Genomic DNA, 57,671 nt, shown 5'->3' on the forward strand with positions numbered 1-57,671 from the left:
GTGAGATCGGATGTTAAATAAAGTTCGACTATTTCACGCTTGAAATCGTCCGAATAGCGCTTTACAATTTTCATGGTTTTGTTGATTTAAATCACTCAAAACTGTAAACCTATTTCAGGACAAGACAATACTTAAATGTATAGATAACCTTATCGCCGTATAACCTGATACCTGCAGGACAGCGATCGGTGTAACAGCCTACCCGCATATCTTGAAAACCCGATAACCACGTAGCTGTCAGATCTTATCATCTGCCCAACTCCCTGATGATCTTTCTTAATGCCGTCTCCAATAATTGCTGAATGCCGATATATTCTTCAAAAAGGGCGTTAAACTTACGAACAACAAGTGGATCAAGGGCATTCTGGAGTTTAAGCGTATTGGCATGTTTAGCCAATTGATTGATATTATTTCCGATCCGGCCCATGTCAGCACCTATGGTATCCATGCGTGACATGAGCTCCCGCGCATTAATGACTACTCTTCCGGCGTCAGATAATACCCGTAAACGGATCAGATCGGTTCTTGAAAGATCCAATACCTTTTCCAGTTCAATAATTTGCAGGTATTCTTCATCGGTAAAACGGACATTGATAAAATTATTCCGTTTATTCCCCGTCAATTTGGGCCTGCCCATTGATTTCTTTTGTTTTGTCATCAGAAAAACGAGTTGCGAGTTTTGACAATCCTCTCGGGAGAGCAAGAGATTTTTTGTGAAACAAAAAGACATCTTGCCGTAAGGAAATCAAACAGATTTCCGGATAACAAAATGTGATGGAGGCGAAGAAAATGGCTGTTGATTTTTGACTGTAAGGTATTAACCAAAAATGGTCTTATCTTTTAAATGGAACTCTTGTTCCTGAGAAATAATTCGCAGCTAATTTTGAAAAGGTCATATGGGCTTTCACCATGTCGTTGTAGTCCTTGTATCCGGTATATAAAGAGGAGCGGTCTGTAGCGTATGGTAGTGATAAACAAAAAGCTTTAGTCACCCCAAAACCCGCGCTGTCCCTGTCAAAATAAAGATCGATGGAAGAAAATTTCTTTGCCCGCTCCACGGCTTCGGGTAACATAGTAATACTATTCAGAACGATCACACTATTATCATGTTCCGGGTATTCTTTTTTCCAACTGAGAAAATCCAGGAAGCCTTCAAAAACAGCGACGCTTTTCTCATTGCCCGGTATAAAACTAATTGCCTTATTCCCAAGGCATCCTTTAAAATACTTGTTACGAACTTCCCATCCATTAAAATCGTTCGGCCAGCCGGCAGCAAAGAAAAGTTTACGTTCGCCGGCTTTATTTTCAACATAATAATACACTTCACTGAGGTATGCTTTAGCCTCGTCTAATATGCCCCGGGATTGGAGATAACCGGTTATTGCAGGATGTGTACCAATATCTTTAATTTCCTGAATAATATAATGGGGGGGCCTGACAGATTTTCGCGGACGCAAGATTCTGGGTTCGGAAGCTTGTATAACAAGTACCTCTTGGATATTTTTAACAACTTCCGCGAAACTTAGGTTTTTCCAGTAGGCCAGGCCAAAATCGATAATATTTCCACCCTTACGTGTTCCGTGGTCAAACCAAACGCCAAGATCATCATTGACACTTAATGAAGGCGTTGTATCGTTATCACGAAGCATGCTGATGTACATCCTTTCACGTCCATGTCTAGGAACGGGATGATAGCCCAGTTTGGCTAACAGCTCGACAATCGAGGCCTGTTCTTTTAGTTCTTTGGCAGTTAACATATAATCTGATGTCGTAATTATTAATAAATTAAATAGATTGATAAAATAGAGATTGTCGGAGTAGTACAGTGGTACCGGCAGCGGGTAACGAACCCGTAAAGACATTCCTGCCGGTATATAGCTATTCGGGACTACCCGCGTCGGTTTCTACAAACCGGACTTTCGTCTGCCAATGCGCTTTCGGTTATTGATACCATCTCACCTTCGCAAAATTTCCTGTGGATCAGGATAATGTTTTGTCCCTGTATGTCAATGATCGTGTGTAACAGTCTTGCTGTTTTCATCAGGACATTGCCCTGATGACGGATCAAAATTCAGGAGAATGAAAAAGGATTTTTCAGGAGTGTTTCGGTACTACCGAAAGATTTATTTGGAGCAAGAAAATAAAGATTGGAGGAAATAAGACAGCGTTGGGAAGTCCACACAGCAATATAAAGCGGAGTAGTAAAGGTAAGTGGGGATGCAGGCGTCTTTATTTCGGCTTTCGGTACTGCCGAAAAAACAAAAAGGAGAAGGTGAGATCGAAAAAATAAGCAAATATTATACGAACTTTGTACGTTAACTTATTAAATTGGGGTAACAATTCATCAGTGGTATTGAATTTTAAATAAATATTATGCATGATGGGTGGATATTCATGTGTTCTTTACTCAAGCATATGGAAACAAGAAAAGCCGCCTGGAGAAAAAAGGATTGGAAAGATATATTGAAAAAACGTTTTAAATTATTTATGAAATTCTTCCAAGAACTTATCGATAAAAGACGAGCTCATCATCATCGTCATTGTTATAACTCAGGTGCTGCGGAATCCAATCGGCCATGTTTTCAGGTAATTCATAGATTCCTTCTAATAACAGGTTGGTTCGTACCGGCATCTTGTGGGGGTTGCCGATCATAATCCACTCTTCTTTCGGTGGCAAGGTCAATTGCTTAACCCTGAAATCTGGTGACATCGGTTTGCTTTTCCATTGGTTCCGGTAAGGGTAGAGATCGGCCGCGTTAAGATAAATAAGATAAGCAGGCTTACGCCATTTAAAAGCGATTACCAGGTCTGTAAGTAGCCAGGCATTGTTTTTTTTAGTAAACACGCGTTCATCCTTTAAATCCAGATTCTCAAAAGCAATAACATCTGGCTGCAATTCAAAATACTTATTAACAATAAACTCACTCTGTAGCATCTGACTGGCGCCCCCGTCTAAAGAGATCAATCCAACATCCTTCAAGCGGGTAGTTAGTCTTGTTGGTGGCTGTAAGGCCATCGCATTGTTATAATATACCTTTTCTGTGATTTCCGCCGTGCGTAATGAAGGATGAAAATATTTAATGGGTACTTTTGGAATGATCGTGAAATCTTCTGCATAGAAATTATCCTGGTGAATAAGTTCTATACCCGCGTGGAGAGCCAGATCCCGTATTTTTTTCTTTACAGGATGCGTATGTAAGAGATAACCTTTAGATGCCTTATTCCCCATAAGCCAAGTGGAAAACTGTTGGATATATTGTCGATCAACTTCTTTAGTTTCTCCGACCGACTCAAACAAGTAATGAACCGCCAAACCTTCAATACTTCCCCTTACAGAAAAACGTGCATTTTCCTGCAAAACCTTCACGTGCATGTCTGGAAATAAAGAAATTAAACGATCCTCTATCATTTATACAAATATGTAAAAAGACGGCTAATTTGCAAATAGTTACATCCAGTGTACCATAATCACCCACAAATTTAAACACCGCGATTTTTGATGCCAGACAGAAAGGTGGAATTTTTATGTACGGCATAAATAACCACTTAAGGAGCTGTTTAGAAACACATTTTTTTAGTTGTATAAGCATATGAAGAGCTTAATGATCTTTATTTCAGCGGCTGACCTCTCTGCGATTTCAGCCTCTACTGTAAACGGCCAGAACCAATTCCTCTGATAACAGGGCAAATTAGTTAAAGTTGGGTGGGTATATCCGGATCCTGATAGGTCTCGATAAAGACAGCAAGGTAAGCCTGCTCGACAAGGCTAAGTTCCCTGCCTTCAAAATGCTGAACACTGCCATTTTAAACAAAAGTTTTCCCAAGTAATCCGGGTTCATATCGTCAGGTAGTTCGTTGGAGGGAGTATCGAATTCGACTGGCGCTGTAATGAACGGGGTGTCATCGCCAAAATTATTTTGATAGATTTTATATCCACCGGCAGAGGTTAACCCTTTGGGGTCTTGTTTTTCCAGGACCGGTTCGATGACGACATAACGGTCGCTGCCGTCTGCCTGCGGAATAGTGATATGGACAGGGCTCATCATATTAAGCACCCTTTTTAACTTTCAGACTGCTCATCAGCTGATCATATAGGTCATCTCCTTTAGCAGCTTTTGGTTTTAATTTCTTGATCGTCGGTCGTTTTCCTTTGGCCTTTTGTTCAATGATCTTTAATAATTCATCATGGTATTCGTCTTTGTATTTAGAGAGGTCAATTGGCTCTGTGTACTGGTCAATAAGTGCCAGGCCCATATCGAGTTCTTTTTTACTTACGTCCAGTTTTTCATCCAGCCCTAACTCCTCCTGTTCGCGTATTTGCTGGGAGAAACGGATACGTGTTACTACGAGGGCGTTTTCCACCGGGTGTACGACGCACAAACTTTCGGTGCTTCTCAGGACAAAGCGTGCGAGACCTGCTTTGCCTGATTTCTTGAGTGCGGAAAGTAACAAGGCATATGCTTTGTTCTTTTTGGTAGCAGGAGCGGTATAATACGATGTTTCATAGTACATGGGGTTGACAGAAGCAATATCAACGAAACTTTCGATTTCGATCACCTTGCTTTTTTCAGGAGCCGCAGCTTCAAAGTCTGCATCTTCGATGATCACATAATCATCGTTATACTTGTAGCCTTTAACGATCTTATCATAGGGAACTTCCTTTTTGGTGTTTTCATTGACCCGCTGGAATTTAATGTGGGCGTGATCACGGCTATCCAGCATGTCCAGGTCGAGCCTGCTTTCCTGCACGGCAGAGAATAATTTAACGGGGATGCTCACCAGGCCGAAACCGATCGAGCCTGTCCAGATACTTCTCATAACTTTAGTTTTCTGATATTGTCGTTTACACCATGCGGGTAATGCGCTTCGATCTTGTCGGCCAGTAAATGCAGTATCTCTTCATCTACTCTGCCTGGATTCTGGCAGATATGCAGAAAATCCTGATTATCCGGGGTAAAGCTTACTACATAAGTGCCGTTCTCATAAACGCGGAATTTGCATTTACCGTCTTCGTGGTGCGCGTATTCCCCCACCTCAAAATGATGCGCTTCTTTACCTACGGTGATGATGATCGGGTAATTGTTCATACCCTTATAACTATTTGAAAACCTTATTGTTTCTGTTGATATAGCACTAAAAGCAAAACGAACGGTTTTCTATTACAGGAATGATCATCGGCTTTGAACAGCAATGTCCCGTTCCTGAAAACGACGATCATTTTGACATCAAAAGCAAAGTGAGGTTATTCATAGGGGCGCGCAAGATAATCACTGGCGGTAGTTATCGGGGCCATTTATTACCAAGAAAGACCATGATCCGTGCCTCCAATTTTTGCGAAAATAAAATTCCATGTTCTAGCCAAACGATTGGGAAATCTGCAGATTGAAAAAGCAGACAGCACATCAGATCAATAATATGCGCTAATTGCTTAGCGACCTAAGTTTCTCAGCCACAGCCTGCAATAATCCGACATTTAGGGATACAGTTGTGGCGTTGATTGACAGTGCGCGGTAACCGCCTTCTTCATCGGGTTCAAAAACAAACGTAGCCTCATCAATCAGCACAGCAATCCGGTGGGTATAACCCCACCGTTCAAATCGCGCCTTAAATTCATGTACAGTTCCCTGGTAAGTTACCGGAATGATAAACGGCTCATTCATCACATTAAAATTTGATCTTTAACGGGTCAATGATGACGATCTGCGGTTTTCCTTTATAATTGGTTACCTCGCCTTCTACCGTGATACTCTTGTTCTCCAATTGGGTGCCCAGTTCTTTAGCTTTGCCTTTTAATACAACCGTCAGTAACTGGTTAGGATAAGCCGCGCCTAGATTGACCAATACCATGCTGCCGATATCTTTACTGCTATAGACCTTTCCCTCGGTGCGTATTGTTTTCCCTATAGCATTTTTAATTTCTTCCAGTTTTACCAAGCTTGCTACACCTGCACTGACCGGTGGCGGCGGTACGAGAGTTACGTTGGTGATTTTTAACTGTTCGTCATTGAATAGTTTATTGAGTTCACCTGCCAGACGTATAGCCGCCTGGTCCATGCGTTTACGGACGATGATGATCGATCGCTGGTAATAAGCTTCATCAATCTGCTGGCCAGCTTTTGTTTGCGCGTATAATTCGCTGCTCAACTGGTAACTCTCCCATAGCCATTCCATTGGGCTGTCTGACTGCCATTGTTGGATTTGCGCAGGTGTGGCCAGATCGTAGGCCTTGATCATCGCTGTTTCACTTAAACCCTCATGGTCAATCAGCCGGCTATCCCATAGGGCATGCAGGTTAGTTCCCTTGTTATCAAAGCGGACCTGTATGGTGTTACCACCTTTATCTTCCTTGCGGCTAATATGCATGGGCTGGTGCGCATCTCCGACCAAATGGATCAGGTATTTCAACGCTTCGTTTTTTTGTTCCGGATTTACCGTTTTATCTTTTAGTGTCGCTTCTGTTTTAAGGAGAGCGGTGTATGTATTGTTATCGCTTTGCTGGACGGCCTTTACAAAATCCTCGTGGGTGAGCCCTAAAGGCAGATTGAGAAAATGCCATGGAGTTGTTGCTTTGTTTTTGTTTTCGTCAGCCCAGGTGGCCACGTCAGCCATGCTTTCGCCTTTCAAATAAGCAGAAACCACATAGGCAGTATTACTGGTCAGGTGCTTTTGTGCAATGGTCGCTATGACACGATGCGCTTTAAAACCCCAGGAAATCAGAACCACTGACAGCAATATCAGGCAAATACTAAAGAATTTCTTCATGCTGCGAATATAATTGGAGGTGTTGTATAAATAAAAAACTGTTGATAATTATCAAACGACCTGGGAGAAGGTCTGCTTCAGACAGGTTCCATGACCCTTTGGACTTGAACATCAGAAGTCGACTTTTTTCCGGTAAATTGCTTTTTGAATTCCAGGGATAAACCGTGTTTGAAGTGGTACAGCATGTTTTTGCTGCGATTGTTATCGTCCCGTTCGTAGTCAGCAATATGCTGCCATGTTCGTTTCAATAACGCAGCATGGTCTTCCAATAAATGTTCCGGCAATCTTTACTTTGTCCCACTTTCATGAATCGTGTCAGCCTTTCTGCTATCTACTGCTTGTTCATGGTTGCCATATAACCGGAGCGCTTCCTGGGGGAAAAGTGCGGAATCAGGAGGTACCTCCTTCACGTAGAGTTGCGTTTTAATAAAATCGCTGAAAAAGAAATCGACCGCCTCCTTAAGAGTTTCAAGCGATATGCCGGGCAAAACGCGGAACATAAATATCTTTTCAGGAATAAATCCGCCATTAATCCGGTATTGTGTTGCCATACAATAAGCAGTCTGCTCCGGCATCAATGCTTTCACTTTTTCACGTACTTCCACGTTAATGCCGGTATCCGAATTCCTGATTACGGTGCCTTCTGTCGTTATTGTAAACTCGTATCCCATCGTTTAATCGTTTTGTGTTTACAAATTTATACTAAAAAAATTAGCATTATAAAATGTATTTGATAATTTTGACTATCGTTTAAAATGAATGAAAACATCGGCGGATATTAAATTGACTGAAGAAATACTTTTGGAAGCTATGAGGCTTTTGGACGATGTGAGCCCAAAGATGGGTATGTTCGAACGTCAGCATTTAGCAGGGTTAAAGCGAAAGTTTGAACAGCATGCCCTGATCAACGAAAACCTGCGGTTAAAGTTAAATGAGATAGATACGGCATAGGCGGGTATAAAAAGTGTTGTTGAGGATAAAAAGCAAGTGACAAAAAAGCGGTGATGGACGGTCAGGAACCTATACTGACGTTCAAGTGCCAATAAGGATGTGACGGCGCTTATCATGTTCGATCCCGGCAACATCAAACAACAGGCGTCCGGGAAGCGACGTGGTGACGAAACACCGTATGTTAGAAGCTCAATCCGCGTCTATTCAAACCGTACTTAAATCAAAACCAGCTTTCGTGTGTTAAGGGTAAAAAGGAGGAATTATGCCCTGGCACAACGGAGATTATCCGCCATCTCATAAAAACCAACCTTAAAAAATAAGGGATAAGGCGACGGCGGTCGCTAACGAGGTTTTGAAGACAACCGGCAACGACGGCGAGGCGATTGCGACGGGGCTGAAACAGGCCCGGGCGCATTTTACTTAGGAACAAAAAAAGAAAAAAAATGGATAACTATCCTGACCTGAAACGTTTTTTAGACGCGCAATTCCGTGATTATGCGACCGCATTTACGGAAATAAAAAGCGGACGCAAAAAAAGCCATTGGATGTGGTATATTTTCCCCCAAATAGACGGGCTTGGTTTCAGCAGCATGGCGAAACATTATGCGATTAAAGACCTGCCTGAAGCCAAAGCTTATCTCGCACACCCTATTCTCGGGCCGAGATTGGTGGCCATCAGCAAAGCTTTATTAGCACTCAGAGGCGATAATGCCGGGGACATAATGGGATCGCCTGATGACTTGAAGCTGCGATCTTCGATGACATTATTTGCCCTGGTACCCGGGGCCGATCCTGTCTTTTTAGCCGTCTTAGAGAAATACTATCTTGGTGAAAAAGATCATGCCACCGTGCAATTGATTTGAATCTTCTAAAGGAACTTTAGGAAAAGAGGGAGGGCTGTACGTTACCATTTGCTTTTGATTCGCTTCCAAAAACAGGGAGCTTATCTCCCCAGTTATATCGAACATTTTTGAGATGGCCATCAGGATGCGGTTTTCCGCCCCGTATCGAAAACACGGGATGGTATTCCAGGTCTTCGTCCGGTATACAGTAATGAAATATCTCGTCCATATCACCCTCCTTCAAATCTGCCTGCAACCAGGCCTTTTCCATTTCCTGCGTAAGAAATAAAGGCATGCGATGCTTATTATCACCATCATTGTGGATCCATGCCATCACATTATTCGCGCTTCTGGTGATCATTGTAAAAGAGGGGACTGAGAATATCTCGCCGGTGTAGTGGTCAACTTCCTGGCTAACCTGGTAAAGCGCGGGCACATAAAAACCGGCTCTGCCTTTTTCGCTAACGTGGTACGGTATCTTATTTTTAAATCCCGTTGCCTTCTGGTGTTCGTAAATGCCTGTGGTGGGAATGAGGCAACGGTTATTCCGCATTTTGTACCAATAAGATTTTTTATCACCAAGGATACGTTCAGATTGCGCATTGACCATATTGCGCCTGCGGATCTGGCGCATTTTCGGATCTTGTTCGTAAACAGGAATAACTCCCCACCCCATATTTACCAGGTGAAGATCATTGCGGTTAACGACGATGGGATATTGCGGTAATATTTCACAAGTGACGTGTATCAGCTCATCCGGATGCCGGGCCACATCAGGGGCGACCTTAATCCCTTTAAAGTCATCGGTCACTATTTTGATCTCGGAATGAAAACTGATATCCCTGCACATAAATCTTATTTTATCATGTTATAAAAAAGCGCGGTATGGCTTTGCTCACCGGAGGTGATCTGTGCCTTCAGGCGGCCGTACTCCACAAATATACGCACATCATAATGTTCTTCCTTTTTCATGCGGATGGATTGAATATACGCATAAACGGGTTTCCTATAAGCATCCTGCAATCTTTTCTCATGTCTTGCGTCGATCGTGCCATTAAAGAACATCGATAAGCCGGATTCGGTTTTTAATAGTTTAACGATCGCTTGATACTGTGCCGGATCGAGCAGGTTCTGCGCTTTGCCTTCTTTTTCGCCTAACTCCGCTTCGTGTAAACGGGCCTCGTTACGTTCGGCGTACGCCGACAGTAAAAAAGTTTTCTGCGCGGGTTGCCCCAGCCATTGAAAGCGCTGAATGACCACAAAAGGCTTGCCCATCCCAATCAGTTTCTTTATCGTGTCCTCCTTAATTCTCAGGAAGGGATTGTAAAACAGGGTCTCCATCATTTTTACAGCGTTTTTTAATGATCACCTCCGGCCTTACAACTGAAGGTGCATGGTTATCGGTTAATGATCAGTGCATTAGGGCGCTAAACCTTACCGGGAAAAATATTTTCAAACATAAACAAAATACTAATATTTTTAGTATTAGTTTTGTTGTCCGCTTTGCAAAGGACGTATTTTAATCCAAATAGGTCCTCCAAATAAAGCGTAATACAGGTAAAAAATGAATCGCAAATTAACATAACCGGTAAGCATGATGAGCACAGACCGCCAGATCATACACATGGACCAGGACGCATTTTTTGTGTCTGTAGAGGTCCGTAAAAACCCGCAGTTAACGGGAAAGCCGGTCATTATTGGCAGCCTGTCGGACCGTGGGGTAGTGGCGTCATGCAGTTATGAAGCCCGGAAATTTGGTGTGCACTCGGCGATGCCGGCAAGGATGGCGCGCATGTTATGTCCGCATGGTATCTGGATCAGGGGAAATATGGATGAATACTCGAAGGCCTCCCATGAGATCACCGAAATCCTCAAGGAAAATGTACCCTTGATCGAGAAAGCCAGCATCGATGAGCACTACATCGATATGACGGGCATGGACAGGCATTTCGGCACTTTGTTGTATGCCAAGGAACTGCGTGCCAAGGTGATGAAAGAAACCGCTTTGCCGATCTCTTTCGGGCTTTCCGTCAATAAGACCGTTTCCAAGATGGCTACCAACGAGTGTAAGCCGAACGGTGAGCTGAACATAGACAAAGCGGTGGTACAACCATTCCTGAACCCGCTTTCGATCCGTAAAATTCCCGGGTTAGGGGAGAAGACCTTTATCAAGCTGAGCGATATGGGTGTCAAGCGAATCTATGAACTCGCGCAGGTACACCCGGAATACATGAACAGCATTCTGGGAAAAAACGGCATTTGGCTGTTACAGAAGGCAAAAGGAATTGATGAATCGCCGATCATTCCTTACCAGGAGCAGAAATCTATTGGAACACAAAGTACTTTTAAAAGTGACAGTATTGACCTGGTATCGATCAATTATTTATTGACATCGATGGTCATGGAGCTGGCTTTTGAATTACGGCAAAAGAAAAAGCAGGCAGCCTGCGTAACCGTAACCGTACGCTATTCCACGAGGGAGGATGTGACGAAACAGGCCATGATTCCCTATACCGCTTTAGATGGTCCGCTGATCAGGAAGGTCAAAGAACTATTCAGGCAAGCCTATCAAAAGCGTTTGCTTATCCGCCTGGTCGGCGTACGCTTATCGAACCTGGTTGGTGGCTTCGAACAGATCGACCTGTATTCAGAATCGGAAGAGCAGTACAGCCTTTGCCAGGCGATGGATAAGATCCGCCGGCGCTTTGGCCCGGATGCGATCAAACTGGCGTCAGGTATTAATTTAAACTTATAGTTATGTACCTGAATGTCCACTCGCAATATAGCTTGCGCTACGGCACCATGTCCATCCCGGCATTGGTAGCGGAAGCCATGGCACGGGGCATCACGCAAATGGTGCTGACTGATATCAATAATTCCACCGGCATCATGGAGTTTATGCGGGAGTGTGACGAAAAAGGGGTTAAGCCCATCGCGGGTATGGAATTCAGAAGGGAGAAGCGCCTGCTCTACATCGGTATTGCAAAAAACAGGGAAGGTATGAAGGAGCTGAACGACTTCCTGAGCGAGCATAACCTGGAACAAAAGGCGCTGCCGGACATCGCGCCGGAATTTAGTGATGCCTACATCGTTTATCCTTACGGACATGCGGCTCCATTGAAAAAAAACGAATACCTGGGAATCCGTTTCAACGAGCTTAACCGGTTATACGGCAACGATTTAAAGGAAATCAAAGAGAAGTTGCTGGCCTTGCAGCCGGTGTTCGTGGCGGATAAGATCGAGTACCGCCTGCATGAGTACTTAAGGGGGATCGATCTGAACGTCGTGCTGACGGAGGTTACTGAATCGGATAAATGTTCGCCGACCGATATGTTCTTATCACCCGGGCAGCTGGAAGCTAAGTTCTCCAGGTATGCATTCATACTGGATAATACGCGGAACCTGATGAATACATGCGTCATGGATTACCCGAAAGGCCGGATCAATCTGAACCGAAGAACCTTTACCGGGAACAAGAAAAATGACCGGGAACTGTTAGAAAAACTGGCTTTAAGCGGTATGGAATACCGTTACGGCAAGGCCAATAAAGAAGCCTTGCGTAAAGTCAAGCATGAACTGAAAGTGATCTATGAGCTGGACTTTTGCGCTTACTTCCTGATCACCTGGGATATCATCCGTTATTCCGGTTCACAAGGATATTATCATGTGGGCCGTGGCTCCGGTGCCAATAGTATCGTCGCTTATTGCCTTAAAATCACCGATGTCGACCCGATCGAATTGAACCTTTATTTCGAACGGTTTTTAAACGCGCAGCGTACCTCACCGCCTGATTTTGATATCGACTATTCCTGGGACGAGCGGGAAGACGTGCAGGATTATATCTTTAAGCGTTACGGCAGCCAGCACACCGCGCTGCTTGGCACGATGTCGACCTTCAAAGACCGAAGTATTATCCGCGAGATCGGCAAAGTGATGGGACTTCCGAAGTCAGAGATCGACGGTTTTACCGACCAGACCCAGGCTGCAGTCAACCAGAACAATGATACGTTCAGGAAGATCGTAGCCATTCATGAACGGATGGCCAACATGCCCAACCAGCGCTCCATCCATGCCGGCGGGGTATTGATCACGGAGGAACCCATCACCTACTATACCGCGCTTGACCTGCCGCCTAAAGGTATGGCGACCGTCCAGTGGGATATGTACGAAGCAGAGAAGATCGGCTTTGACAAGTATGATATCCTGAGCCAGCGCGGGATCGGGCACATTAAAATGGCGGTTAAATTAGTGGAGGAAAACCAGCAGCGAAAGATCGACATTCACCAGGTAAAAACCTTCATGCGAGACCCTGCGGTCAATGCCAACCTGAGGATAGGCAACACCAAAGGCTGTTTTTACATCGAATCGCCGGCCATGATCCAGTTGAACCGGAAGTTAGGTTGTGACAACTACCTGGTGCTCGTTGCCGCCAGTTCCATTATCCGGCCCGGCGTTGCCAGTTCCGGGATGATGGGGGAGTATATCAAGAATCACCATCACCCTGATAAGGTTCAGTACCTGCATCCCGTGATGGAGGAGCAGCTGAAGGAAACCTACGGGGTCATGGTTTACCAGGAAGACGTGATCAAGATCTGTATCCACTTCGCGGGTATGGATGGCACAGATGCCGACATTTTGAGGCGGGGGATGAGCGGCAAATACCGTTCTAAAAAGGAATTTGACAGGCTGGTCGAGCGTTTTCACGAAGGCGCGATCAAATTAGGGCGTCCCCCGGCCGTCGTTGCTGAAGTATGGCGGCAGGTTTCCTCTTTTGCCGGTTACAGTTTTTCAAAGGCACATTCCGCAAGTTTTGCGGTGGAGAGTTATCAAAGCCTTTTCCTGAAAACCTATTACCCACGGGAATTCATGGTGGCGGTATTGAACAATTACGGCGGTTTTTATGACAGGGCCTTGTATGTACAGGAACTACAAAGATCAGGGGGACTTGTACACCTGCCCTGCGTCAATAACAGCGAAAGCCTGGTGAACATCAGCGGGGTAGACGTCTACCTGGGCTTTGCCGGTATCCACGGTTTGACAGATATTTTTATCGCGCTGATCCCGGAAGAACGCAGGCGGAACGGTACCTATCAAAACCTGGAAGATTTTATCAAAAGAACAGGTATCGGGCTGGAACAGGCCATCACCCTGATCAGGGTAGGGGCGCTGCGGTTTACCGGAAAAAGCAAAAAGGAACTGCTCTGGGCTATTCATTTACTGCTGGGGGCGAAAGGGAAGCCATCCAATACCGCTGAACTATTTTGCCTGGAAGCCAAAAATTATTCCTTGCCGGTACTCGTCAACACCCGGCTTGAAAACGCGTATCATGAGCTGGAACTGCTGGGCTTTCCTTTGAGCATGACGATGTTTGAACTTTTGCAGACCGATTATCGGGGCGAAATATTAGCTAACGACTTGATTAACCATGTCGGGCAAAGGGTAAAAATGGTCGGTCTCTACGTCTGTGAAAAAACGGTGCATACCAAAACGAATAAAAGAATGTGGTTCGGCAACTTCCTGGACGTGGAGGGCAATACGTTCGATACGGTGCATTTTCCCAACAGCACGCCGACTTACCCTTTCCGTGGCGCGGGATGTTACCTGATCCTGGGTAAAGTAGTGGAGGAATTCGGCTTCGCCAGCCTGGAAGTGCTCAAGTTTGCCAAGCTGCCTATATTACCCAATCCCGTTATATCCTAATGAACATAAAGTACAACTTAAGATCGTAAAAATGGACAGAATCAAACTACAATGCCTGTTGTCAGGGGTGGACACCAGCCTCCAATTTGATAAAAAATCAATGCCCGGAGAGGCCGGACCCTGTTACATGATCACCGCCAACGGATCTTTCAAAGGCTATATCTCGCGCCGGGAAAACGGCAGTTATCAATCATTAGGGACAGCCTATTACGCGAATGAAGATTTAGAATTTATCTGTGCGCACTTAGTCGAAAGTCTCGCCGGAAGTTTGGGGCGTAATCCATCAAAAATTTAAGTAACAACAATGATATAACGATTTATCACTTTCTATTTGAAGATAATTGACAAAGTACCTATATTTAAATTTTTTAATTAGAACTAAAATTTAACAGGCAAAGCCACGGCTAGCTTGTGTATATGGAATGATTTCAACAGTTGATAAAGCTACCCGTGTTTATGTCATAGATGATGAGCCACTGGACAATATTATATTTAAGATGTTGCTTAAAAGAGTCAACAGTAAGATCCAGGTTGATGCTATTAATGACGGTCGAAACGCGATCAATAAGTTGATCCAGATGTGTAAGACCAAGCCGGAAGGTCTGCCAGACTACATTTTTTTGGACCTCAACATGCCCGGCATGAACGGCTGGGACTTTTTAGCTGAATTCAAACGTTTCGGTATCAACCAATATAAAAAGATCCACATCAATATCCTGTCTTCCTCTGTTTACTGGGAAGACATCAATAAGTCGTTGTCAAATCCTTTGGTAGAACACTTTTTCAACAAGCCAATTAATCTCGAGAACATGAAATCCATTTTCAGAGCAGATGGCTTCGCAGGTAATCTTTCTATTGTATAGTCTTCAGGTATGTCTGCTAAAAAAAAGATTTTAATTATTGAAGATGACAGCGATATACTGGATATCGTTTCTGCCGTATTAAATATCGCTAATTTCGATGTTACCGGATCAAATGGGACGAACGATATATTTGAACTGACCAAACTTCACCAACCCGATTTAATACTGACTGACTATATGCTGCCAGGGTTGACAGGCGGGCAGATTTGTAAGCTTATTAAAAGCAATGAGGAAACGGCCAACATACCGGTTGTGTTAATGTCAGCCTACCACAAACAAGCCATAGCCATCGGGCACTTCAATTATGATGCTTTTGTGAAAAAGCCGTTCAATATAGATCACTTGGTGAGCGTCGTAAGTAAACTTTTATAGGACGGCTTATTTACGAAGCCCATTGATTTCGAGTCCCTGATTTGCCTGTCACTTACAGGCTTCATGCTGTATGGATTACGCGTCACTGACTTGCAATTAAGCTTTGCAGTGCCTGAATCCTGCATTTTTGAAAAGGGCTACCACAGGCGAAACCGGGGATTAGACGGAAATGCACCGTTTAATCAGTTTGCTTAATTAAGCTCATTTCGATGTACACTCCTTCAGATGTTAACAGGTAAACAGATCTTTTCGCAATAAATCTAAAACCACGTTGTTACTTTGCCCGTTAAAAAAAGAAAGTATCGTTTACCCATTTTAACAGAAGGCCATGGTTGTCACCCTGCAATCGAAGATGAAAATAATATAACATGTCCTAAGTGTAAGATCACTGGAGTTCGTAGAATCCCCAGATCTCGCTTCGTCAAGATGTTGCTTTCTGATAATATCAAGCATTACAAATGCTATAAGTGTTTTCATTCCTTTTACAAAAAAAATAATTGATGTCATGGTGCTTTAATGTATCCATAGTCTTACTTACTACGGTTTGCTGGTATAGTAAGGCGGATTTAATTGCTCAGATCAAAACTTTTTCAAGTATGGATTATTATTTTGGCATACTTTCGTTAAGGAAAGTAACCGTCAAGTTCTTGATTCTTTATTGCACCATCATTTTTATTTAATATGCAGACAGACCCATTTGCGATCAATGAATATATGGTAAGCAATAGGGTACATATGAAAGGGGGCAAAGCGACATTTGCCGCAAAAGTCTGTTCCGACTGCAGCCCGCCTTTCGTTTGGCGAAAAAAATGGGAAAAGTAAATTATTGTTCAGATAAATGCAGAAGCCGGAAACAGCACCCTTGATTTTAACTTTGCGATTGTGCGCAAGTGATGCCGGATTCTTTAATACGCAGCGCAAACTTTATTTCCCGGCAGAAAGAAACCACCTGGAAGCACACCTGATGCTTTTTCATCAACTGCCGGCTGAACCGGCTACTTATCATTACCTATCAGACCTGCGGCATCCCGGGTTTTTTCTGGAAGTAGTAGGTTTGATGAACCTGGGCGCCGGCGTTGCGTACCGCATGGACAGCCCTGAACTTTTGGCCCTGCACCGTTCCATCAAAGCACACTTTGACCCCAGCCTGATCCCACAGGACCGGCAGGGGTTCCGCCCGCATGTTACCATTATGAATAAATCAACACCGGCAAAAGCCAGGGAATTATTAGCTAAACTTACACCAGGCTTTCGGCCTTTTGCTGTTGAAGTCACCGGGCTGGATCTTTGGACCTATTTGGGCGGACCCTGGCAGCACGCTACTTACTTCAGCTTTACAGAATGATGGTTGGACGGTTGTGCTAGATCAGGAGTGGGAAAAGGAGGACAAGAAACCGTGGGCCGGTAAGGCTAGCATGGTGCCTGCCTTGAAAGTAATCCGCTTGCGGGTATTGCAGGTAACCTAAATTAGAAGCGCATTACCGGAATTGAAAATAGAACGGAACTATTTTCCTTATTAGGTGAACAAAAGTAACAACACGATGTTACTTCCGTAGTTAATAAGTGCCTGGTCTCCAAGCGCAACTACAATAATGAAGATGCTCTCGTGGTAAGGGGCATCTTTTTTTTATGTGACGCTGTAAAACTTTCAGGAATATTCAACGTATAAAAATTAACTATTGTGGACGTGGGGTTCACTTGTGTTATAAGTTAGGCACTAAGATGGTTTGAGATATAACCATCTTTTTTATTTTAGAACTAAACGGTTGCTTATATTTGTACGGATTTACCGCCGGGTAATTCAATTAATTAATTTCAAGGTCACTTTGTGTAGGGGTATACAAGGTGACTTTTTGTTTTCACAGTAATTGAGATCAGGCATTACCCGTTCGCCACTCTTAAAAGCAATCTTAGCACAATTCAGCAGTGAAATTGGGTTTTGCATTTTTCACTATTGGACTTCATGAAAATTCTTTTGTTTTATTTGTCTATATGGATTAAAATTATCCAGCTATTTAAACAGCTGCTGAGCTTCCGTGTAGTAGGTCTGTCGTTTATTGATTTCCGCTTTAAGAATTTCTTCTCCCGCGAGCGTCTTTGATTGTTTTGGGCGATGCACCTGGAGAAAATCACGTTCTTTTTCCGTAATCGTATCCGGAAAGTTTTTTAATATATGGTATTCTGCATTTGTCAGTACTGTTTTGATCGCTTTGGTGAGCACCTCGATCTTGTCCTCCGGGATTTTGTTAGCTTCCGAAAACGGCGAGATTTTAGCTTCATATAAGATTTCATCTACATAAGCATTCCCGATGCCTCTGACGGTCTTGCCATCCGTCAAAACGGTTTTGATGGGACGCGAAATCTTTAACAAAGCGGTATTTAAATAACCGGAGGAAAGGTCCAACGCATCCGGAATGGTGGCAGGTTCAGGATCGAGTGTCAGGATCACTGCTTTTTGCCAGTCCGTGATGGCTAACCCAGTTCCGTCGTTAAACACCAGTTCCGCGATGGTGAAGCGATTTTCATTTTTATCCTCATACCAATGCATGGCACCATACAACATCAGGTGAAGTCCTAAACGATGACCATTTTTAAACAGGAAGTGCAATTCCTTTCCGGTTCTTTCGATACCCATCAAGGTTTGTCCTTCCAGGATATTTTTGAACTCCGCTTCAGGGGTTTTCAGTCGTCGCGTGATGATTACGTGCATGGTAGACAGTGTCTTACCGACAAGGCGCCTGGCAAGGTTCTTCCTGAATATATTCAGATCTGGTATTTCGGGCATATTATTTCTTATTTATATTCACTTTCTATACGAGCGCCTATCTCCTCAATAATATTCTCCGGTAGCGGGACGCCTGATGCCTGTATCCACGTCCATTCGTCGGTATGTGCTATAGCAGCCATCCACCGGCCGTCAAAGTATACGTCATAGAATTCATTTTCCATCACCACTTTGCAATTCACGGAATTCTCCGCATACACCATGGTAAAACTAAAGGAAGGATGTCGAATTTCCATGATCAAATATATACCTTAAACGAACAACCGGCGTTTTCCAAAAAAATAATGCATCACTTGACCAAATTACTCCTTATTTTGTTTTCATGGAATTTGGGCGCGTTAATGATTCGTTAGATAATATTGATTTTAGATTACCTCCGGATACGGATTCAACTATTCAGCTATTGAAAGCCAATAAAACTGAAGGTGAATTGCGCGTATATATAGGCGCGCCAAAATGGGGGGAGAAAACCTGGAAAGGAATTATTTATCCCCAAAAAACGCCGGACAACCAGTTGCTCGGGCATTATAGCCAGCAATTCAACACCGTGGAGTTTGGTCCTACATTTTATAATATTTATACAGCAGATGAAATAAAGCGATGGACTACACAGGTGGCGGATTCCCCGGCCTTTAAATTTTGTCCTAAATTCCCTCAAATAATCACCCACATGCGCAGGCTGGCTAACGCGGAGCAACAAACTGTACAATTCTATCAAAGTCTGAGTGGTTTCGGCGATCACCTGGGACCGCTCATCTTGCAATTAGGGGATAACTTTCCGCCAAAAAGTTTTCCCCAGCTTAAGGCTTATCTTGAATCTTTAGATCCTGCAATAAAAGTGAGCGTAGAGGTTAGGCATAAGCAATGGTTTGCCGAAGCTGAGCATCGCGAACAGTTTTTTCATTTGCTGTCCAAGTTGAATATCGGAACCGTCATTTCCGACACATCGGGTAGGAGGGACGCCGTACACATGGAGTTGACGACCACTGATGCTGTCATTCGTTTTGTAGGTAATAACCTGGCGGAAAGTGACTATAAGCGGATGGATGACTGGGTAGAGCGAATAAAACATTGGGCTGAGCTGGGATTGAAAACCGTGTGGTTTTTCATGCATCAAAATAACGAAAGGTATGTTCCGCAAGCATGCGTTTATTTCATCAATCAGCTTAATGCGAAGCTTTCTACAAGAATAATAGCACCTGAAATAATTGGCGACTAGCTAAAAGAGTTTTTTCGAAACATTCGAACGTTCTCCAGGATAAGGGATATATTTGAAGCGGCTCCTAAGTCAATCGACCATTTTTACACAGCCTTTAATTGATATAAAAGCTTCACGTGCTCCACAATTCTAACAACCAACCTGGAGCGATTGAAAGTTTTGACAGCTTTGAAAGTAGTATTTAAGACAACATTAGTTTATTGGACTGTCTTACAAAGACAGCCTTGAAAGGCAGTAAATTACTTAAAGCTAATTCGAACTTATTTATAATTAATTGATGAATTAGTTCAAGATGGACGGGGCCGTGCCAGGATTAAATTCCGGCATGCTTCTTTTGATTTATAAAATTCTGTAAATAAGTTATGATTTGAAATAAAGCCTCGCCAATTCGCAGGCTGGATGAAGTAGATCAAAGCATAGCATTGTTTTAAATAACCCAGTTTCCATAGATATTCTCTTGCTCGCTTATATTCAAGAAGAACGAATCATATTATTTCGGAGATTTTAAAATTGAAGAACTAATTGAAACTAACAAATCCCGAAAGAAAAAGTTACTTTGAGCAAACCAAAAGAAGATAAAGAAAAAGCGGATCATCTGAAATGGATAGAAAAGTTGACGATTTATTTACACAAATAGTATTACCTATAAACTGAAATAATTCGACAATTAGTTACAGATAAATGTCAGGGTTAAGTATCGTTGTTTTTTAACAGTTTCTTCGGTTATATGGGGCGTTTAATTAGCTTCCCTGCCGTAGTAATTATTTTTTATTATTAGATTAGGTTTCGTAAATTAAACGTTTATAATCAATTACTTAATCTAAATCAACGTCATATGAAACTTTCAAGACTATTACTCGGTGTGTTGTTAATAACTTCATGCGGAAAATGCGGAACGTCAGACAAAACGTCTGAAATTAAATCTGACACAACCACTGTGTCATCAGTGGAGGATACACTGCCAGAGAATCCTGTGGATAAAAATTTCTTTATTAGTGCTCCTGCACATGTTGTGCCGGCGAATACTACTGATACAATTACTGATCCTGTTATCACTTTTTCTGTTTTAAGGATGGGAGATAATTCTAAACTGATTATTGATAATGGTATAGATTCTTCTCAGGTTAATATAAAGACTTGTTTTATTGGTGACAACTGTGAAATATATGTTGTTGGGTCTAAGGGAGGAGCTGGAGATAAAGGTGCAGACCTTGGAGATGATAATGATCATGGTAAGGATGGAACTCCAGGGCCTTCTGGTGGAAATGGGAAAACTGGCGGGGATGGAAAGTATCTTCAAGTGAACATAGGGCTAAATAAACTTGGCAAATTAACAATTAACTCTTATGGGGGTACAGGGGGAGTTGGTGGTAACGGGGGTAAAGGACAAAGAGGCGGGAATGCACAACGATTTATTCATTCTGGAGGCAATGGAGGTAGCGGAGGCAGTGGAGGAATTGGTGGTAGCGGGGGTGCTGGGGGAAAAGTTGTTGTAAATTATTGGTTTAATGATAGTCCTCTAGATGTAGAGGGAAAATTTACCGTCAGATCTGATGGAGGTGCCGGAGGAGTGGGGGGCGAGGGTGGCCCAGGTGGAGGAGGAGGAAGTGCAGTTAGTAGCGGATTTACAGGTAAGAGAAGTGGTGGGAGTCCAGGCCCTAGCGGCTCAAAAGGGGCTGCTGGGCCTTCCGGTGCACATGGGCCATTTCCTAAAGTGACACAGGTGAGAAAGACCTGAACTTAGGAAAAAAGTACTCTAACTATTATGCAATAATTCGGGAGTTCGTTAGCAAACTTCTAAATTACTCCCGAATGCTATGCGAAAACATGAATAATTTGGTATGCCCCGAAAACGAAACCCCCTTAAATGATGCCATTTAAGGGGGGGGTACTGTTTTGGTATTGAAAAGCGGAATGGACGGGACCGTGTCGACTTAGTATTTAAACCTTATTTTCAACGAGTTATATTTCTTGTCATCTTCTGTTAACCGTCATGTTAACCGAATAGTTTGCTCTATATTAATCGAGTTTATATTAATACTAATATAAGAAATATTCGATAAAATAATGAATTTATTCATGCTTTAGTTTCTATTAAAATAACACCACATAATAACTTCTTTGACGAGTTCGATCCCGCTCTGATGATAATCAAAGACTTTTTTTATGCTTTTAAAGCTGGAGGCATCTTGTCGTCCCCCAGAGGAGATATGGCGGATCGCGCGGGCTAAAGGTAACGGCCAAACAATTTTCAATGGGGGACAAAAAACTTTGCACAATGAGAGATCATCAGTTGCAACACTTACATGAAATATTAAATTTGTAATACTGACCCTTGTCACTCTTGGTATAACATGCAGTTAGTTACGTTTGTAATGGTCGTACCATGTAAATAGGGCTACAAGCAATAACCTTAATTATTTGAAATGCCTGAAAATTATGTTTTAGAAGTGGATCAATTTGTCCGCTCGGTAGAAATTAGCAGACAAGATTTTTTCACCGTTCTTTTAGGAGCCGGTGCATCTATAACATCTGGGATAAAATCTGCTAATGAATGTGTTTGGGAATGGAAACGAGACATCTATTCGACTAAGGTATCTACGCACAACAGCGGAAAATTAGATGACCGCTCGGAACAGGTCCGGCAAACCATCCAAAAGTGGTTAGATAACGAAGCTATTTATCCAGGTCTTCATTCCCCTGAAGAATATTCTGTTTACATCGAGAAATGTTATCCGATCGAGGATGATCGAAGGAAATACTTTCAGCGCCTGGCAGAGAAAAAGGAACCATCTGTTGGCTATAAATTACTTTGTCTTTTACATGAATTGGGATTAATGAAATCCGTATGGACGACCAATTTTGATGACCTTTGCCGGGATGCAGCTATTAAAACCAACAACACCGTCATCGATATCACCTTAGACTCCGTAGACAGAATTATCAGGCCTATAAACTCATCGGAACTTTTATTGGTCAAACTACATGGGGATTATAAGTATGGCCCTTTAAAAAACACCGATAAGGAGCTGAAAGACCAGGACGAAACATTCCGTACCCGGCTAATAGAGTATCTTAATGATAAACATTTAATTGTTTCAGGGTATAGCGGACGAGACGCTTCTGTAATGGACGCTTTGAAGGAATCTTATGCAAAACGGGGCTCAGGCAGGTTGTACTGGTGTGGCTATGGTCACGATATTCCTGAACCTGTCAGAGCGCTTATCGATACTGCTAGACAGAACGGCAGATCCGCTTACTATATACCAACCGACGGCTTTGATAAATTAATGATCACTTTATCCAAAAGTTGCTGCAAGGACAACCTTGAATTAATGCGTAAATTCAATGGCTATTTAAAAAGCGAAAAAGAAAACCTGATTAAAACACCTTTCACCTTTGAAAACGGCAAGTTCAATTCGATCATTAAAGGTAACTTGTTTCCTATTAAACTGCCACAGGAAGCTTTCCAATTTGAATCGGACATAGCAATTGAGCCAAATGCTTGGAAAACAATAAGAGAACTAATCAAGCCCTTCAGGATCGTTGCAGTACCTTACAAGGGCTGCATTTGGGCATTAGGTACTTTGACAGACATTAATGAATGCTTCAACGGAAAAATTAAAGGCAGTGTTGTGAGAGTGCCAATTGCCGGAATGAATTTGTGGCGCGATACGGCTATTTATAGCTTATTGCTTTCTTCTTTGGTCCGCGCATTATCTGCGCCACATGGCTTAAAGTCAAATGGCAAAGACCTGATCTGGAAAGAAACAGCTACCACCAATCGCATATTGCAAAATGCACTTTACAGTACGCATGAAGCAATCAGAATATCGCTCAGTACAGATGGGACACGTACATATTTGTCTATTCTACCAGATTTCAGAGTTCAGACTTCCGACCCCGAAGCGAGGATCACTAAGGATATCAAGCAGGAAGTTGGCCGGACATATTTTGATAAATTACGGAACAACTATTTCGATGAATACATCTTATCGTGGAGGAAACTCATTTTAAAGGGAAGCGATAAAAAGTTAAGCATCGAATATCCTACCAACTCAGCGTCCGGCTTTATCTTCGAAATATATCGGCTGCCATTATTTGCAAAGATCGCTAAGCCTGGTGTAGGAACTGAGGTGAGGTTAAATGACAAGTTCCCGAAAGCTGTATTACATTTTAACGGCATACAATATAAGGAACCGGAATTGGAATTTGGTGCCAAGCATCAAGGAATGCAACCGCCTCTTGATTTTCATCCGATGAGGGGTTTAAGTAAAAACAATCCCCATGACAGCAATTTGAACGGCTTACTATTTGAGAATACTATCCGGCTTGGTGTGATTTGTAGTTCGCAGGAAGCAGGAATATTTTCAAGTTTTCTTAAAACTCATTTAGCCAAAGTCAGCTCAAATAACGTAAATCAGGATTACCTGATAGATTATCCTGGATTTTACGATACATATGGAGTTAGCTTGAATGTGCCTGATATTAACTCTGCAAATTGGTTCAGTTGCCCCGAGCCGGAAATTAAGCAGAACCTGAAGGAAATGGCTTTTGATCTGCGTTCCAAAATCATCAACAGAATCGACCAAAGTTTAAGGGATGAAGTAAAAAAAGTGCTGGTGATATTTATTCCAGACCGATGGTTGACCTATACGTCATTTGACGAGGAAAACGAACATTATGACCTCCATGATTATATTAAAGCCTATTGTGCTGAAAAGGGTGTGGCTACGCAATTTGTTCAGGAAGATACCGTAAAAAGCCCTTTAAGTTGTCAAATCAACTGGTGGTTGTCTCTTTCATACTACGTAAAATCCTTACGAACACCGTGGATATTACAAAACCTCGATAAAAATACGGCCTTTGCAGGGATAGGCTACAGCGTATCGAGCGCAAAAGCAGAAGCCGGCAACATTGTTTTAGGTTGCAGCCACATCTACAATTCGGAAGGACAAGGATTGAAATATAAGTTGTCGAAGGTTGAAGATAAGCTTTATTGGGATAGACAGGACCGGCCCCATCTAAGTTATAATGATGCTTTCCGTTTTGGACTTTCGATTAAAGAGTTATTTTTCAATGCCATGAACGAGTTGCCCAAACGGGTGGTCGTCCATAAACGCAACTATTTTACCAATGATGAGATCAACGGTTTAAAAGACAGCTTACTTAGTAGCGGAGTAAATTCGTTGGACCTTATCGAGATCAATTATGCCGATGATATTCGATTTATTGCCACAAAGATGGATAATGATTCCATGCCGATCGCGGATAACTTTGCAGTTCCAAGGGGCACCTGTATCAAGTTCGATGATCATACGGCATTTCTGTGGACTCATGGCATCGTTTCGTCGGTAAGAAATCCGGCTTACAAATTTTACTTAGGCGGTAAATATATCCCGGGGCCTTTAAAAGTGACCAAACATTATGGACAAAGTAATATCGGCACAATTGCAAATGAGATCCTCGGATTAACTAAGATGAACTGGAATTCTTTCGACCTCTACAGTCAGCTGCCAGCAACAGTAAATTCATCTAATGAAATAGCAAGGATCGGTCGGCTTTTGTCGAAACGTGAAGGTATTACCTACGACTACCGATATTTTATCTAAGGACGATTGCGTTTTAGAATTTGACTCGAGCCCAGTTGGAAGCTACCTAACGGACAATTCTCGAACCATTTCACGGATGATTTCAGGAGATTGGCCTCCTTTAGAATGATATAGAACATTTGGTTAAAGTCCACTGTGTGGATCATTAATCCGTCCCGAGACTGGATATAATTCGAACCAATTTGTCGAGCAAATGCGTGCTTTAAATAAATTGGAGCACTTTTAGCGAACCCTAATTGTGTGGAATTCGAACAATCTTTTAGGTGCGATTCACAACGGACTAAATTAACAAAGAAGTTCATAAGGGAGAATGTTCTCAAAGCTCTTTTTAACAATTAAAAACATTTGTCGCATATTAAGTAATTTAGGGAAGTAAAATATTGCAAGGTTATCAACAAAATGTAGACTCATGAAATTAATTCGTGCAATGACAAGTTTTTGGAAAGTACACGATTTCCCTTATATACGAGCAGTAGAAATCTCTGATGAAGAATTATTGAAAATATCTTTAGTTCTTACCAGAGAAGACTTAATTGAGTGGCTTATCTGGAATGATCGTAACGGCATTTATAGCGATGAAGATTCTATAAATGAGTTCGGACAAGCCATTACTCGAGAAGAAGCATTAAAGATTTTTATTCGCCAAATAACTGAGAACAGGCCACTAATGCGTTTAATATGATTTCGTAGTTTGTTCCGAAATTAAATCAATGGAGTATTGAGGGTACTACACGGATAAGTGGTGAAACCATTTCTGCGGATTTAGAATAATGATAGTTGACTTAGAGAGCTAGACTAAATGTTCCGAGGAGCAGGGACGCATCAAAAATAAATGGTAATTACATACTAACAGAAATTCGGAGCATAAGTTGAAAGTGAAATATTATTAGCTTTACGACGAGTGGATTATGTGATAGAGGTAATTACGTGGATGATTTGCCAAGTAAGTATTCCCTGGCAAAATTCATTTAGCACAGCGTCTGCAGGTCAAACCAGTTCTTGATAAGGATTGTGTTTTAAAAAATCTAAGTTGCCGGAATTTGTTACAAAGTGGTTTTTTTTCAGATAATAATGGAACAAGATTTCCAATAGCTCCTTCCAATAGTTATCGATCTGAAGATGTTCGATTTCTGCAAACGTCATTTTACCCGATCTTATTTTTCTTTCAGTACGAAGAAAAAATTCCGTTTCATCAGTCCTAACTGGGGGCATTTCAAAGGCTTCGTGTTGCACATTGCCAATGATCTGTTCTGCCATGTCATAGTGCCGTTCATAGATATGCATAGAACCGGCCATGTGATGGTAAATACCTACGTCTAGGCTCAATTCGAATGCCATCAACTCCTGGAGATAAGAGAAAAAGAAAAAATCAAAAGGCAATCCCCATATAGCATCATTGCTTCGCATGTTCACGATAATATCCACACAATTATTCCTAACCAAAAACTGTAGTGAGATCGTGCAGGACACGTCCGGTATGGTTTCATCGATATCGCCAGACGTGTCAAATAACCCGATAACCGCACGTCTGGACTGGTGATCATTTTTTAAAACGGCAGTCACCTTATCCCATTGACTTTTCCTTGACGGTCCTTTATTGAAAATCTTTTTTCCATAACAACTGCCGGTAATTATTTTTTGATCAGCTGAGTAATATTTCCATCCGGACAAATAGCTGGTGATAAACTCGAGATCATTAGATACGGCAAGATGCCAGGAAAGCTCTCCCAGCGCTGCGGCAAAATTCCAATTACGCCCATTAAGCGTAGTGATACGTTTCCTGGGATTGGTAACTGCAAAAAAGAAAGGTGTGATTTCTTTGGTTATTAAACCACGTGTTTTTACATCAGTACCATTTTCAAGGAGGTCTTTTAGTAAGTAAAGTTGCGCATCATTGATGCTGTCGAATCGTAGCTCGCTCATTTCTTTATTTTTGATTCCAGTAATTTCAGGCGTTTTTCATTCACCTTCATATCATTGCTTATACTGTCAAGCTTTTTCAACAGGCTATTGTTTTGATTTACAAGTAACGTATTCTGTATATCGTAACTTTTAACAATCTTATCCTGGTCTTTTTCACTAGCCGTTTTGTTCTGGAAATACATCCCGATTCCAAAACTGGCGGCGCTGAAAATGATTCCAAGGCCGATCAGCGCTTTCATAACCTTGTTGAAAACTTCAATACTGACAGAGTTTAAATTTAAGAATTTTTTCGAAAGATAATCTGTATTAGCCTGACGATCTTGGACATATTTATCCATTTTGCGTAAAACTGGATTTTTGCCCATGCTTTCAGCATCGCTTTTATAGTCGCTGTTCATATGCGCAAAAGTCAGCCGGAGGCATGGCTCTCCAACCTGCAAAGATTGATCACTTTTCCCGAAATTGATTAGCAGCGTTGACAGATAGCCGTCATATTCCGGATCAATAATGCCGATATTAGTCGCCATAATCCCTTTCTGTGTCAGAGATGTTTTAACATGGGCAAATCCGATTATGCCTTTAGTCAGTTTGATTCTTTCCTTGAAAACAACGATTGCCATGCCCTGTGGAGGAAGTTTGTAATAATCGTGTTTACCGCCCTTCATGTCAATGATCTGGCAGGTGCTTAGATCATAACTGCCGTTTCTCAGATGTTTTTCATCTAGCTCATCGATAAGCGCCTTTTCCAGAATTTCTTTTCTATTGAGAATCATACAAACGTTTTAACCTATGCAAAATTAGTCAATATGAGTATTCCACGTAAATGTATCCCATAAATTTTCAAAACGGATACATGGAATGGATAGATATTCCGCTACCGTCGAAAATGGTAATAACATTTTTATAGCGTATTGACCCCGGATAGGTATTGACGGCATTGCTGGAGCATTATAAAGTATTAAATCTTCCTTTAATTAATCCTGTATTAGCCAATAATAGTTTTTCCTGTTCCTAAGTAAATTTCCGGCTTTACCGTGAATCATCGGGTTTTTCACAAATAAAAATCAATTATATTTTTAGCTTGACAAATTTAAATTAATTGCCTAATATTGAGTTAATTAACCTAAATAACTTTACACAATGGCAAATCACGTAAAATTTGAATCCAAGGTTGAAGGTGCTGCAATAGACCTTGTAATTTTCGACATTGAGGGCGTTCAGGTTTCTGCCGGCCCGCTTTCAATCAAATATGAAAAGGACATCAATGATGGAACGCTAAATGTTGATTACAAAATTGGAGGGCCTAATGGAGCGAGCTTCAAGATTAAGTACAGTTGTACCAGCGACGGGCAGCCGAAAACAGATCTGCAAAAGCCATCCCCGATAACAGGTTCAATAGCCGAGAACGGCGGTGTAATTGTTACCATCAAAATTCCATTATAATGCGTTATGTCCTGACGATCATAATTATATTGTTTGTTGGACAAACAGTATATGCACAGGATTTCATTACCGATCGCAATAACGCAGGCAAGCCCGTCTTCTTCAAGAGCCCGTCAGATACGGGAAAGGTCATTCTATTTTCATTGGGGGCAAATGTTTCTGACGCAACCGCAATAAAGCTGAATGTCTATAACCATAAATGGGGCACAAAGCCTCGAAATTATACCACAGGAAGCGGCACTGATATCGTGAAGCATACGGATCTGACTGCCCACGGTTGGGGAGCCTATGTTAATACAAAAAACAAAGAAGGGGTTGCCAAGATATTCAAATCCGGAAATTTTGATCCTGGAGTTACGGGTGGAGGGTATTATGCATGGAATTTTTATCGGACGAGAACAGAAAATGGCAAATTTAAAACGAGTAATAGTAACCTGATATTAAATGGCGATGTCAGTTTCGGCAGCTATCAGCTATATGACAGTAAAGCTGACTTTACCAAGCAATTAACAACAAAGAATTTTGTTGGTCCGGTTATCGGATTAGGTTACTTGATTCGTCCGACAAAATCTAATGGGAACGTTTATTGGACTGGCTCAGTCTCATGGGCCCGCACAAACAACTATGACGATCTGGACACCTACGATATAAAGAATGACTCATTGATCAGTGCTAATGGCATTACCAGAAAAGTCACGAAGATGAACCCAAACGGCGACACGTATGCAGATGCCGGCAGCTATGAACAATTCAATGAATATAGGTTTAGATTGGGGTACACGTTTATACCGGCTAATCTGATTAACCGATTTGGATTCAGTGTTTACCCTTCCGTCTACATTGGTGGTAAGAAGTCTGCCAGATTGAATACCGGGCTATCGTTGAGCTATCTTGAGGAGGGGAACCCAACTGTTTCAATATTCAATTTAAGTTTTGAATTTACCGACATCAGCAATTCGGCAGAATCTTCAAAATCATTTTTGAAACGAACGTTTAAAGTAGGCCTATCAACCAATCTGAATGTTTTCAAGAAGCTTTAGTATGTAATAAGTCATGAAAAAACACTATATCTTTTGGCATTTTTGTCACTCGTCATTTTTGTTTATTCGACTTTCGATATTTTTAATCGATTTTCGGAACCAACTTTCAGTTTTACAGGTTCGGTATATGGATTTGAAGACAACGGCAAAACTGACGAGTCGGACGACCTGGCTAATCTCTTTAAAGCCAAAATAAAAACTGCCACGGAAACAGCAAAGCAGGATCAACAGACTTACTTTTTAGTCAGTCTTTTGGTTACAGCTTTAACGGCTGCCTCTACATTAGTAGCCACTATTCAAGCCGCGAAGAGTGGTTCGGCCCTCGGCAAAGCACAACCTTCGGTAATTATTATCGGAGTGCTGACTTTTTGTTCCACGATAGCAAGCGCGGTAAGCACAAGGTTAAACGAGGTTAAGACTGAAGACGCTAAAAAAGTAACGGAAATTATAACTCTTCGTGACGCTTTTTTTACAGACTACGATAAAGCGTCCGACGCTCAAAAGCACAACGTGGTTGTAACATATAAGCGGAAATTAGAAATCTAAGTATGTTCAGCTTTAATCGCAGAAGGATTCTTGATAGAGGTTTCCTTACGACCGCTATTCTGCTTATAATGGCAGGTTGTCGTCATAAGCCTGAGCTTGATGGCAATGCTATTGAAAATCAAATTATAAAGGAAGCTGATATCAGGCGTGCATTTCCAGATTTACAATTGTTAAAGGAAATTCTGACAGATGTAAACTGCGCGGATTCCGCCCTACTGGGAAAAAAGATTGTGCTGGCAGATGAATACCATTCGAAAGACACAACAGAAATTCTTTTAATTCCATTTCAACCCAATGGCAAGAACTACCAGTCTTCGGCATATTCGAATATCAACGGAAGATATATTTTAATCAATCCGGAATACATACTTGACTTTACCAGAAAATATTCTTTAAATGCAGATTCATCCTTCCGGCCTGTGCTTGAATTAATGCTTCTTCACGAAGTCGGACATTTTCTACTGCGCAAAAACGGTTATTTCGACAAGTTAAATGGCACCGGTATAAAATTGGGGCAACAACGAAGTGATTCCGAACCGGAGTTTATGACGATGGTCAAAAAAATCGAACTCAGTGCAGATTCTCTTGCAATCGATATGGTAAAGCGAAAACTAACTTCAAAAACACAACCTTGTCTGAATATTGCCATGTCAGTGCAACTTATCATCCCCGGTATGCAGTTCATGATCTCGGGTAGGCGAATGATCGACAGGTTTGGAGAGTCGAACATTCAATTTCTGCATGACCCGAGCAATGACCATCCAAATCTCGAGTTAAGGGTCATTTTCATGAATTACTTTCTGAATCCAAATGACGGGCTAAAACAGATGATCGACGATTATATTTATGAAAGAACAGTGGCCCCTGTTCATCGCCAGGAATTCGACCCCAAAATCTTCAACGAACAAGAAAAAGACTAGACGGAAAATGACCTGAGCTATCACTGCGTTATAGTTTTTTTGAGATTTTTAAAGGATTTTTAAGTTTTATACTGTGAACAAGGTAAAGATGAATTTACCAACATCGGAAGGAACAATTGGATCGCGAACCGTTATATCTTCATTTTTTGCCTTTTCCCGTAAGCAAGACTACGCCATGCCCATTCAACGAGGCCAAACCTGAATATTTTAACCAAAGCGTGCTGACAATGATCCGAAGCAAGAAAATCAATACAGCAAACATTTTTAATGCAAACGGACCGAACTGTCCCATCAGTCCCATCCCTATACCGTAAATGTGGTAATACCAATAAGTGTTTGAAGCCAACGGTTATGGATTTTGGAAGAAAATTGGCTCTAATAAGATATATTTTCTAGGCCCAACCGAATCATCTTGATATACAGTCACTGGAACATTCACCACTGCACTTTGGATGGATTCTTTTAAATCATCTAAATCCTTGGGATCGAAAATAAGACGAGGATTATTCGGATTAGCAAATATATCTTTGACAGGTATATCTATTATTTAAATTTATCATAAGATTCCGACGAAAATTATTTTTCTAAAGTACTTTATTAAATTACTCTTCAAATTCTAAAATACATTATGCCATTATTTCTACGTAACAGCTATAGTTGTGACATGAATTAAGAGAAATAATTCTTTCGTAGATAATTATTGTACCCTTAACTAACCACTTCTAAATAAAATCGGTATTGTCCTATATGCCGCGCCAAAGACGGTTTTTGGGAAATTTTTTATAAGCATCTAATACAACGAAAAGCTGATCCAGACCTTCTTTCATCTCGATTAAGTCAATGTCGATCATAAGTGACATCTTATTTTTTGCCTGCAGATTATTTAAAATTTGTCCATTTAAAATAATGCAACCTTGCTTATACCTGCCAATGTCGGGTCCCTTTTTGGCCAACTTAATATCGATGTTCCAATAGCTGTTAGTATTTTTGATACAACATCTATTCAAAGAAAATGTAATTTTCCGATAAAACTTGTGCGTATGTACTGGAATCCATGTCTAACGATGCACCGTTCCGTAAAAATTTGTTGATCTCTAAAAAAGTCGGTGGGCGACCTGCATTATTTCGTTTATAAGTTTCGATAAAATATGCATTTTTAGCCGGTAGTGGTGTAGTACAAGCGAGTGCCATTAGCTCCGACCAATCGAACGCGCTAAGGTCCTGAAAGAAAATGGTGTTCATGCTTAAGCGTACCTGGAACTCCGCGATCTTTGTCAGGTAATTTTTGGTGTTAGCCTGACTGCGAAAAGAACCGTCCCGTAACGCTTCTGATGGCTGATGAACATCTGTGAGTGGTGAGTTGAAGACCTCTGGCAATAGTTCAGCAAAGGATAGATTAAGCCTTTCCAATAATGGTTTGAGATCCACTTTTAAGCTTTGTGGATCCAGGGGACGATATAGTTCGTAGAACTTATGGATAAGGACCAACCCTTTATAAATATTATATGTCCGGGTAAAGTAAACGTTCCATAATTTGGTATAGTTCAAAAGAAAAAGCTCCAATTCTTCGTTCGTTATGCCCTTGGTGATATACGTTATCAATTGATCGATCAGTTTATTGGTGACCGGATTGTTCCTGCCGTCCTCTGTCTTCCAATCTCCATGCAAAAGTTCCAGTTTATCGGTAAAATAATGTTTGAGGAAGCCTTTGGTAAAGCTGCCATCATGTGGCGAATACTTCTGCTCGAAGAAAGCACGGAACGGGTCATTGCCCAGTTCAAGGTATTTTATAGCGGAAGCGCCTATCTGCGAGCTGATCGCATCGGAATGTGGATCGAGATAGATACTGTACAGTAGCCAGCGCTTTTCCAAGTTCCCGAAAATTTCCAGAACATCTAAGTAAAAAGCGACCTTTTTAGGAACATCGTATTTTACATTTTCATAATGCAGCCGCATGCGGCGACGTGCCTCTGTCCTGATGCGATCGCCATACTTTGACGCTCGTTCAGATCCGGCAAGTCCCTTTAACGGGATATAAAGCTCGAACCTTAAGAAGTTCTCGTTGTTCCGGCTGAAGCTCATTTTAATAGGTTCATTATTTCCTTGAAAAAGCCGTTGTCCTGATCAATGAGCACTTGTCGGTCGAGGTAGATGTTCCTGTGCTCGCACGAGGTCTCGCTGACCAATCCACAAGCAAAACAAGAGGCTAAGTTGAGCTCGAACAGGCCCTGGCCTTCCGATTTCCAACACAGCGGATCGCTATTACAGATAGTAGCTCGGAGCAAGGCACTGCGGAACAGGTCGTTAAGATTACCTTCCCGGGTCTGAGCGATCAATCCGCCCATGCTACCTTCGGCACCCTCAGCGGTATAGATCAAGCAGCCATACATCTTGGTCTCCTCATCGTTCGAAACGAACAAACGTTCGGACAATGACGCTGTAGGATAACCACAACGAAACTCGAGTTCCCGCATGATCAAATGCGAGAAAGTGTGGACCATATAGAGTTGCCAGTTCCCGGTTTGACCAAACAACGTCGCTCCGGTGGCAAAGCGGTTACGTCTTCGTCTGAACAGACGCCCAAATCGTTCCACATCGGTATTCCAGCTCTGGATCAGTACTTGATCAAAAGCGATGAATATCCCTTCCCCAAAGTTCTCTACGACAGGATAAGCAAGCACTTCTTCTGGTCTTGATCGGAAAACGTTACGGTTCAGGATATCGGAACCACTTCCTTCATACGGTTCCACTCTGGAAAAATCGAGTTGAGCTGAGGTGATCTTCAGGCGATCGATCCTCAGTATCCGATGAAAATAGGGTCTGAACAAGGAATCAAGATTAAAAGTGACATCGTTCACTAATAGGTCATTACGAGATATATTGATCAGTTCCACCGAGCTATTGGCGAGTGCGTTGTATTCTTGATAACGGAACCTATTGTCTCGGTCTTCATCATTGGTAGCGGGAACATCTGTGCTCAGATCAGCACGTAGAACCTCGATCTTTTCTTGGAGCTCGCCGCAAAGAGCGAACTGCCTGCTTTCCATGGCTTTTTGGAGTTCGATCTCTAGGTCACGTATCTGTAGTTCACGCGCATCTTTGAAAAGTTCCGGCGGCATGAAGATGCTGGTCAAGGTACGAGCGAAGTAAAGATTATTACCCGTGGTCAGTGCGATCCTGGTATCGTCGCGCCGGCATAGTTCGGTACGGGGTTGTGTTCTTCTTACCTCGGCTTTCCCATAATAGCTTTCCGCACCGCCTGTTTCTGACTCCCAGGGTCTATGACCCGGACAAACGATCTTCACGCTCATAATACCCTTGAGCGAAACACCTCGGTTGCACTCGCATCCTGGCGTGTTGCATTTCAGCCATTTACCATCAAATCCGGTAGCATTGGCGGCTGTTTCGCTGATCTGGATATCTGGTCGATCACAACAGCTCGGCATATTATAAAGCTCGACTGGATTGCTAAGGTCGTGAGGTTGTACGGTGCGCCAACGTAAAAAGCTAGACCACGGAAAGTCACTGATATGACCATTCTTGCACAGCAGCACAATATTATCCTGTTTTAACAACACCGTTCCCTCGACGGGGTTACCGTTCCGTTGAAAGTTCTGCCGGTATTTTGGCGGGAAGAACTTATCATGATCCGTGCCCCAAAGTGTGTGCCATTGTTGATAGGTTTTCAGGTGGTCCCTGCGGTCAAAGAAGACCTTTGGAAGGAATTGGCTATTCACCGCTAAAAAGGTCCTGTTATCATCTATCGTACGGTAGAAATCATCCACTTCAATATTGGGTACGAGTGTGAGGAACAACAAGTTCTCGGTAGCCTTACTTCCTTTCAGCTCTCTCAGTAATCTTTCGTCGTTGGAAAAATAGATGCCGTGAAGACCCGCTTGTTCCTTAACATACGCTTCTGGTTCCTTCCTGAGCTGTAACGAGTGTTGATAGATCTCATTGACCTTGATGAGGAAGCCCCATTCTTCGATACAGGAAATGATGACACTGCCGTACCCGGTATGAATGAGCGAGCCGGGGCCGCCGTAAGCAGATAATAGTTTATATTTACTAACGGCCTCGTTGGCGTGTCTATTGAGCGATTCTTTCTTTGCCATTTGTGCAAGGTCTATTGTTGTACGGTCTTGATCACGACCGAAGGCGCGATCTCTCGGAGCGATTCTTTAACGTTCCAGTTATTGTCCCGAGCTTCGTTGTTCCTGGGTGCGAACAGCGAACTCGGGCTGACAGTGTCGCGATATTTAATATTCAGGGTGGGATCTTGGCCGCTGATGCGTTCAAGCCACCGTTTGACCAACAGGTCATCGAGCTGGTAACCAATATCTTCGAGTTCTTCTTCCGTGATGATCCCTTCAATATGACTGGATATCCCTGTAGTACGATCTTTGAGATATGCATTGAGCTTCTCCGCGCGTTCGTGCAGTTTCCGCATGGCCCTCGTGACCTTTTGTTTGACCGTTGCGATCTTCTGCAGATCGATGGCGTTGGCATCTTCGTTGTTTAAAAGGCCCAGCTGGGTATCGTGTCTGATGATCACCGCCAGGTACATGGCGAAATAACGGTCTAGCGCTTTGTTCGCAAATGGGGTCACCGATATGGGTTCTACATAACTGTAGAACTTCTCGTGGAACTCCTTAAATCGCTGGTAATGTGAAATATCCCTGGAACGGAAAGGATGGTGAACGGTGAAAACGATGCCTTCTTTATCGCGCGCAACACGACTGGATGCTTGAATGTACTCAGCGGTATTGCGTGGCATGGAATTGATCAGCATCGTATTGAAACGGGACACGTCGATCCCCACCGAGATCATATTGGTCGCAATGACCAGTTCTGGTGGGATATTAGCTTTCGTGAGCTCCCAGGTCTTTTCGATCGATGAAAGGTTGGACTTCACTTCTTCGCCTGAAAGCCTTCCTGTAAGCTCTGAGTCCAATATCTCTTCGTTCCTCTTGACGATCCGGTTCAACAGGTTCCATGGTAGCGTGTTCTTAATGATCAGGCTCAGATCACCAGGTAGATAATGAGTGAGCTGGGATTGGGTCTTACCTACTTCTTTCAGACTGTTGAAATAGGTCAGCACAGTATGGTAGTAGTCGAACGCTTTGTTGAACTCGGCGTAGGCTGGTCCTGAGCAAAAGATTTCATCGTAGTCAAATCGCTCGAGCATGAACTTTACCCTGTGAGCCAGACAGATCGACGCTAAGCGCAGTTGCATCCACACCTGTGTCTTCCCAACGGGTAAAAGTCCAATATAGCGCCGGTTCGAAGCATATTCGGTCACCTGTTCAGGATTTCGTTTGTAGAAAGAAAAGAAGGCATCATCACAAGTGATCCCTTGTTTTGGGAAGATCTCGCAGCGTCGGTCGAAAAGTGCGAATATTTGCTTGTCGGTGTTCCGGGTCGTCGCGGTGGAAGTGATCACTTTAGGTCTGACCAATAGCTGACCGGATGGGTAGGTACAAAGCTCATCCACGCTTTTTTCGAACAAGCCGACCGCCGATCCCAAAGGCCCTAATAACAGGTGCAACTCATCCTGGATGATCAGTTCAGGCGGTATTCGATCGTATTGATAGCCTTTGCCAAGCAGGCGCCTGGAGTCATCATTCCGTTGCTGAGAGCCGGTAGCGATCTTGTTGGCCAGCGCAGCGAACTTATCGACCGTCCCAAACAGCAGGGTTGGCGGATATTTGTATATATCCTCATCGAACAGGCGAAGGGGCAGACTTTTGTTCTCATTCGGCCTTCTCGCGTGAAAGGTACAACCTACTGTATTACACATGATCGTCAACTTATCATTGATCCCATAACGATCGCGATCCGGTTCGATGTTGGCTAGGTTCTGAACTTTGAACAGTGCACCGCCACACCATGGACATTCCGTATGAGGCAAGCTGGTCGTGACTTGTTTCCCATCCCTCACTTGTTGCGCGATCTGATCTAAGGCCTTCCGCATATCTGGCCATTTGTTCGGTAGGGAACCTTTGCCGACGAAAAGGCCGATGGTGATTCTTTCGATTCCTAAGGTATGTCCACCAGGTATGGCGAACCCATCCTTACGGATCGTTTCGAGTGCACAAATCAATAGTGTTGCACGTTGGAACTGTTGCAAGGTCAAAAGCCGTAAAGTATAACGCATCAACACGGTGGTGCCGCCGCCCCGTTCTTCAGGATGCGTGAATCGGCGGTAAGCGATGCAAAATGCAATGATTCCTAAATAGGCCTCTGTCTTACCACCACCCGTAGGGAACCAGACCAGGTCGGCCAGTTCGTTCCTTTCCGGCCAGCCCATACCAAAAATGTCCTTGACCGTGTGGTCATCCGTAGCCGGGCGCACGAAAGCATCAATATTGAGGAGAATGAAGGCCAACTGGAAAGACCGCCATTTGTATTCGTCCATTAGAGATACTCCCTGATAAAAGGCCGCATTATTCTCCAGCGGCACGAAAGGTTGTTGGTCGCCTTTTTTTGCGGCCTTGATCATCGACCCGTGATGCAGTTGCATGAACATGGCCGTATTCATCACCCGAAAGGCAGTGAACGCTATAGCATCCCCTGCCAACAAACGGATGTTCCGGCACAAACGGTCGCGATCAGCTTCGCAGGCCCTTAATTGTTTTTCAAGCAGTCGTTTACCAACTTCGCCGACATCACTGTGTTCTAGGTCTAGCCATTTGACTGCGATCCAATCTGCATAAGCGGTCACCATCGACCGGAGATCGGACAAGACATCTTCATTGGTCCTGCTGCTCAGGGTCGAAAGATCACGGATGGCTAGCACGCTGTCGTTGAAAAGCCCGATAATCTCCTGATCTTGTACCTTGCTTGGCTTAAAATCCACATTAGGGGTGTCCTGTTGCGGAATGAACTCGGTTGCTACATAGCGCTGATTTACCCCCCGAAGCAAGCCCCAGGTCACGGAGGTGTTGTAGCCTTCCGCATAATCCTTGTACTCTCGATAGAGCAATTTGTTAAAGCTGTCCTCTTCGTCGATGATCAAAAGGTTCGGCGGATTATAGGCCGTGAACGCGCTACTTGCAACTTCGCTCACGGTTACTTTGACCCCAAAGAACGCAAGTTCATTGGCCCGGTCCTTTTTGTTCAATTGTTCAGGTTCGTCGGGGCGAAGTTCTATGATACCTTTGTTGACCAACACAAGTTTTACATATACCGCGTCGTTTTCATGGATGTATTGATAGTTCAAGGCGAGCAATGGAAATCCAGGTACAGATATTTCATCACGCTGGACGTTCGAACCATTGAATGCCGGTAGTTGAAGCGGGACCTCGTGCGAACGGGCTTCCCAGATCGATGTGGGGAAATTCCGCCTGGAGCTTGTACGGTAGATGGCCTTAAGCTCATTGAGGTATACCTTGAGCTGCTGATAGATTTCTAATTGCTCGATCAGGGTGCGTAATGAGCCAAAGTTATAGGGGGCTTCGATCAGCCGACGTTGGATCTCATCCAGCAAGTTCTCTTCGTACAGCGTTATCGTCGGATATTCCACACCATCGTAGGTCTTAGTGACCGCGCGATAGTATTCCTTATCGGGAAAGAGGGTTTCGATCAGGGGAACGACCGTGTCCCGCAACAGGCGATCAAGGTGTATGTAGTCGAGTGCATATAGATGTTGATTGATATCTACCCCGGGCAACATGTACAGGAACAAGTTACCGTCCAGTTCAATGGTACTGAACAGGCTGTTAAAACGATTGGCGACGATCTCAGCCGTCTGGGTCGGATAGCGTGCTATCCATATACCCAGTCTGCGATCCTGGCTTTCGTGTTGGCGGACCCTTTGGTATTGCCGGAAACTGATCGTGGTCAACAGGGCTTCCTCCGGCTTAACGCCATTGGTCAAAGCAAAGGAAAGCCCGCAAGTGTTAGGGTAGTTCTGATTCTTGCTCGAGATACTTTGTTCGTGGTCATCATTGAAACCTTCGTCGTCAGCTTTGGGTACGGAGCTTCCCTCATTTCCATCATCATTACCCTCATTTTCATCATCGCCAGACAGTTCAACGGCTTCGTCCGCTGTCATTGAGATCGGAAAAAGTATAGCCGAACTATATAGATAGGCAGGCAGTTCGGCAATGACCTCATTCTTGTTGTCCGCAGCATCGCACTTATCCAAAGCTTTCCCCGTAAATTCGTTCGTGTCCCAATCTGCGGTAAAGACAAGGTGTTTATTGAACGCACCGGGGCCGACGATCTGTGATACGACGAACTTTTCGAGGTCGTCCCTTTTTTCAATAATAGGGTTCATAAGGTAATCGGGTTAATCTGTTCTATTTTTTGCAGGCTGACCTTATCGCAGATCTCGTTGATCAATGCGATCGCATCCTTTTTGTTCTCTTTCGCATTGACACCCGGATCGGGAAGCTTAGCCAGCAGGGTCGTAATCTGTTCCAGTACCAGATCGCTCACGTTGACACCAAAGCTTTCCGTGTCGATCATGAGCGTAAGAATCTGGGAATAGATCGCCTTCAGCAGGTTGATATCTTCCTGGCATTTGACCGCGTTCCAAGCGGTACGGCTATCTCCGATCCGTAAACGTTGACAGATGAGCATCCAATCCTGTTTCGCGCGTGGCATATGCAGTTCGACCAAACTGCTATGATTGTTGAGGTAATCTTTTTCGAAAGTCTGTTTGCTAACGGAAAGTCCCTGCCGTTTAAGCGTGTCAAAGATGTTGGCATCCTGCTCTTCAAGCTCTTTGAGGTGTTGGTGCCAATTTCGGGCCTCATCAGAAAGGGTGATCAATCGGTCGACCATATTCTTCAAGTCCATGTTCTTGATGACCTCGTCGATCGGAACGAACAGGGTACCGGGATCCAGTACCGCAGCGATGGTACGGATCAATGTTCCGTTCTGACTGATCAACACCGGAGCGGTGGCCAGTAACGTACATTTCCCTCCACTCGTAAGGATTTCCAGATGCTCGGGAGGTTTTCGTTCGATGCTTTTTCTTTCTTTGACCGCTACACGCTCCACGAGTTCGGCTGATGAAAGATCAGTGATCGTTCCTGGCTGATCGTCCAATTGCTCCTCTTCGTCATTGACCACCAGTACGTTGTTGAACGCTCTCAATGCCGCCCTTGATGATCTAAGCACGTTCTCGCTAAGGATTTTCCACTGATCCGAACGCACGGGATAGCGTTCATCCAGCGCTTCGCGCAGACCACCTGTCAACGCATCGAAATGGTGTTTTAGGGCTAAATATCGGGTGAAGGGCTGGTAGGTATAGAACAAGAAATCGGGAACGACGATCTGCAAATTCTCCGGATCATCGGAAAATGTGATATTGTTCAACAAGATTATATTGAAAGCATCCAAAAGATAGACCCGACCGCCTTGTGTCAGCGCCTGATCGATCTCATCACTGAGAACAACGTGCTTAAAACGGGCGTCAAGATACTCTTGAAGCGAGAAGATAATTTCTTTATGGACCATAGACCTCGGCAATACGACCGTGCCATGAGGATCTGACAGTATGAATCGGTCGATCCAGTTCAGCTCGTGGGTGAGCTCGATAATGTGCCAGCAATTGCTCAATAATTGGCCCGAGATTTCCGGATAGTCCCGTTTGAACTGTGTCTTCCAATGATCGATGGTGTGACCATGATGCACACAAAGCAACCATTTTACCGGGAAGGGACTTGTGAAGGCACTGAACTTAGCTACGTTCCATTCATAACGCAAAGCACGAAGACAAGCGATCAGTTCAGGTCCGCAATCGGTACTTTTGATGGAGAACCGATCGGTGACATGAAGTATGTCGTCCTCTTTTCCAAGACCGATCTCAGCCCTGGTCAACAGGAGATCTTGCGGTTCCACTTCCATGTGTGTGAATCGGTTGGATAACGCAATACGGCATATTTTGGATCGCCCCCGGAACTCATTGATTACTGCTGCGCTTACATCGACATGATAAGGATAGGTAAAAACGACACATCTTTGCAGGTCGGCTTCCCACAGCGCATCCAACACGGCATCCCTGTGGTCGTGATCATGCCGGAAGTCTTCCGTACAAAGCATTTGGGCAAAGGCTTTTTCGGCAAAATGCTCAGCGGTCTGCTTGATGAACAAGGTCAGGTCGCGTTCCATATCCAACATCACGGCGTAAGGTATCAGATTATCTCTACCGATGACCGTTAACAGCGCGAACGCATCGGCAACTATTTCTTTTCGGCCATCGATCTGTTCACTACGGAACAGGGGCAGAAAACGATCGGTCGATATTTGGATATCCTGAGCAAAACGGTGTGATTTGTGATCCGTGCTGTGATGAGCGATCAGGAAATCCGTTTGCTGTCGCTGATAACGGTCCGCGATCCGATAAGCCCTGACATCGAACAAGCTTGCCCCGGATTGATCGATTACCGGCCCTATGGCCATTATCCTGATCAAGAGGTCCAGCCAGTACTGGTATTCGATTAGCAAGGGCATAATCTCCTTGTGATAACAAGGTATCTTGAGCGCAAGCTCTTTGGCATCTGAGCTTAACCATTTGTGATACCAACTTCCGACCAAGAACAACAATGGCTCCCTTTCATGTATAAAGTTTCCCCTGTCCTTCATGACCGTGATCACGGTACTATGTAACTTGTTCAGCTCCATAGCACGCATTTGAATGAATAGATCGCTCTTGTCACACCGATGTAGTTCTCCGTTCTTGAGCGGTCATCCAAGCTAGTAGTAATGAGCACAACATGCTCGGCCTCTAATCCTCTGAACTTGATCGGAGTGGTATACCTGATCTTCAGGTTCTTGACGTTGATGTTTTTCTCGGTCAATTCTTCGATGGAGCGGGCGAAATAATCTTGGACTAACTTGCTGAACTCATCGAGCAGTTGATACCTGACCAAGATGATATACTTGGATGGGTCCTGTTGTGCTTCATCCATCAAATCCTTCAATACGGTTAGCCGAGTGACCAGATCATGGGCAGGTGAACATAATTGCGCATGATCATCCTCTAATTTTTTGTACTGACCGTTCAGCAAAAGCATCGCCACATCAGCAATACGCTTGTTCTGCGTGCAGCGCCAAGTGGTATCGAACAAATAATGAACGAAGCTGCCTTCCAGCAAAAAGTCAGCGTACCAGTCAATGTCCTTGAAGTTCCGGATGATCGCTTGTTCCGGGTCATATAGGACGAGGAATTTCGGCTGATCGGATGTTTCCACTTGATCGATCAGTTGATCTAATCCCTTATCGAAGAACTCCTGCGCCTCATCGATGATCAAGAAATCGACATGTTCCTTACTGATCGTTCCGGCCATATCAGGATGATAGATGCGGAAATCGATCAAATTCGGATCTAATTTGTACTCTTCGCAGATCAGGTGCCGCATCTTGGCGCGCAACAATTGATTGGCGCAGAAGTAAATGCCTTTATGTTGTTTGATGAGATTTTCGGCCAGGAACTTAGTAGCGAGCACCGTTTTGCCAGTGCCTGGGCCTCCCTGGACCATCACCTTTCTGTTCCTGCGCAGGCCTTTCAGGATCTCGTAGTTCTCTTCTAAGATGATCTCGTTCCTGATTTTTTCTGGATCGAAACCGTACGTGGTCTGCACTGGGAACAGCTCGCTGCGGAGCCTGCTTATTTCCCGTTTGTTCAGGAGCGGGAACCGCTCCCAGGCCCGGGGCTCGATCCGATCCTTGTTCAAATGCTGATGGAGCTGTTCGATGATCTTCCGGCGGGAGCTTTTGGCCAGCCGTACGAGGAATTCATGAAAAAGCAGGGTTCTGGCATGTTCAGTGTCCTTCTTATCGAGATCTGCTTTTGAAAAGAACAGGTAATCATATGCGGACAATTGAGGGCCTTTAAGCACAAAGTTAGCTTCATGCGGAAAAACGACCGCCCTATAAATGAAAGGCGATGAATCGATCAGCGCGCGTAAAGAATGTACGTATTCCTTAACTTGGTTGAAAGGGTTCTGTGCCTCGTACCGCTTGCTCCTGTCGCTGCTATCATAGGAATAGAAGACATCATGGCTGTCGACCTCGATGGCACCACCCTTGACCTCGATGATGAGCAGACCATATTTGCTCAGGACCAAAAAATCGATCTGGCCCTCCACCTTTTGCCCACTAAAAGGATGCGAAGAAAGGTTGTAATTGTGTTTGACGTACCAGTTCTCGTCTTTTAAAAGTTCAAGATCATTGAATTTGTTCAGCTCCTGATAGATCCAGATTTCGCCGTGCAGCGGACTCTTGTCCGGCTTGCGGATACAACTGGCCAGATTATGCCTTGGATAATTATCGATGAAGTGAACAGGCATATCAATGGATCTCTGGTGTATTGGCGACCGTGGCTATTTTGTTGACCCCGTACAGCGCCATGACCTGGCGCTGTGGCACTGCTCTTTTATTTGGAAAGATGATCTGGCCTTGTTGTTCAAAAACCGCATCGACAGCATATAGCTCAATGATCGCCGCGAGTCTTTCGATCAGTCTCGTCGGTTCCAGATAGTTTTCCAGGTCCTGTTGTTGCTCATACATCGATTGCAGGCGCGTCGCATCAGCGATACGTTCAGAAAAACCGTTGTTGATGACCTCAATGAAACGCTGCCCATTCGGAAATGTCCGGATGATGGGTTCCAGTTCCCGGAACTGTTCGTCCTCGAAGTTCATGGTCGGAAAGCCATCCCCATTGCCGTATTGGACCGATGTCATCCAGCGAAATTCGGTCTCTTCCGTGTTAGTGATATCGTAATTGGAAAGCGTGACGGTAATGTTACCGTCCTTAAAAGGGTGCCTTCTGAACCTTGATCCTTTGTTCCGTACCGGTGGGTCATTGAACAAAGCTTCCTGGAAGGTGTTCAGGTTCTTGACCCCTTTCAATTTAGGCATTCTTCTGATTAACGGTTCGGTAATTGGTGGCAAGCCCATCGCGCTCCTTACAGTTGCCGCGAAGTTCCTGCCGACCGACGGACAGACCGCGTTACCCGCCAAGCGCCATTTCGCGCCTTCAGAGCCCAGGAACTGATAACTTGCCGGAAAGCTCATCAATGTAGCGGCCTCTCGGACGGTTGGCGTCCTGAATTCTCCATCACCGTTCCGGCCATATTCTGACCGGTAGATGATCGCTTCCCTGGAAGTACCGATCTTGGTCGCCGTAATGGTCCGGCTTGGTTTGTTCTCATTCTCCGGGAAGGACATTATGCCCATATAAGGATGGTTGATCTTCAAATGCATCGAGTTCCTCCATTCAGACCCATATAGCCCTGTATCATAGAAATGATCGGTCAATAATGCTCTGCTCAGGTTCAGTCCCGGATATAGTGGGTCCGCGAACTGCCTATTGGACAGTGCAGCGTTCGGACTGGGCAAATGTTCCCGTATCAAACCTAAGGTCCGGTATACAGGTAGCTGGGGTACGGTCAGATCGCCCGGCTCTCGGTGCGTGGCAGGCGGCACGACCAAGCGCCGTAACCGGATGATATTACCGCTGATCGCTCTCTTTCTAGCCTGCGGAGATCCGTAGTCAGCAGAATTGATCACCACACTATGTTCCGCCATGGCGATCGCAACTGAGCTCGGCCTTTTACGGTGAGCCCTGGCCCAATCGTCCAGATCGAGATCACGGAAGGTGTAGACCGGGGCCAAATGCGCGATGGACTTGGTGACATTCTCCATGAACCAAGCCTGTAACTGTGACCCCGGCTGGTGTTTCTTTACCGCGATGATACGCAAGAACGCTTTGATCAATTGAAGCCCCAGTGATTTGTCGGCCTTACCCGAACGGTTCGAATTGGAAAAGCTCACACATGGTGGGCTGCCGATGATCACGGTCGTATCAGGTAATGCTTCGATCTTCTCTGTAGAATAGAGATAGTCCAGCATGTTCTGCACCTTACAGTCAAGGTCGAAATTATGATTGAAGGTATCGATGGCCGGTTTCCAATGATCGATCCCCATAACGATGGTGAACCCTTGCTGGCGAAAACCCTCCGAGAATCCCCCGGCGCCACAAAATAGATCAAGTACGGTCAGTTCATCCATGAATAGATAAGATATCGGTTTGGAGGTTGAAAATATGATTTTTTATATTATTTACAGTATCTGTGATGTTTTTTTTGAGTTCGCATTCCCAGACCGTGATCACCTTCCAGTTCATAGCGATCAATTGATCTCGCTTGGCGCGATCCCGGTCTACGTTCTTAGTGAACTTTTGAGACCAAAAATCTTGATTGCTTTTTGGTAGCGTTAAATTGCAGGTCGGACATCGGTGCCAAAAACAGCCGTGTACGAATATTGCTACTTTCTTTCCAGGGAACGCGATATCAGGACGGCCAGGCACATTTTTCCAGTTCAGCCGGTAACCCCTAATCCCACGCTGAAACAAAGCCTTTCGCAATAACAGCTCCGGTTTCGTATCCTTCGCTTTGTTCGCGCTCATGACCCTAGAGGTAGCTACCTTAGCCGGTACCGGTGCACGTCCATCCCTACTATATATCTTATCGTTAACGCTCATCAATAAATCATTGGCTAAGCTTGTAAATTTAATAGCTCTTCCTTGACAAACACGTTTGGTTTTTACAAAATCAAGTTATACGGTCAATACAAAGTTTTGGCAGCTATATTCCGTATTGTTGCACAAAACTTTATACAAAAATTTACCGATTCCAAAAGTTCGAAAACTACATATTAATTACCCTAACTCGGAAATTTTAAATTTTTATTTAAGATTATATTCGAGTCCCACTTTCTACTTGATGATCCGATGTATATTGGGGTTTGCTCTAAATCAATTCTAAAAAAAATAAAGCTAGTGAATTTGATCTGCTAATCAAAAGCAAGCCATGTTTTGGGCAGCCCAAAACGATTTGTCGGGACACCCAAACCCAATACACTTCACCATGTTCAGCATATAAAAAAGCTCATAGCAGGTACTGATATTTCCAGAATTATTTACCAATGCGCATTTTCTAATTAGCATCCCATCTTAAAAGCGTTTGAGTCTTATTTGTCAACTGGCAAAGGGGCTTTTTGAATAATCCACCAGGGGGCGTTTTGGTGTGTTTTCCACTTAGTCATCTAAAGTTCATTTTTCATTGCGGCAAGTATCTGAAAATGCATTATACAGGCATTGGTTGAGTTGAACCATAAACAACTTCAACGACCGAATCAATTAAAGGCTGTGACATATTCATACTATTTGAAGATGCATTTCGCCAGCCCTCATTGGATTTATGAAGAGTATAGTGAGTACCATACATAGTTATCCTGATCTCGTTCGGTTTTTGGTCTACAACATAAAAATAAAAAATACGGGTTTCGAGCTGCGCAGCTAATCTATCATTGTTCATTGTGTTGCAAAGATATCACTGCAGGGCTATAAAATAGCCCATTAGACAATAAAATTAGATTATTTAGTTGTATTGTAGTTAGTTAAAATAATAATAAGAAAGTAGTCATAATCTAACATTGTTTTAGCTCACTACGTTTGATTAGCAAGCAAGTAATTAACCTAATTTTCTATTTAAAGAATAAAGAAAACTAACATCATCGCGCCCATAACCACGGCATTTACTACCACTTTAATCGTCAGGTTTGTAAACGGAATTAGCGTGATCAGAAACACTATCCCTAATACGTAAGGAGGAAACGGATATGGTTTATGAAAAACAATGGGTAAAAAAATAAATACAGCGGTAATTATTATTTTAGAGAGGACAAGCGTAATAGTACTTCTATCCATTTTATTCGGGTTGAAGAAGGGGATAGAACGGCAAAAGTTTCAAGCGTTTTGACTATTTGCTTTTTTAATGTAAATGTTGTTTCTACCTTTCTTTTCTACTAGTTCAAGCAGATCATCTTCAACGAAGTTTCTTAAAATTCCAGAAACGCTAGAACTTAACTCTTTCGAATTTTCGAACTTGTGCAAGCTGATGAGTTTTTCAATAACTTGATGGACAGCTTTTTTTTCCGAAAAAAAATCCTCTTTGTAAAGCGACCTTATTTTTAAGGTAAGAAACTTTCGACTCTTTCTATCTGGCGACAATTCATACCTTGATTTCAATTTGATTTTAATATCGGATACCAAAATGGAAAAATCCACTGCTTGTCCGTATGCAATATAATAACTGATATTTGTTGCACTTCCTTTCTCTATGTTTAAGATTGTAGATTTTGGAAAACCCGTCATCTGAACCATGTCATCGAGTGAGAATCCTTTTTCCATCCGTTGTTCTTTTAACACCACCCCTAAGTTTTTTAGAGTAATGTTATCAGAATATAGTTCGGCTCTCTTCGTCATCAAACAAAATGAGCTAATCTGTATATTAAAAATGGTAGTTTGTTAACTTATATTTGTATATAGGATTTTTATTTATATATTAGCGTTAGATAATAAAAGCCTATTGGCTAGAAATAATTTAAGGTTATAATACTGAAAGAGTCTCGTCGCTCTTCGTTGACACCCAAGTTTGCGAGACGGTAAGTTAAAAAACCCATGCCCTTTGCTTTATACTTTTATGTATTTTGCGAGAGGGATGGGTCTTGCCGTAAAAACTGTCTCCTGGGTGTCGAACGAAGGGAGGTGGTGGTGAGCCCATCCCTTTTTTACGATCGATTGGGCTCTGATGTAAAATATTTATGCATTGGAACCTAACAATCTCTCATATCAAATTTTTATCGGCAAATGTAAAAAGCTTGCACCGATCGAATATTGCAATTTGTTTCCTAATCAGTTTGTAGTTGAGAAACTGTGGGATATTTTCCGCCTCGCCGTTAAGGGAGGTTTGGAAGATAAAGGGACGGCTTATGTACAAGAAGTTGCCCTGCTTTTTGATCAGTTAATTAGCCTGGTGGCCGCGGCCAATGCATTGCACCAGGAAAGCGGGGCTGAGTCGGGAGAAGAACCATCTTTATCCGGCAATCATTTAACCGGGCAGGAGGGTAGCGTACATGACTAATTACCCTGTACATACCTGGCTGCTGCTGATCTCCCCGCCCGAGTGAACTTTCATCCGGCTTTTTAGCCTGTGGTATTAGGTAAGCACCCGCTTGTCGTTTAAGGCCACCCATCTTTCATTTTTTTATTGGTTACTTAATACATCAAAATGAAGCGATATTTCAGCTTCCTGCTACTGCTTTGCCTTTTTTTCAGGGCCCCAGCGCAGGATAAGCCCATTCCAAATAAAACAAAATCAACTGCCGCGCTCGAAATCGGCAAAGGAGGCCTGCAAATCGGCGACCAGGTTCCTAACGTCACCATTACCGGGTTATCTGGTTTCCGGGTCAATAACAAGCCGGTCAGTAAGCTGCCTTTATCTCATTTTCGCGGCAAACTACTGATCATCAGTTTCTGGGCTACCTGGTGTGCCCCCTGCCGTGCTATGATGCCGGTGGAGGATTCATTGCAGAAGGTTTTCGGTGATCGGATAACGATCTTGCCGGTCACTTACCAGCCCGAAGTTGTGGCTGCCCCCGTATTGTCTGCCATGCGGAAAGTGCATGATCTTAAACTGCCGGGTGTTACAGGCGATACCGTGCTGCACCGCCTGTTCCCGCACCACGCGCTGCCGCATTATGTGTGGGTAGACGCTAAAGGCATTATCCGCGCCATTACCGAGGAAAAGGAAGTAACCGCGGAGAAGATCCGAGCCATGCTTTCCGGTACCGGGACACTCGCACAAAAGAAAGATATCGTACAGCCTTACGACGGGATGCTGCCCTTGCTGGCAGGCAGTAACGGCGGCGATGGCGCCGGCCTCAAATACCATGCGCTGCTGAGTAGCTACATTCCCGGCCTCGAAGCCGGTATGACCGTCACCAAATTCGACAGTAGCAGCGGCCAGCGTTTTAATGTGCGTAATGTCCCCTTTGTCTGGATCTGCCGCCTGGCCTTTGCCGATAAAGGGCGCTGGTTCCAAGATTCACGCATCGCTGTCCTGTCCAAAGACTCTGCGCGACTGAACTCACACCTGAGCGGACAAGCCTACATGGACTGGCTGGCACAGGGTAATGGCTGGTGTTATGAACTATTGGTGCCGCCCAGTCTTTCTTTACAAGCCTTTCCGTTGATCCAAACCGATCTTAAACGACTGTTCCCGGCTTATGAGGTCACCGTAGAAACCCGCAAGACGAAATGCCTTGCCCTTGTCCGCACTTCAGGTTCTGATAAACTGGCGACCAAAGGCGGGGAGGTGCTGGTGGATATTGATCCTTACAAGGCCCGGCTGCGCAATAGTACTTTGACGCAGCTGATGAAGCGGCTGGATCACCAGTATTTGCAGAATTCGCCTTTGCCCGTCGTTGATCAAACCGGCTATACCGGGCGGGTAGACCTGTCGGTCGATGGCCGCTTATCCGATGTGCCTACGTTAAACAAGGCTTTGGCCGTCTATGACCTCGCTTTTGAGGAAAAAGAAGCCGCGGTCGAAATGCTCGTCATCCGTGACGCGCGGCAACCCTGATGTTTAATTATTGATTACCCAAACAAATCCTAAGCTATTCCTTATGAAATATTATATCATCGCCATCTTACTCCTGACCGGCCGGTACTGCTTTTCGCAGGAGGCCGGCAAATACACCGTTAATGGTAAGGTATTGGATGCCGGTCAGGCTTTACCCGGCGCTTCGGTCACCATTACCGGCACTTCTTATCGTACTGTAACCGGAAATTCCGGTCAGTTTACTTTTAACCTGCCTGCCGGCAGCTATGTACTGAAGGTCGCCTATGTGGGTTATAACACCATTGAACAACGCATTACGGTTCCCTTGCGCGATTCCCTGGTCATTTCGCTGCAGGTAGCTGCAGCTGAACTGGAAGGCATGGTGGTTTCCACAGGTTACCAGCAAATCCCAAGGGAGCGCGTAACCGGATCATTCGTACAGGTGGACAGGAACCTGGTCAACCGAAGCGTGTCAACAGATATTGTCGATCGCCTGCGTGATGTCGTTCCCGGCCTGAGCTTTAATTCCGTAGGTACCCGCATCAGTGTCCGCGGGCAAAGCACCATCAAGTCCAATGCCGATCCGCTGATCGTGGTGGACGGTTTTCCTTATAACGAACCCATTGAGAACCTGAATCCTAATGACGTCGAATCCATCAGTATCCTCAAAGACGCGGCAGCGGCATCCATTTGGGGCGCCAAAGCCGGTAACGGGGTGATCGTCATCACCACCCGCCGGGGACTAAACAACAAACCTATGCAGATCAGCCTGAACACCAACGTCACGGTTGGTAAGCGTCCCGACCTGTACTATAGGCCACGGATGAGCACCTCGGATTACATCGATATTGAAAAGAGGCTGTTCGGCGAAGACTATTATACCGGTTTGGAAAACGCGGGTAACCACCCACCGCTTTCGCCGGTAGTAGAACTCCTGATCGATGCCCGTGACGGGAAGATCAGCCAGTCCGAGGCGGACCGGCAGATCGACGCCCTGCGCGGGCAGGATATCCGTCAGGATGTTTCACATTACCTGTACCGCCCTGCCGTCAAACAGCAGTATGCCCTTAGCCTTGACGGCGGTTCCCTGAACCAGCGCTATTATTATTCATTGGGTTATGACAGGAACCTCGACAACCTGCAGGGCAACGGTTTTAACCGTTTGACCCTGAACGGCAACAATACCTGGACGATGCTTGACCGTAAGCTGGAGTTCAGTTTAGGCCTGAACCTGGTGCATACGCTGACAGACCAAAACAACCCCGGCAGCCTGCTGTGGAACCGCGGGCAGAACATTTATCCGTACGCCGCGTTGGCCGACCAGAACGGGAACGCGCTGGCGTTAACGCGTGATCACCGCTTGGGGTTCATCGATGAGGCGGCGGGGCAGGGCTTGCTCGACTGGCGCTACCGTCCGCTGGACGAACTCCGGCTGGCAGACAACCGCAACCGCCTGAACAGCCAGCGGATCAATGCTGCCCTCAAATATCGCCTGCCGCTGGGCCTGCAGGCGCAGGTGCTTTACCAGTATGACCGCAGCCAGTTGGCAGGCCGCAACCTGCAGTCCGCGGAAAGTTATGCCGCGCGGGATATGATCAACCGGTTCACGCAGGTCAATGCAGATGACGGTACCCTGGTCAGGCCGGTGCCTTTAGGTGGCCTACTCGACCTGTCTAACAGCACCACGATCAGTCATGACGGCCGGGCACAGTTAAGTTATGACGGCAACTTAGGTGCCAAGCACAGCCTGAATGCGTTGGCGGGTTACGAGATCCGTACCCAGAACGTGCTGGCCGACGCTTACCGTCTCTATGGCTATGACGCGGAACATGCGACTTCATTGCCGGTGGACGGCCGTTCTTTATTCCCGCGCTTCGACGATCCTTTCCAGGAAAACGCGATCCCGCTGAATATGGATGAAACCGATCTGACCGATCGTTACCGTTCCTGGTATGCCAATGCTGCCTACACGTATGACGGCAGGCTGACCCTATCGGCAAGTGCCCGCATAGACCAGTCCAACCTGTTCGGGGTGAAGACCAATCAAAAAGGTGTACCGCTCTGGTCGGCCGGTGCTGCCTGGCAGCTCAGCCGTGAAAGTTTTTACCATATTGGCTGGCTGCCCGAACTGAAACTGCGGGCTACCTACGGTTTTAATGGGAACAGCAATAAAAGCCTTTCCGCTTACACTACGGCTTTGTATTATGACGGGAGCGATTCCCAGATCCAGCAACCTTACGCGGATATCCTGAACCCGCCGAACCCCCTGCTGCGCTGGGAAAAGATCAGGCACATCAACCTGGGGCTTGACTTCGCCGCCTTGGCACACCGCGTTTCCGGCACACTGGAGTTTTATCTGAAGCGCGGGACGGACCTGATCGGCAGGACATCTTACCCGCCCTCCTCGGGTGTGAGTGTTTTCACAGGTAATACGGCACAGACTAGCGGACATGGTTTTGACCTTGACCTGCAGACGCGCAACCTGGCCGGTGTTTTCAGCTGGACCAGCAACGTGATCGTCAGTCATATCGCTGAGAAGGTGACGCAATATGAACAGGCTTCCTTGCCGCAGGATTATGTATTCGGGGGCGCATCAGGGAGTTATCCGCTGGCGGGCAAACCGCTTTTCGCGGTCTATAGTTATGCCTCCGCCGGGCTTGACCCGGAAACGGGCGACCCGAGAGGTTATTTGAACGGGGAGGTGAGCAAGGATTATACCGCAATGTCGGTTGCGGCAACGCCGGAAAACCTGGTGTACCACGGTTCCTCCCGCCCGACCTGGTTCGGCGCATTCCGTAATACCATCAGTTATAAAAGCTGGACCTTGTCGGCGAATATCAGCTACCGTTTCGGTTATTATTTCCGGCGACCATCGATCCGTTACAGCAACAACTACGGACTTGCCGGTCAACACGGTGATTATGCCTTGCGCTGGCAGAAACCGGGTGATGAGACGCATACCGTGGTGCCGTCTATTCCCGCCGCAGCGAGCTCCGCCCGCGATGACTTTTATACCTATTCCTCGGCGTTGGTGGAAAAGGGGGATCATATCCGCCTGCAGGACCTGACCGCATCTTATACTTTCGCACAGGGTAAGTTTACCTTCCTGCCCAAATGCAGTTTACAGGTTTACATATATGCCGCCAACTTGGGTATCCTCTGGCGCGCCAATAAAAACCACATCGATCCGGACTTTTTACAAACTTATCCCGCCCCGAGGACCATCGCAGGCGGTATCCGCTTAAACTTTTAATCATTGAAGATGAAAAAGAATAAACCTATACACTACCTCTTGTTCTTTCTGTTTGCCGCCGCACTGGGCGCAGGCTGTGGTAAGGATTTTTTGGAAAAGAAACCCAGCAAGGCTTTACTGGTACCGGCTACCCCGGCGGATTTCAGGGCCTTGCTCGATAATAACCAGGTGTTTAATTACTCGCCTGCATTAACATCACTCGCAGACGGCGACCTGGTCGTGTCCGATGCGGGTTTTAACGGCTACGGGGAGGATTACGAACGCACCTCTTATACTTGGGCGAAGGAGATCTTTACCGGTTCACCTGCACTGGACTGGAGCAGGCCATATCAGCAGGTGTTTTACGCCAATATCGTGCTCGACGGCCTGAACGAGCTGAAACCGGCAACTTCTGCCGCTGCAGAGCTGAATGTAATTAAAGGAACAGCCTTGTTCTACCGTGCCTATGCTTTTTTCAACCTGGCACAGCAGTTCGCATTACCCTACCGCCAGGAAACGGCGGATGCCGATCCCGGCATTCCATTGCCGCTCAGCAGCCCGGTCGTCCGGCAATTGCCGAGAGCGAGCCTGGCAGTTACCTATGACAGGATACTGACCGACCTGCGGGAAGCCCGGCGATTATTACCGTCGACGGCGGCATATAAGAGCCGGCCTGTTACGGCGGCCGCTTTCGGCATGCTGGCACGCGTCAACCTCGCTATGGAAAACTACGCCGCCGCCGGACGTTACGCGGATTCCTGTTTGGAACTCCGCTCTGCACTGATCGATTATAATACGCTGAACCCGACAGCTAACCGGCCGTTCCCGTCGGCTCTACCCAACGGGAATGATGAAGTGATCTGGTACGCGGTAGATAACAGTTATTCTTTCGCGACTTCTGCTTCCCCTACGGTTGCAGATCTGGCCTTTTATAATTCTTTCCATCAGGACGATCTTCGAAAAGGGTTGTTCTTCCGCCCGCTTGGCGACGGCACCTTCCGTTTCAAAGGAAGTTACACCGGGAATATCTTTAATTTTTCGGGGCTGGCTGCCGATGAGATCTGGCTGATCCGGGCGGAATGCCGGGCAAGGGCAGGGGAGACCGCCGGAGCCTTAAGTGATCTGAATACATTGCTGGAGAAACGCTGGCTTGCGGGAAAATTCAACCCGGTTACCGCAGCCGATGCGGAAGCCGCTTTAAGAAAAATACTGGAGGAAAGACGGAAAGAGTTGTTCCGGAGGGGGCAGCGCTGGTCCGATCTCCGGCGGCTTAACCGCTATGAACGTTTGAAAGTCACCCTGACGAGAATCATAGCGGGACAGACCTACACATTGCTGCCGGAAAGCAAACGCTATGTATACCCGATCCCGCCTGAAGAGATCCGGCTGAACAATATCCCGCAAAATGAGCGCTGAGGGAAGATACCACGAAGCCGCAGGCTGGGTAGACCTGCGGCGTTCGGCCGGAAATGAATACGGGGAATCAGTTAGCGAAAGTACCGTTCACAATAGTGATCGGATCAGCAGTGCCCGGGTGGGTATCACCCGCCTGGTTGTTCGGGTTCACATCCGAATCGTAGGTCGCGGTACATACACCTGAACTACCGGTACAGCTGTAAGTAGACGGGCTTGCCGTGGTAACGTCCACATATAAACCGGTACTGCGGTCGAGTCCCCATTTTTTCACCGCGAAGTGATTGGCATTGCCGGCATAAGCGCTGCCGATCCCCAGGATCGCAGCAGCAAGGGCGAAACGAATACTTAATTTTTTCATGGTACTGAACGCTTTTTTGCTAAAAAACGAACCAAAAACTTTTGCATGATGTGCCTACTCTGTTCAAGGTTTTCGGCTTTCCCTTTATCTGTCGGTCAGTTAACAGTCGGTAATGAATGGCCCGGTATAGCGGAAAAACGCCACCCCGCAATACTCAGGACAAGAAAGAAAAGGTTAAAAAAGAAATGTTGGGTCCAGTTAAGCCGGCCGATCACCCCGCCGCAGGAACAAGGCACCCTGTCCCAGGCGCCGGCAAGTATCAGCAGAATGTAGCCCGTAAATACGGCGAGTGTGATCACGGATAGTAATAGCCCAACACGTTGGGTCCTCGGGTGTAGGAGCAAAGCCGCAATCAGCAGCTCCGCCGGGATGAGCGTGTATAGCAGCAAGTCTGCCAGCCAGCCGGAAATATTCTGGTTATGCAGCTGCCAGCTGAACTCATCAAAAGTAAACAGCTTGCTTGCTGCAGCATAAGTAAACAGCAGAATGAGCAGGGCAGGGGCAATTAATTTGATGATAGTGCGCATGGTCGTTTTTTTTAACAAAGGAAGCGGCCTCGGCAATAGTAAAACAGTGGGAGATGGGTAGTATACCCTTTGAAAATTATGATGGACAATGAATTTGAGTTATTACCGGAGGTCTTTGTAAGGGCACCATTTTATAGTTTTAGCCGTTATGACCTGGACCGTTTACCGGAAATATTACAGGATAAGTATTTTTTAAACGCCTTATGGCTCGCCAGCCCTGAATTCTACGGGGTGCTGGAAACAAAAAAGTTTGAGTTTGAAAGTCTTACGGCCAGGGAAAGGCATTCGGTGGCCAAATACTATAACCGCATGAGTTTCCGCCCGACACCATTTGGGGCGTTTGCTTCATTTTCGACGGTATTCTGGAGCAACGACCAGGTGCTGCGCCTGCGCAATGAGCACTCGACCCTATTGCACGTAAAGCCTGATCAGGCCTGGCTTGCTGCCATAAAAAAAAATCACCCTTTACAGGAAGAACAAACCCTATTAAGGTTAAATCCAACTGTTTACCGGGTAGGAAAGCATTTTCGGTATTACGTGGCCACCACCGATGAAAAGGGAAAGTATCAATACGCAATTGACGGGATTGCTGCGGAGAAGTTTTATGTAGACCTGGTGCACTTGTTAAGTAAAAGCCCTGTTAAAGCTCCTGATCTATTGCTCTGGATCGCCGGTTTCCTTGGTGGTGACGCAGAGGAAGCGCGTGATTATCTCCGATTTTTGATCTCTTCACAGCTCTGTTATACGAACGAGCTCGGTCAGATGATTGAAACGGAAAGTCCGCTCAATACCTACAGCCTTAAAAATGCAGGTATAGATAAATTGATCACCAACGTTCGTCAATCATGGATGAAAGGTCTCCTTTTAAAAGAGCAACTGGCTCCTGATTTTACCGATCTCCAAGATACCAATTCGGGCAAGGCTATGTTCTACACTGCACTGCAAAGAACAATTGATAACAGCGGCGCAAATGCGGGGGACCAGCCAACGCTTTGCAAAGCATTAACCTATTTAAAAGCACTGTCCCATCGCTCCGCCAATAGCAGCCTGAGCCGATTTAAAACGGCATTTGAAAAGAAATATGGCAACAGGAAGGTCCCACTTCTGGAAGCGCTGGACCCGGATACCGGCATTTTATACGAAGCAAGAACATCCGGCGGTGTAGGTGAGGCCATATTGAATGGTATCCAGTTTCCGGTCAGCAAGTCTCAAGGGAAACAACTCGAGTGGTCTCCTGTCCACCGGCTCCTGTTAGCCGCGTGGCATCAAGCCGGACGGCCAGACCACTCGCCCATTTCTATCCGGGAAGAGGATATAATAGAAATAGCCAACAGGGATCTTATCCCGGTTTTGCCAAATAGCCTATCAGTGATGTACCGGAAGACCGCTGAATACCTGATTATCGAACAAGCTGGGGGCGTAAGCGCTAATACCCTGGTTGGAAGATTTTCCTTGTTTGATGACGCAACCTGGCAATTATGCAGGAAGATTGCTGCTCTTGAACAGGAGGCCAATCCTAATGTCATTTTCGCTGACATTGATCAGTTTTCCCACACTCACGTCGATAATATCAACCGGAGACGGATGATCTATCCGTATATTATCACGCTAAATGTTTATCCAAGGCAGGATGGGCACTCGCTGATTAAACCTGATGAACTGCTGTTGTCCGTGAATAACGGGGAATTAACATTGGAGTCAAAAAAGGAAAAGAAGAGAGTGGTCCCGAGACTGGCAACGGCCTTTAATTATCGGCACAATGATATGCCGGTATTTAGATTTTTATGTGATCTGCAATACCAAGGTTTACAGGCCGGCTTAAACTTTGATCCCGAATATTATTTCCCAGGTCTGGATTATTATCCCAGGGTGATGGTCGATGATATTATTCTTAGTCTGGCCAAATGGTTAATTTCATCTGACAAAGTGCAGGCTTCAGTATTCAAGGATGATCTACCAGTTATGGATAAGATCAGGTTATTCAGGAAAAACTATAAACTACCGCGCCGCGTTTCTCTGGGCTACACCGACCAGCAATTAGTATTCGACCTCGCCATTCCCTCTGAAGCCGACTTCTTTATGCAATGCATTAACGGATTAAAGAAATTTAAACTTACGGAATATCTACTGCCAGATCGTTCCCTCAAGAACGGTCATGATCCCTATGCTGCCCAATTCATCGTTTTTCTAAGCCATAAACAAAAAATTTATAAAGAAATACCGATGGTGAATTCGCAGAAACAGTCACCTGTTGCTCGAAGCTTTTTACCTGGCAGCGAATGGCTGTATATTAAATTGTTTTGCACTCCCGAAATGGCAGATGAGCTGTTAATTATTATCATTCACCCTCTAACGAAAAAATTTGCGGCGCAACTGGAACGCTGGTTTTTTATTCGGTACAATGAAGATGGTCACCATATCCGGCTGCGCTTAAAAGGTAGCAATGATGTTTTGGCCAAGCTACTGGCTGCCATTCAACACAGGCTCATCAGGCATCGCTTAGGGAGCGTACTTCATCAATTTGAGATCAGCATTTATGACAGGGAGATAGAAAGATACGGTGCAGATTTTATAGAGATCGCGGAAAACATTTTTCATGAGGGAAGCCGGTTGGTTTTATGGTTTCTTTCACAGAAATCCGATTTTGGATTGGCTGTATTTGATTTTGGGCTAATCACCGCATGGAAAATGATCATGACGGCGTATGAGGGTGACCTTAATCATTGCCTTCAGTTTGC

49 protein-coding genes (1 of these 49 running past the window's edge) are annotated in these 57,671 nt (G+C 44.7%); 22 read left to right on the forward strand and 27 right to left on the reverse strand.

The genetic code is table 11. From position 1 onward, the window contains the following. Nucleotides 1-247 precede the first annotated feature (247 nt). The 9 genes from ABD894_RS14480 to ABD894_RS14520 form a co-directional block, all read right to left on the reverse strand. Nucleotides 248-658, reverse strand: coding sequence for a plasmid mobilization protein (locus ABD894_RS14480; RefSeq protein WP_345211767.1), 411 nt, complete (start codon nt 656-658; stop codon nt 248-250). A 175-nt stretch (nt 659-833) separates the two neighbouring features. Then, nucleotides 834-1,757: a toprim domain-containing protein gene (locus tag ABD894_RS14485; protein ID WP_345211768.1), complete on the reverse strand. Its 924-nt coding sequence runs from the start codon at nt 1,755-1,757 to the stop codon at nt 834-836. Nucleotides 1,758-2,506: 749 nt separating this feature from the next. After that, on the reverse strand, nt 2,507-3,409 hold the full coding sequence (locus ABD894_RS14490; RefSeq protein WP_345211769.1) for a hypothetical protein: 903 nt from the start codon (nt 3,407-3,409) through the stop codon (nt 2,507-2,509). A 280-nt stretch (nt 3,410-3,689) separates the two neighbouring features. Next, entirely contained in the window at nt 3,690-4,046 is a 357-nt protein-coding gene (locus tag ABD894_RS14495; protein ID WP_345211770.1) for a hypothetical protein, read from the reverse strand. A 1-nt stretch (nt 4,047) separates the two neighbouring features. Next, nucleotides 4,048-4,818 carry a non-homologous end joining protein Ku gene (gene ku, locus ABD894_RS14500; RefSeq protein ID WP_345211771.1) on the reverse strand — a complete coding sequence of 257 codons (771 nt, stop codon included), beginning with the start codon at nt 4,816-4,818 and terminating at the stop codon, nt 4,048-4,050. Next, nucleotides 4,815-5,087, reverse strand: a complete 273-nt coding sequence (locus ABD894_RS14505; protein ID WP_345211772.1) for a hypothetical protein — start codon at nt 5,085-5,087, stop codon at nt 4,815-4,817. Before ABD894_RS14505 ends, ku begins: the two co-directional genes overlap by 4 nt. 333 nt (nt 5,088-5,420) lie before the next feature. Next, nucleotides 5,421-5,660 (reverse strand): hypothetical protein, encoded by a 240-nt coding sequence (locus ABD894_RS14510; RefSeq protein ID WP_345211773.1) that lies wholly within the window; start codon nt 5,658-5,660, stop codon nt 5,421-5,423. A 4-nt stretch (nt 5,661-5,664) separates the two neighbouring features. Then, complete coding sequence (locus ABD894_RS14515; protein ID WP_345211774.1) at nt 5,665-6,762, reverse strand: S1/P1 nuclease; 1,098 nt, start codon at nt 6,760-6,762, stop codon at nt 5,665-5,667. Between the two features lie 287 nt (nt 6,763-7,049). Then, complete coding sequence (locus tag ABD894_RS14520) at nt 7,050-7,433, reverse strand: hypothetical protein (protein WP_345211775.1); 384 nt, start codon at nt 7,431-7,433, stop codon at nt 7,050-7,052. A gap of 88 nt (nt 7,434-7,521) precedes the next feature. Between ABD894_RS14520 and ABD894_RS14525 the strand changes: the two genes are divergently transcribed. Both ABD894_RS14525 and ABD894_RS14530 read left to right on the forward strand, forming a co-directional pair. Further along, entirely contained in the window at nt 7,522-7,713 is a 192-nt protein-coding gene (locus ABD894_RS14525; protein ID WP_345211776.1) for a hypothetical protein, read from the forward strand. A gap of 443 nt (nt 7,714-8,156) precedes the next feature. After that, entirely contained in the window at nt 8,157-8,576 is a 420-nt protein-coding gene (locus ABD894_RS14530; protein ID WP_345211777.1) for a DUF1810 domain-containing protein, read from the forward strand. Nucleotides 8,577-8,592: 16 nt separating this feature from the next. On the opposite strand, the gene ABD894_RS14535 is transcribed toward ABD894_RS14530, so the two are convergent. Both ABD894_RS14535 and ABD894_RS14540 read right to left on the reverse strand, forming a co-directional pair. Further along, entirely contained in the window at nt 8,593-9,405 is an 813-nt protein-coding gene (locus ABD894_RS14535) for an SOS response-associated peptidase (RefSeq protein WP_345211778.1), read from the reverse strand. Between the two features lie 5 nt (nt 9,406-9,410). Beyond that, a complete protein-coding gene (locus ABD894_RS14540; protein WP_345211779.1) occupies nt 9,411-9,899 on the reverse strand; it encodes a hypothetical protein in 489 nt (162 codons plus the stop codon). A 250-nt stretch (nt 9,900-10,149) separates the two neighbouring features. On the opposite strand from ABD894_RS14540, the gene dinB reads away from it, so the two are divergent. The 7 genes from dinB (at nt 10,150) to ABD894_RS14570 (ending at nt 16,835) form a co-directional block, all read left to right on the forward strand. Beyond that, nucleotides 10,150-11,310 carry a DNA polymerase IV gene (gene dinB / locus ABD894_RS14545; protein ID WP_345211780.1) on the forward strand — a complete coding sequence of 387 codons (1,161 nt, stop codon included), beginning with the start codon at nt 10,150-10,152 and terminating at the stop codon, nt 11,308-11,310. A gap of 2 nt (nt 11,311-11,312) precedes the next feature. Beyond that, complete coding sequence (locus ABD894_RS14550) at nt 11,313-14,255, forward strand: DNA polymerase III subunit alpha (RefSeq protein WP_345211781.1); 2,943 nt, start codon at nt 11,313-11,315, stop codon at nt 14,253-14,255. A 31-nt stretch (nt 14,256-14,286) separates the two neighbouring features. Next, nucleotides 14,287-14,550 (forward strand): hypothetical protein, encoded by a 264-nt coding sequence (locus ABD894_RS14555; RefSeq protein ID WP_345211782.1) that lies wholly within the window; start codon nt 14,287-14,289, stop codon nt 14,548-14,550. A gap of 127 nt (nt 14,551-14,677) precedes the next feature. Next, a complete protein-coding gene (locus tag ABD894_RS14560) occupies nt 14,678-15,118 on the forward strand; it encodes a response regulator (RefSeq protein WP_345211783.1) in 441 nt (146 codons plus the stop codon). Nucleotides 15,119-15,127: 9 nt separating this feature from the next. Next, nucleotides 15,128-15,490, forward strand: coding sequence for a response regulator (locus ABD894_RS14565; RefSeq protein WP_345211784.1), 363 nt, complete (start codon nt 15,128-15,130; stop codon nt 15,488-15,490). A 735-nt stretch (nt 15,491-16,225) separates the two neighbouring features. After that, a complete protein-coding gene (locus tag ABD894_RS28155) occupies nt 16,226-16,312 on the forward strand; it encodes a DUF2256 domain-containing protein (RefSeq protein WP_425562967.1) in 87 nt (28 codons plus the stop codon). A 16-nt stretch (nt 16,313-16,328) separates the two neighbouring features. Continuing rightward, nucleotides 16,329-16,835: a 2'-5' RNA ligase family protein gene (locus tag ABD894_RS14570; protein ID WP_345211785.1), complete on the forward strand. Its 507-nt coding sequence runs from the start codon at nt 16,329-16,331 to the stop codon at nt 16,833-16,835. A gap of 666 nt (nt 16,836-17,501) precedes the next feature. Here ABD894_RS14570 and ABD894_RS14575 read toward each other — a convergent pair. Together ABD894_RS14575 and ABD894_RS14580 are read right to left on the reverse strand one after the other, a co-directional pair. Continuing rightward, nucleotides 17,502-18,275: a DNA-formamidopyrimidine glycosylase family protein gene (locus ABD894_RS14575; RefSeq protein ID WP_345211786.1), complete on the reverse strand. Its 774-nt coding sequence runs from the start codon at nt 18,273-18,275 to the stop codon at nt 17,502-17,504. Nucleotides 18,276-18,283: 8 nt separating this feature from the next. Continuing rightward, nucleotides 18,284-18,511: a hypothetical protein gene (locus tag ABD894_RS14580; protein WP_345211787.1), complete on the reverse strand. Its 228-nt coding sequence runs from the start codon at nt 18,509-18,511 to the stop codon at nt 18,284-18,286. An 86-nt stretch (nt 18,512-18,597) separates the two neighbouring features. Here ABD894_RS14580 and ABD894_RS14585 point away from each other — a divergent pair, with 86 nt between their 5' ends. From ABD894_RS14585 to ABD894_RS14600, 4 genes are all read left to right on the forward strand, one after another. Beyond that, entirely contained in the window at nt 18,598-19,494 is an 897-nt protein-coding gene (locus ABD894_RS14585; protein ID WP_345211788.1) for a DUF72 domain-containing protein, read from the forward strand. 835 nt (nt 19,495-20,329) lie between these two features. Continuing rightward, nucleotides 20,330-21,232, forward strand: a complete 903-nt coding sequence (locus ABD894_RS14590) for a hypothetical protein (RefSeq protein WP_345211789.1) — start codon at nt 20,330-20,332, stop codon at nt 21,230-21,232. A gap of 688 nt (nt 21,233-21,920) precedes the next feature. Continuing rightward, nucleotides 21,921-25,106 (forward strand): SIR2 family protein, encoded by a 3,186-nt coding sequence (locus ABD894_RS14595; protein ID WP_345211790.1) that lies wholly within the window; start codon nt 21,921-21,923, stop codon nt 25,104-25,106. 409 nt (nt 25,107-25,515) lie between these two features. Further along, nucleotides 25,516-25,788 (forward strand): hypothetical protein, encoded by a 273-nt coding sequence (locus ABD894_RS14600; RefSeq protein ID WP_345211791.1) that lies wholly within the window; start codon nt 25,516-25,518, stop codon nt 25,786-25,788. Nucleotides 25,789-26,093: 305 nt separating this feature from the next. Here ABD894_RS14600 and ABD894_RS14605 read toward each other — a convergent pair whose 3' ends face one another. After that, nucleotides 26,094-27,029 (reverse strand): thymidylate synthase, encoded by a 936-nt coding sequence (locus ABD894_RS14605; protein ID WP_345211792.1) that lies wholly within the window; start codon nt 27,027-27,029, stop codon nt 26,094-26,096. Continuing rightward, complete coding sequence (locus ABD894_RS14610; protein ID WP_345211793.1) at nt 27,026-27,802, reverse strand: dCTP deaminase domain-containing protein; 777 nt, start codon at nt 27,800-27,802, stop codon at nt 27,026-27,028. The genes ABD894_RS14605 and ABD894_RS14610 overlap by 4 nt, the downstream gene beginning before the upstream one ends. Nucleotides 27,803-28,169: 367 nt before the next feature. On the opposite strand from ABD894_RS14610, the gene ABD894_RS14615 reads away from it, so the two are divergent. From ABD894_RS14615 to ABD894_RS14630, 4 genes are read left to right on the forward strand one after another with little or no spacing between them, the layout of a single operon-like run. Then, on the forward strand, nt 28,170-28,472 hold the full coding sequence (locus tag ABD894_RS14615; RefSeq protein WP_345211794.1) for a hypothetical protein: 303 nt from the start codon (nt 28,170-28,172) through the stop codon (nt 28,470-28,472). Then, on the forward strand, nt 28,472-29,512 hold the full coding sequence (locus ABD894_RS14620; protein ID WP_345211795.1) for a hypothetical protein: 1,041 nt from the start codon (nt 28,472-28,474) through the stop codon (nt 29,510-29,512). The genes ABD894_RS14615 and ABD894_RS14620 overlap by 1 nt, the downstream gene beginning before the upstream one ends. Before the next feature lie 33 nt (nt 29,513-29,545). After that, nucleotides 29,546-30,058: a hypothetical protein gene (locus tag ABD894_RS14625; protein WP_345211796.1), complete on the forward strand. Its 513-nt coding sequence runs from the start codon at nt 29,546-29,548 to the stop codon at nt 30,056-30,058. A gap of 2 nt (nt 30,059-30,060) precedes the next feature. Further along, nucleotides 30,061-30,978, forward strand: coding sequence for a hypothetical protein (locus tag ABD894_RS14630; RefSeq protein WP_345211797.1), 918 nt, complete (start codon nt 30,061-30,063; stop codon nt 30,976-30,978). 139 nt (nt 30,979-31,117) lie between these two features. Here the strand turns inward: ABD894_RS14630 and ABD894_RS28160 are convergent, their stop codons facing one another. From ABD894_RS28160 to ABD894_RS14670, 10 genes are all read right to left on the reverse strand, one after another. Next, nucleotides 31,118-31,324, reverse strand: coding sequence for a DUF418 domain-containing protein (locus ABD894_RS28160; protein ID WP_425562961.1), 207 nt, complete (start codon nt 31,322-31,324; stop codon nt 31,118-31,120). Between the two features lie 3 nt (nt 31,325-31,327). Further along, nucleotides 31,328-31,525, reverse strand: a complete 198-nt coding sequence (locus ABD894_RS28165; protein ID WP_425562968.1) for a ParB N-terminal domain-containing protein — start codon at nt 31,523-31,525, stop codon at nt 31,328-31,330. Between the two features lie 452 nt (nt 31,526-31,977). Beyond that, entirely contained in the window at nt 31,978-33,060 is a 1,083-nt protein-coding gene (locus ABD894_RS14635) for a hypothetical protein (RefSeq protein ID WP_345211798.1), read from the reverse strand. After that, complete coding sequence (drmB, locus tag ABD894_RS14640; protein WP_345211799.1) at nt 33,057-35,093, reverse strand: DrmB family protein; 2,037 nt, start codon at nt 35,091-35,093, stop codon at nt 33,057-33,059. Before drmB ends, ABD894_RS14635 begins: the two co-directional genes overlap by 4 nt. 11 nt (nt 35,094-35,104) lie before the next feature. Next, complete coding sequence (locus ABD894_RS14645) at nt 35,105-39,259, reverse strand: helicase-related protein (RefSeq protein ID WP_345211800.1); 4,155 nt, start codon at nt 39,257-39,259, stop codon at nt 35,105-35,107. After that, nucleotides 39,256-41,613 carry a hypothetical protein gene (locus ABD894_RS14650; protein ID WP_345211801.1) on the reverse strand — a complete coding sequence of 786 codons (2,358 nt, stop codon included), beginning with the start codon at nt 41,611-41,613 and terminating at the stop codon, nt 39,256-39,258. Before ABD894_RS14650 ends, ABD894_RS14645 begins: the two co-directional genes overlap by 4 nt. Next, nucleotides 41,604-43,280, reverse strand: a complete 1,677-nt coding sequence (locus ABD894_RS14655) for an NERD domain-containing protein (RefSeq protein WP_345211802.1) — start codon at nt 43,278-43,280, stop codon at nt 41,604-41,606. Before ABD894_RS14655 ends, ABD894_RS14650 begins: the two co-directional genes overlap by 10 nt. 1 nt (nt 43,281) lies before the next feature. Continuing rightward, nucleotides 43,282-45,003 (reverse strand): DNA cytosine methyltransferase, encoded by a 1,722-nt coding sequence (locus ABD894_RS14660; RefSeq protein WP_345211803.1) that lies wholly within the window; start codon nt 45,001-45,003, stop codon nt 43,282-43,284. Further along, nucleotides 44,996-45,475, reverse strand: coding sequence for a very short patch repair endonuclease (locus ABD894_RS14665; RefSeq protein WP_345211804.1), 480 nt, complete (start codon nt 45,473-45,475; stop codon nt 44,996-44,998). The genes ABD894_RS14660 and ABD894_RS14665 overlap by 8 nt, the downstream gene beginning before the upstream one ends. 1,266 nt (nt 45,476-46,741) lie before the next feature. Next, nucleotides 46,742-47,260 (reverse strand): helix-turn-helix domain-containing protein, encoded by a 519-nt coding sequence (locus ABD894_RS14670; RefSeq protein ID WP_345211805.1) that lies wholly within the window; start codon nt 47,258-47,260, stop codon nt 46,742-46,744. Nucleotides 47,261-47,678: 418 nt separating this feature from the next. Here ABD894_RS14670 and ABD894_RS14675 point away from each other — a divergent pair, with 418 nt between their 5' ends. The 4 genes from ABD894_RS14675 (at nt 47,679) to ABD894_RS14690 (ending at nt 54,048) form a co-directional block, all read left to right on the forward strand. Beyond that, a complete protein-coding gene (locus tag ABD894_RS14675) occupies nt 47,679-47,918 on the forward strand; it encodes a hypothetical protein (protein ID WP_345211806.1) in 240 nt (79 codons plus the stop codon). Nucleotides 47,919-48,065: 147 nt separating this feature from the next. Further along, nucleotides 48,066-49,421: a redoxin family protein gene (locus tag ABD894_RS14680; RefSeq protein ID WP_345211807.1), complete on the forward strand. Its 1,356-nt coding sequence runs from the start codon at nt 48,066-48,068 to the stop codon at nt 49,419-49,421. Between the two features lie 43 nt (nt 49,422-49,464). Next, nucleotides 49,465-52,653, forward strand: coding sequence for a SusC/RagA family TonB-linked outer membrane protein (locus ABD894_RS14685; RefSeq protein ID WP_345211808.1), 3,189 nt, complete (start codon nt 49,465-49,467; stop codon nt 52,651-52,653). Between the two features lie 9 nt (nt 52,654-52,662). Continuing rightward, nucleotides 52,663-54,048 carry a RagB/SusD family nutrient uptake outer membrane protein gene (locus ABD894_RS14690; RefSeq protein WP_345211809.1) on the forward strand — a complete coding sequence of 462 codons (1,386 nt, stop codon included), beginning with the start codon at nt 52,663-52,665 and terminating at the stop codon, nt 54,046-54,048. A 67-nt stretch (nt 54,049-54,115) separates the two neighbouring features. Here the strand turns inward: ABD894_RS14690 and ABD894_RS14695 are convergent, their stop codons facing one another. Together ABD894_RS14695 and ABD894_RS14700 are read right to left on the reverse strand one after the other, a co-directional pair. Beyond that, nucleotides 54,116-54,406: a hypothetical protein gene (locus ABD894_RS14695; protein WP_345211810.1), complete on the reverse strand. Its 291-nt coding sequence runs from the start codon at nt 54,404-54,406 to the stop codon at nt 54,116-54,118. Between the two features lie 95 nt (nt 54,407-54,501). Continuing rightward, nucleotides 54,502-54,933, reverse strand: coding sequence for a MauE/DoxX family redox-associated membrane protein (locus ABD894_RS14700; protein WP_345211811.1), 432 nt, complete (start codon nt 54,931-54,933; stop codon nt 54,502-54,504). Nucleotides 54,934-55,011: 78 nt separating this feature from the next. On the opposite strand from ABD894_RS14700, the gene ABD894_RS14705 reads away from it, so the two are divergent. Continuing rightward, nucleotides 55,012-57,671: the 5' portion of a lantibiotic dehydratase gene (locus ABD894_RS14705; RefSeq protein ID WP_345211812.1), read on the forward strand. It continues 361 nt past the right edge of the window; 2,660 of the gene's 3,021 nt are visible here — the first part of the coding sequence; the start codon lies at nt 55,012-55,014; its stop codon lies beyond the right edge, outside the window.

This window comes from Mucilaginibacter gynuensis (genome assembly GCF_039541195.1).
In the GTDB taxonomy this organism is placed as follows: domain Bacteria; phylum Bacteroidota; class Bacteroidia; order Sphingobacteriales; family Sphingobacteriaceae; genus Mucilaginibacter; species Mucilaginibacter gynuensis.

Bases quoted from the DNA above. Each gene is read 5' to 3' on its own strand.
- ABD894_RS14610 (WP_345211793.1), bottom strand. From the start codon at position 27,802: ATGATTCTCAATAGAAAAGAAATTCTGGAAAAGGCGCTTATCGATGAG.
- ABD894_RS14510 (WP_345211773.1), bottom strand. From the start codon at position 5,660: ATGAATGAGCCGTTTATCATTCCGGTAACTTACCAGGGAACTGTACAT.
- ABD894_RS14700 (WP_345211811.1), bottom strand. From the start codon at position 54,933: ATGCGCACTATCATCAAATTAATTGCCCCTGCCCTGCTCATTCTGCTG.
- ABD894_RS14660 (WP_345211803.1), bottom strand. From the start codon at position 45,003: ATGGATGAACTGACCGTACTTGATCTATTTTGTGGCGCCGGGGGATTC.
- ABD894_RS14690 (WP_345211809.1), top strand. From the start codon at position 52,663: ATGAAAAAGAATAAACCTATACACTACCTCTTGTTCTTTCTGTTTGCC.
- ABD894_RS14480 (WP_345211767.1), bottom strand. From the start codon at position 658: ATGACAAAACAAAAGAAATCAATGGGCAGGCCCAAATTGACGGGGAAT.
- ABD894_RS14615 (WP_345211794.1), top strand. From the start codon at position 28,170: ATGGCAAATCACGTAAAATTTGAATCCAAGGTTGAAGGTGCTGCAATA.
- ABD894_RS14565 (WP_345211784.1), top strand. From the start codon at position 15,128: ATGTCTGCTAAAAAAAAGATTTTAATTATTGAAGATGACAGCGATATA.
- ABD894_RS14555 (WP_345211782.1), top strand. From the start codon at position 14,287: ATGGACAGAATCAAACTACAATGCCTGTTGTCAGGGGTGGACACCAGC.
- ABD894_RS14515 (WP_345211774.1), bottom strand. From the start codon at position 6,762: ATGAAGAAATTCTTTAGTATTTGCCTGATATTGCTGTCAGTGGTTCTG.
- ABD894_RS14520 (WP_345211775.1), bottom strand. From the start codon at position 7,433: ATGGGATACGAGTTTACAATAACGACAGAAGGCACCGTAATCAGGAAT.
- ABD894_RS14530 (WP_345211777.1), top strand. From the start codon at position 8,157: ATGGATAACTATCCTGACCTGAAACGTTTTTTAGACGCGCAATTCCGT.
- ABD894_RS14680 (WP_345211807.1), top strand. From the start codon at position 48,066: ATGAAGCGATATTTCAGCTTCCTGCTACTGCTTTGCCTTTTTTTCAGG.
- ABD894_RS14655 (WP_345211802.1), bottom strand. From the start codon at position 43,280: ATGCCTGTTCACTTCATCGATAATTATCCAAGGCATAATCTGGCCAGT.
- ABD894_RS14580 (WP_345211787.1), bottom strand. From the start codon at position 18,511: ATGGAAATTCGACATCCTTCCTTTAGTTTTACCATGGTGTATGCGGAG.
- ABD894_RS14585 (WP_345211788.1), top strand. From the start codon at position 18,598: ATGGAATTTGGGCGCGTTAATGATTCGTTAGATAATATTGATTTTAGA.
- ku (WP_345211771.1), bottom strand. From the start codon at position 4,818: ATGAGAAGTATCTGGACAGGCTCGATCGGTTTCGGCCTGGTGAGCATC.
- ABD894_RS14575 (WP_345211786.1), bottom strand. From the start codon at position 18,275: ATGCCCGAAATACCAGATCTGAATATATTCAGGAAGAACCTTGCCAGG.
- ABD894_RS14525 (WP_345211776.1), top strand. From the start codon at position 7,522: ATGAAAACATCGGCGGATATTAAATTGACTGAAGAAATACTTTTGGAA.
- drmB (WP_345211799.1), bottom strand. From the start codon at position 35,093: ATGGCAAAGAAAGAATCGCTCAATAGACACGCCAACGAGGCCGTTAGT.
- ABD894_RS14605 (WP_345211792.1), bottom strand. From the start codon at position 27,029: ATGAGCGAGCTACGATTCGACAGCATCAATGATGCGCAACTTTACTTA.
- ABD894_RS14485 (WP_345211768.1), bottom strand. From the start codon at position 1,757: ATGTTAACTGCCAAAGAACTAAAAGAACAGGCCTCGATTGTCGAGCTG.
- ABD894_RS28155 (WP_425562967.1), top strand. From the start codon at position 16,226: ATGAAAGGGGGCAAAGCGACATTTGCCGCAAAAGTCTGTTCCGACTGC.
- ABD894_RS14665 (WP_345211804.1), bottom strand. From the start codon at position 45,475: ATGAGCGTTAACGATAAGATATATAGTAGGGATGGACGTGCACCGGTA.
- ABD894_RS14645 (WP_345211800.1), bottom strand. From the start codon at position 39,259: ATGAACCCTATTATTGAAAAAAGGGACGACCTCGAAAAGTTCGTCGTA.
- ABD894_RS14550 (WP_345211781.1), top strand. From the start codon at position 11,313: ATGTACCTGAATGTCCACTCGCAATATAGCTTGCGCTACGGCACCATG.
- ABD894_RS14505 (WP_345211772.1), bottom strand. From the start codon at position 5,087: ATGAACAATTACCCGATCATCATCACCGTAGGTAAAGAAGCGCATCAT.
- ABD894_RS14635 (WP_345211798.1), bottom strand. From the start codon at position 33,060: ATGAGCTTCAGCCGGAACAACGAGAACTTCTTAAGGTTCGAGCTTTAT.
- ABD894_RS14595 (WP_345211790.1), top strand. From the start codon at position 21,921: ATGCCTGAAAATTATGTTTTAGAAGTGGATCAATTTGTCCGCTCGGTA.
- ABD894_RS14685 (WP_345211808.1), top strand. From the start codon at position 49,465: ATGAAATATTATATCATCGCCATCTTACTCCTGACCGGCCGGTACTGC.
- ABD894_RS14600 (WP_345211791.1), top strand. From the start codon at position 25,516: ATGAAATTAATTCGTGCAATGACAAGTTTTTGGAAAGTACACGATTTC.
- ABD894_RS14650 (WP_345211801.1), bottom strand. From the start codon at position 41,613: ATGGAGCTGAACAAGTTACATAGTACCGTGATCACGGTCATGAAGGAC.
- ABD894_RS14670 (WP_345211805.1), bottom strand. From the start codon at position 47,260: ATGACGAAGAGAGCCGAACTATATTCTGATAACATTACTCTAAAAAAC.
- ABD894_RS14540 (WP_345211779.1), bottom strand. From the start codon at position 9,899: ATGATGGAGACCCTGTTTTACAATCCCTTCCTGAGAATTAAGGAGGAC.
- ABD894_RS14570 (WP_345211785.1), top strand. From the start codon at position 16,329: ATGCAGAAGCCGGAAACAGCACCCTTGATTTTAACTTTGCGATTGTGC.
- ABD894_RS14495 (WP_345211770.1), bottom strand. From the start codon at position 4,046: ATGATGAGCCCTGTCCATATCACTATTCCGCAGGCAGACGGCAGCGAC.
- ABD894_RS14630 (WP_345211797.1), top strand. From the start codon at position 30,061: ATGTTCAGCTTTAATCGCAGAAGGATTCTTGATAGAGGTTTCCTTACG.
- ABD894_RS14535 (WP_345211778.1), bottom strand. From the start codon at position 9,405: ATGTGCAGGGATATCAGTTTTCATTCCGAGATCAAAATAGTGACCGAT.
- dinB (WP_345211780.1), top strand. From the start codon at position 10,150: ATGATGAGCACAGACCGCCAGATCATACACATGGACCAGGACGCATTT.
- ABD894_RS14590 (WP_345211789.1), top strand. From the start codon at position 20,330: ATGAAACTTTCAAGACTATTACTCGGTGTGTTGTTAATAACTTCATGC.
- ABD894_RS14490 (WP_345211769.1), bottom strand. From the start codon at position 3,409: ATGATAGAGGATCGTTTAATTTCTTTATTTCCAGACATGCACGTGAAG.
- ABD894_RS14695 (WP_345211810.1), bottom strand. From the start codon at position 54,406: ATGAAAAAATTAAGTATTCGTTTCGCCCTTGCTGCTGCGATCCTGGGG.
- ABD894_RS14620 (WP_345211795.1), top strand. From the start codon at position 28,472: ATGCGTTATGTCCTGACGATCATAATTATATTGTTTGTTGGACAAACA.
- ABD894_RS14560 (WP_345211783.1), top strand. From the start codon at position 14,678: ATGATTTCAACAGTTGATAAAGCTACCCGTGTTTATGTCATAGATGAT.